This is a genomic window from Paenibacillus massiliensis subsp. panacisoli DSM 21345 (assembly GCF_000426545.1).
In the GTDB taxonomy this organism is placed as follows: Bacteria; Bacillota; Bacilli; order Paenibacillales; family Paenibacillaceae; genus Paenibacillus; species Paenibacillus panacisoli.
The window spans coordinates 57,672-115,342 of sequence record NZ_KE384535.1 but is presented as its reverse complement, the minus strand read 5'-3'; the positions used below and the strand labels follow the sequence as shown (position 1 = coordinate 115,342).

Annotated in this window: 56 protein-coding genes and 1 riboswitch (2 of these 57 cut by a window edge); of the genes, 10 read left to right on the top strand and 46 right to left on the bottom strand. The window is 49.0% G+C overall.

Annotation, left to right across the window (positions count from 1 at the left end):
• The 3 genes from K331_RS0126170 to K331_RS0126160 all read right to left on the bottom strand — a co-directional run.
• Positions 1-85: the 5' end (the start) of an Asp23/Gls24 family envelope stress response protein gene (locus tag K331_RS0126170; protein WP_028592579.1), read on the bottom strand. 263 nt of this gene lie to the left of the window's left edge; only the first 85 of its 348 coding nucleotides appear in the window; it begins with the start codon at positions 83-85; the stop codon falls past the left edge of the window.
• 312 nt (positions 86-397) lie between these two features.
• Positions 398-979, bottom strand: coding sequence for a TetR/AcrR family transcriptional regulator (locus K331_RS0126165; RefSeq protein ID WP_028592578.1), 582 nt, complete (start codon positions 977-979; stop codon positions 398-400).
• Positions 980-1,178: 199 nt separating this feature from the next.
• Positions 1,179-2,069, bottom strand: coding sequence for a LysR family transcriptional regulator (locus K331_RS0126160; RefSeq protein WP_028592577.1), 891 nt, complete (start codon positions 2,067-2,069; stop codon positions 1,179-1,181).
• 117 nt (positions 2,070-2,186) lie between these two features.
• On the opposite strand from K331_RS0126160, the gene K331_RS0126155 reads away from it, so the two are divergent.
• Together K331_RS0126155 and K331_RS0126150 are read left to right on the top strand one after the other, a co-directional pair.
• Complete coding sequence (locus K331_RS0126155; RefSeq protein WP_028592576.1) at positions 2,187-2,531, top strand: antibiotic biosynthesis monooxygenase family protein; 345 nt, start codon at positions 2,187-2,189, stop codon at positions 2,529-2,531.
• 3 nt (positions 2,532-2,534) lie between these two features.
• Positions 2,535-2,954 carry a GNAT family N-acetyltransferase gene (locus K331_RS0126150; protein WP_028592575.1) on the top strand — a complete coding sequence of 140 codons (420 nt, stop codon included), beginning with the start codon at positions 2,535-2,537 and terminating at the stop codon, positions 2,952-2,954.
• Here K331_RS0126150 and K331_RS30650 read toward each other — a convergent pair.
• From K331_RS30650 to K331_RS0126125, 5 genes are all read right to left on the bottom strand, one after another.
• A complete protein-coding gene (locus K331_RS30650; protein WP_051290055.1) occupies positions 2,940-3,653 on the bottom strand; it encodes a GNAT family N-acetyltransferase in 714 nt (237 codons plus the stop codon). The two genes, K331_RS0126150 and K331_RS30650, sit on opposite strands and share 15 nt — an antisense overlap.
• A gap of 13 nt (positions 3,654-3,666) precedes the next feature.
• A complete protein-coding gene (locus K331_RS0126140; protein WP_028592574.1) occupies positions 3,667-4,623 on the bottom strand; it encodes a MerR family transcriptional regulator in 957 nt (318 codons plus the stop codon).
• Between the two features lie 224 nt (positions 4,624-4,847).
• Positions 4,848-6,965 (bottom strand): sucrose-specific PTS transporter subunit IIBC, encoded by a 2,118-nt coding sequence (locus tag K331_RS0126135; RefSeq protein ID WP_028592573.1) that lies wholly within the window; start codon positions 6,963-6,965, stop codon positions 4,848-4,850.
• Positions 6,966-7,001: 36 nt separating this feature from the next.
• Entirely contained in the window at positions 7,002-8,471 is a 1,470-nt protein-coding gene (locus K331_RS0126130) for a glycoside hydrolase family 32 protein (protein WP_028592572.1), read from the bottom strand.
• Positions 8,472-8,810: 339 nt separating this feature from the next.
• Positions 8,811-9,794, bottom strand: coding sequence for a LacI family DNA-binding transcriptional regulator (locus K331_RS0126125; RefSeq protein WP_028592571.1), 984 nt, complete (start codon positions 9,792-9,794; stop codon positions 8,811-8,813).
• 157 nt (positions 9,795-9,951) lie between these two features.
• On the opposite strand from K331_RS0126125, the gene K331_RS0126120 reads away from it, so the two are divergent.
• Both K331_RS0126120 and K331_RS0126110 read left to right on the top strand, forming a co-directional pair.
• Complete coding sequence (locus K331_RS0126120) at positions 9,952-10,260, top strand: hypothetical protein (protein ID WP_028592570.1); 309 nt, start codon at positions 9,952-9,954, stop codon at positions 10,258-10,260.
• Between the two features lie 575 nt (positions 10,261-10,835).
• Positions 10,836-11,606, top strand: a complete 771-nt coding sequence (locus tag K331_RS0126110; protein WP_028592569.1) for a glycosyltransferase — start codon at positions 10,836-10,838, stop codon at positions 11,604-11,606.
• A gap of 630 nt (positions 11,607-12,236) precedes the next feature.
• On the opposite strand, the gene K331_RS0126105 is transcribed toward K331_RS0126110, so the two are convergent.
• From K331_RS0126105 to K331_RS0126050, 12 genes are all read right to left on the bottom strand, one after another.
• Entirely contained in the window at positions 12,237-12,638 is a 402-nt protein-coding gene (locus K331_RS0126105; RefSeq protein ID WP_028592568.1) for an NUDIX hydrolase, read from the bottom strand.
• Complete coding sequence (locus K331_RS0126100) at positions 12,635-13,138, bottom strand: DMT family transporter (RefSeq protein ID WP_028592567.1); 504 nt, start codon at positions 13,136-13,138, stop codon at positions 12,635-12,637. Before K331_RS0126100 ends, K331_RS0126105 begins: the two co-directional genes overlap by 4 nt.
• An 80-nt stretch (positions 13,139-13,218) precedes the next feature.
• Positions 13,219-13,914 carry a Crp/Fnr family transcriptional regulator gene (locus K331_RS0126095; protein WP_028592566.1) on the bottom strand — a complete coding sequence of 232 codons (696 nt, stop codon included), beginning with the start codon at positions 13,912-13,914 and terminating at the stop codon, positions 13,219-13,221.
• Positions 13,915-13,978: 64 nt separating this feature from the next.
• Positions 13,979-14,413 carry a DMT family transporter gene (locus tag K331_RS0126090; RefSeq protein ID WP_018882989.1) on the bottom strand — a complete coding sequence of 145 codons (435 nt, stop codon included), beginning with the start codon at positions 14,411-14,413 and terminating at the stop codon, positions 13,979-13,981.
• A 94-nt stretch (positions 14,414-14,507) separates the two neighbouring features.
• Entirely contained in the window at positions 14,508-15,632 is a 1,125-nt protein-coding gene (locus tag K331_RS0126085) for a GerAB/ArcD/ProY family transporter (protein ID WP_028592565.1), read from the bottom strand.
• Positions 15,633-15,694: 62 nt separating this feature from the next.
• The gene (locus K331_RS0126080) at positions 15,695-16,903 is read right to left on the bottom strand and encodes a Ger(x)C family spore germination protein (protein ID WP_028592564.1); all 1,209 of its coding nucleotides are present in this window, start codon (positions 16,901-16,903) and stop codon (positions 15,695-15,697) included.
• Positions 16,904-16,936: 33 nt separating this feature from the next.
• Positions 16,937-17,182, bottom strand: a complete 246-nt coding sequence (locus tag K331_RS0126075; protein ID WP_025679175.1) for a hypothetical protein — start codon at positions 17,180-17,182, stop codon at positions 16,937-16,939.
• Positions 17,183-17,197: 15 nt separating this feature from the next.
• A complete protein-coding gene (locus tag K331_RS0126070) occupies positions 17,198-18,430 on the bottom strand; it encodes a Ger(x)C family spore germination protein (protein ID WP_028592563.1) in 1,233 nt (410 codons plus the stop codon).
• Positions 18,427-19,977 (bottom strand): spore germination protein, encoded by a 1,551-nt coding sequence (locus K331_RS0126065; RefSeq protein WP_226383698.1) that lies wholly within the window; start codon positions 19,975-19,977, stop codon positions 18,427-18,429. Before K331_RS0126065 ends, K331_RS0126070 begins: the two co-directional genes overlap by 4 nt.
• 245 nt (positions 19,978-20,222) lie before the next feature.
• Complete coding sequence (locus tag K331_RS0126060; protein WP_028592561.1) at positions 20,223-20,768, bottom strand: hypothetical protein; 546 nt, start codon at positions 20,766-20,768, stop codon at positions 20,223-20,225.
• An 82-nt stretch (positions 20,769-20,850) separates the two neighbouring features.
• Complete coding sequence (locus tag K331_RS0126055; RefSeq protein WP_028592560.1) at positions 20,851-21,654, bottom strand: hypothetical protein; 804 nt, start codon at positions 21,652-21,654, stop codon at positions 20,851-20,853.
• A gap of 510 nt (positions 21,655-22,164) precedes the next feature.
• Complete coding sequence (locus K331_RS0126050) at positions 22,165-22,887, bottom strand: YebC/PmpR family DNA-binding transcriptional regulator (protein ID WP_028592559.1); 723 nt, start codon at positions 22,885-22,887, stop codon at positions 22,165-22,167.
• 195 nt (positions 22,888-23,082) lie between these two features.
• Between K331_RS0126050 and K331_RS0126045 the strand changes: the two genes are divergently transcribed.
• Positions 23,083-23,832, top strand: coding sequence for a spermidine synthase (locus K331_RS0126045; protein WP_028592558.1), 750 nt, complete (start codon positions 23,083-23,085; stop codon positions 23,830-23,832).
• A gap of 12 nt (positions 23,833-23,844) precedes the next feature.
• Positions 23,845-24,753 (top strand): helix-turn-helix transcriptional regulator, encoded by a 909-nt coding sequence (locus K331_RS30645; protein ID WP_051290054.1) that lies wholly within the window; start codon positions 23,845-23,847, stop codon positions 24,751-24,753.
• 430 nt (positions 24,754-25,183) lie between these two features.
• Here the strand turns inward: K331_RS30645 and K331_RS0126035 are convergent, their stop codons facing one another.
• The 7 genes from K331_RS0126035 to K331_RS0126010 form a co-directional block, all read right to left on the bottom strand.
• Positions 25,184-25,594: a VOC family protein gene (locus K331_RS0126035; RefSeq protein WP_028592557.1), complete on the bottom strand. Its 411-nt coding sequence runs from the start codon at positions 25,592-25,594 to the stop codon at positions 25,184-25,186.
• A 211-nt stretch (positions 25,595-25,805) separates the two neighbouring features.
• Positions 25,806-27,527, bottom strand: coding sequence for an assimilatory sulfite reductase (NADPH) hemoprotein subunit (cysI, locus tag K331_RS0126030; protein WP_028592556.1), 1,722 nt, complete (start codon positions 27,525-27,527; stop codon positions 25,806-25,808).
• Positions 27,528-27,583: 56 nt separating this feature from the next.
• Entirely contained in the window at positions 27,584-29,437 is a 1,854-nt protein-coding gene (locus tag K331_RS0126025; protein ID WP_133567630.1) for an assimilatory sulfite reductase (NADPH) flavoprotein subunit, read from the bottom strand.
• A gap of 294 nt (positions 29,438-29,731) precedes the next feature.
• Entirely contained in the window at positions 29,732-31,429 is a 1,698-nt protein-coding gene (locus K331_RS32880; protein WP_226383697.1) for a HEAT repeat domain-containing protein, read from the bottom strand.
• On the bottom strand, positions 31,393-33,102 hold the full coding sequence (locus K331_RS32875; RefSeq protein WP_226383696.1) for a hypothetical protein: 1,710 nt from the start codon (positions 33,100-33,102) through the stop codon (positions 31,393-31,395). The genes K331_RS32880 and K331_RS32875 overlap by 37 nt, the downstream gene beginning before the upstream one ends.
• 329 nt (positions 33,103-33,431) lie before the next feature.
• Positions 33,432-34,451: a Gfo/Idh/MocA family protein gene (locus K331_RS0126015; protein WP_028592554.1), complete on the bottom strand. Its 1,020-nt coding sequence runs from the start codon at positions 34,449-34,451 to the stop codon at positions 33,432-33,434.
• 57 nt (positions 34,452-34,508) lie between these two features.
• A complete protein-coding gene (locus tag K331_RS0126010; protein ID WP_028592553.1) occupies positions 34,509-35,282 on the bottom strand; it encodes a sugar phosphate isomerase/epimerase family protein in 774 nt (257 codons plus the stop codon).
• A 144-nt stretch (positions 35,283-35,426) separates the two neighbouring features.
• On the opposite strand from K331_RS0126010, the gene K331_RS0126005 reads away from it, so the two are divergent.
• The gene (locus K331_RS0126005) at positions 35,427-36,236 is read left to right on the top strand and encodes a helix-turn-helix transcriptional regulator (protein WP_028592552.1); all 810 of its coding nucleotides are present in this window, start codon (positions 35,427-35,429) and stop codon (positions 36,234-36,236) included.
• Positions 36,237-36,354: 118 nt separating this feature from the next.
• Here K331_RS0126005 and K331_RS0126000 read toward each other — a convergent pair whose 3' ends face one another.
• From K331_RS0126000 to K331_RS0125980, 5 genes are all read right to left on the bottom strand, one after another.
• Positions 36,355-37,185 carry an ankyrin repeat domain-containing protein gene (locus tag K331_RS0126000; protein ID WP_028592551.1) on the bottom strand — a complete coding sequence of 277 codons (831 nt, stop codon included), beginning with the start codon at positions 37,183-37,185 and terminating at the stop codon, positions 36,355-36,357.
• 22 nt (positions 37,186-37,207) lie between these two features.
• Complete coding sequence (locus tag K331_RS0125995) at positions 37,208-38,044, bottom strand: alpha/beta hydrolase (RefSeq protein ID WP_028592550.1); 837 nt, start codon at positions 38,042-38,044, stop codon at positions 37,208-37,210.
• Between the two features lie 212 nt (positions 38,045-38,256).
• Positions 38,257-38,586: a helix-turn-helix transcriptional regulator gene (locus tag K331_RS0125990; protein WP_028592549.1), complete on the bottom strand. Its 330-nt coding sequence runs from the start codon at positions 38,584-38,586 to the stop codon at positions 38,257-38,259.
• Between the two features lie 416 nt (positions 38,587-39,002).
• Entirely contained in the window at positions 39,003-39,554 is a 552-nt protein-coding gene (gene yfcE, locus K331_RS0125985; RefSeq protein ID WP_028592548.1) for a phosphodiesterase, read from the bottom strand.
• Entirely contained in the window at positions 39,532-41,061 is a 1,530-nt protein-coding gene (locus tag K331_RS0125980; RefSeq protein WP_028592547.1) for a glutamate synthase subunit beta, read from the bottom strand. Before K331_RS0125980 ends, yfcE begins: the two co-directional genes overlap by 23 nt.
• Positions 41,062-41,244: 183 nt before the next feature.
• On the opposite strand from K331_RS0125980, the gene K331_RS0125975 reads away from it, so the two are divergent.
• Entirely contained in the window at positions 41,245-41,628 is a 384-nt protein-coding gene (locus K331_RS0125975) for an iron-sulfur cluster biosynthesis family protein (RefSeq protein WP_028592546.1), read from the top strand.
• A gap of 103 nt (positions 41,629-41,731) precedes the next feature.
• On the opposite strand, the gene K331_RS0125970 is transcribed toward K331_RS0125975, so the two are convergent.
• The 6 genes from K331_RS0125970 to K331_RS0125945 form a co-directional block, all read right to left on the bottom strand.
• Complete coding sequence (locus K331_RS0125970) at positions 41,732-42,592, bottom strand: energy-coupling factor transporter transmembrane component T family protein (protein ID WP_084165584.1); 861 nt, start codon at positions 42,590-42,592, stop codon at positions 41,732-41,734.
• Entirely contained in the window at positions 42,589-44,823 is a 2,235-nt protein-coding gene (locus K331_RS31265; RefSeq protein ID WP_084165583.1) for an ABC transporter ATP-binding protein, read from the bottom strand. Before K331_RS31265 ends, K331_RS0125970 begins: the two co-directional genes overlap by 4 nt.
• On the bottom strand, positions 44,820-45,401 hold the full coding sequence (locus tag K331_RS0125960) for an ECF transporter S component (RefSeq protein WP_028592544.1): 582 nt from the start codon (positions 45,399-45,401) through the stop codon (positions 44,820-44,822). The genes K331_RS31265 and K331_RS0125960 overlap by 4 nt, the downstream gene beginning before the upstream one ends.
• Position 45,402: 1 nt before the next feature.
• Positions 45,403-46,050 carry a YkoF family thiamine/hydroxymethylpyrimidine-binding protein gene (locus K331_RS0125955; RefSeq protein WP_051290065.1) on the bottom strand — a complete coding sequence of 216 codons (648 nt, stop codon included), beginning with the start codon at positions 46,048-46,050 and terminating at the stop codon, positions 45,403-45,405.
• A 164-nt stretch (positions 46,051-46,214) separates the two neighbouring features.
• Positions 46,215-46,326: riboswitch (TPP riboswitch) on the bottom strand.
• Between the two features lie 70 nt (positions 46,327-46,396).
• Positions 46,397-47,629: an aminopeptidase gene (locus K331_RS0125950; protein WP_028592542.1), complete on the bottom strand. Its 1,233-nt coding sequence runs from the start codon at positions 47,627-47,629 to the stop codon at positions 46,397-46,399.
• A gap of 70 nt (positions 47,630-47,699) precedes the next feature.
• Positions 47,700-48,995 carry an MFS transporter gene (locus K331_RS0125945; protein WP_051290052.1) on the bottom strand — a complete coding sequence of 432 codons (1,296 nt, stop codon included), beginning with the start codon at positions 48,993-48,995 and terminating at the stop codon, positions 47,700-47,702.
• 262 nt (positions 48,996-49,257) lie between these two features.
• On the opposite strand from K331_RS0125945, the gene K331_RS0125940 reads away from it, so the two are divergent.
• Positions 49,258-50,010, top strand: coding sequence for a polysaccharide deacetylase family protein (locus K331_RS0125940; protein ID WP_036636002.1), 753 nt, complete (start codon positions 49,258-49,260; stop codon positions 50,008-50,010).
• Here the strand turns inward: K331_RS0125940 and K331_RS0125935 are convergent.
• The 8 genes from K331_RS0125935 to nadB form a co-directional block, all read right to left on the bottom strand.
• Positions 49,991-50,350: a response regulator gene (locus K331_RS0125935; protein WP_018883020.1), complete on the bottom strand. Its 360-nt coding sequence runs from the start codon at positions 50,348-50,350 to the stop codon at positions 49,991-49,993. The genes K331_RS0125940 and K331_RS0125935 overlap by 20 nt on opposite strands.
• A gap of 295 nt (positions 50,351-50,645) precedes the next feature.
• A complete protein-coding gene (locus K331_RS0125930) occupies positions 50,646-50,933 on the bottom strand; it encodes a hypothetical protein (protein WP_028592539.1) in 288 nt (95 codons plus the stop codon).
• A 174-nt stretch (positions 50,934-51,107) separates the two neighbouring features.
• Positions 51,108-51,932, bottom strand: a complete 825-nt coding sequence (yidC, locus tag K331_RS0125925; protein WP_028592538.1) for a membrane protein insertase YidC — start codon at positions 51,930-51,932, stop codon at positions 51,108-51,110.
• Positions 51,881-52,225, bottom strand: a complete 345-nt coding sequence (locus K331_RS30625; protein WP_051290051.1) for a hypothetical protein — start codon at positions 52,223-52,225, stop codon at positions 51,881-51,883. Before K331_RS30625 ends, yidC begins: the two co-directional genes overlap by 52 nt.
• 97 nt (positions 52,226-52,322) lie before the next feature.
• The gene (locus K331_RS0125915) at positions 52,323-53,336 is read right to left on the bottom strand and encodes an acyltransferase family protein (protein WP_028592537.1); all 1,014 of its coding nucleotides are present in this window, start codon (positions 53,334-53,336) and stop codon (positions 52,323-52,325) included.
• Between the two features lie 377 nt (positions 53,337-53,713).
• Positions 53,714-54,829, bottom strand: coding sequence for a quinolinate synthase NadA (gene nadA / locus K331_RS0125910; protein WP_028592536.1), 1,116 nt, complete (start codon positions 54,827-54,829; stop codon positions 53,714-53,716).
• Between the two features lie 3 nt (positions 54,830-54,832).
• Positions 54,833-55,675 carry a carboxylating nicotinate-nucleotide diphosphorylase gene (nadC, locus tag K331_RS0125905; protein ID WP_028592535.1) on the bottom strand — a complete coding sequence of 281 codons (843 nt, stop codon included), beginning with the start codon at positions 55,673-55,675 and terminating at the stop codon, positions 54,833-54,835.
• Entirely contained in the window at positions 55,657-57,288 is a 1,632-nt protein-coding gene (gene nadB, locus K331_RS0125900; RefSeq protein ID WP_226383695.1) for an L-aspartate oxidase, read from the bottom strand. Before nadB ends, nadC begins: the two co-directional genes overlap by 19 nt.
• A 91-nt stretch (positions 57,289-57,379) precedes the next feature.
• On the opposite strand from nadB, the gene K331_RS33075 reads away from it, so the two are divergent.
• Positions 57,380-57,671 carry the beginning of an IscS subfamily cysteine desulfurase gene (locus tag K331_RS33075; RefSeq protein WP_084165582.1) on the top strand. Its footprint extends 1,124 nt past the window's final position, so 292 of the gene's 1,416 nt are visible here — the first part of the coding sequence; it begins with the start codon at positions 57,380-57,382; its stop codon lies beyond the right edge, outside the window.

Below are 57,671 nucleotides of genomic sequence, written 5' to 3'. Positions count from 1 at the left end.
GTGTAGCAAGAACCGTCCTACTAACCGTTTTGAAGACTACAGCCTTTGAGTACGTCACATGACCCAGTGCATTTTGTATGACCATCCCCTACCTCCTCTCGGCGACTATACATTCAGCATTTCCCGCGAATTCTTCCGTTTAAGTTCAATTACCAGCGTTTTTCTGATGTATAAAAAAATCATTTGATAGGAAAAACTATCATTATAAGAGAATGATAAATCATTCCAGCAGGACAGTCAATTCGCCCATCCTTCTGGAGCTACTTTGGAACAAAACAGATTGAAATAACCATCAGCTGGAAGCTGCCACCACAGAAATCCAGAGGCTCTATCGAGGATGAATCGTATCCTGGAGGCAAGACTCACAAAATCATGGTGGCAAGGTTCATAGCGTCGTTCAGCGCTGGACCTGATCCTTTGCCTTGAAGCCGTTATAGAAGGTGTCAACGACCAATGCAGCCGCTGATTTGCGAGCAATATCCCCGCTTGCCACCTGCTGCCAAGCCAGAAACAGGAGTGAGTATAGCACGTTGACGATCCAGCCACGGTCAACATCAGCCCGAAAATGACCTTTGGCCTGCAATAAGCCGACTACATGCAATACAGGCTCCCGTAGCTTCTGATCCGCACGCTCAACCTCCTCGTTATAATTGATAGTGGCATCATGGGTCAAAAAGTGAATTTTATCTCCCAATGGAACCAAAGCTTCGATCAATGCAGGGATGTAGCTCTCACAGTCCTCATCGTTCACAGGAATGGAGCTCAGCGTATCGCCTACCACCTCGATAGCTCTCAATCCCAGATAGACCATCAGCTGCTCCCGACTCTCCACATATCTATGCAGTGTGGCCACACCGATGCCTGCAGCTTCTGCAATCTCATTCATGTTTGCTGTAGGCTTCTCAATCAACCGTTTCGTTGCCTCATCAAGAATAACGTTCAATCGTGCCTGCTTGACTTCGGTCCGATTTTTTCTCAAGGGTTCACAGCTCCTTACAAGGCAGATCTATTTACTCGTCGTGTCCGTACCATATATCAATTCTGAATTTCTTGCAACTATCCTCTCTTCGGCGCATCCATGCTGGCGTCTCTCACTTGGCTGCCCTCTGCCAATGTCTTCACGCTATGTGTTCATCTTTACGCTATATGGCCCGCAGTTACGCTGCAAACGGTCACCTTTACGGTGTATGTTCTTCTTCTTCCATGCAAAATGTACTCCTGATGAACGAGATGGCACGCCGCGCCGCTGGACTTCCTTTCTTCCAGGATTTCGCTGCCAGACCAATCGTGCGGTAGGCTTGAGGCGCAAGCGGTCGCACTGCCAACCCTTCTGGCAAGGCGTTCAGTATCGTACCTGGAAGGATGCTAATGCCCAGACCCTTCTGCACCATCGCCATAATCGCATGGTCATCCTCCAGCTCGAACCTGGTCCGCACGCTCCCGCCCTGCTCATGCAGCCATCTATGTAGGTCTCTATCGCAGCCTTTCGCGGGCATAATGAATGCTTCGTTTCTAATCTGCTCTGCCGTCACCATTTCCTCCACACACAGTCTATGATCATCTGGAAGAACGCACAGCAATTCATCCTTGTGCAGCTCCATTTGCTCCATTCGCTGATCTGTGGGCATATTCACGAAGCCAAAATCGACAAGACCAGCTGCAATCCACCCTTCAATCTCCTGATAATCGCCATCCAGCAGCCTTACTTCAATGAGCGGATATTGCGTCTGAAACGATTGCAGGATTTGCGGTAACCAGTGAATCGATACGCTGGTGAAGGTCCCGATCGTCACAATCCCCGTCGCCAGCCCTTTGATAAGGTCCGCTTCCTGTAGCAGCTTCTTCTGCAAGTCCAGCATAGCTCTCATATAGTCGAGCAGCCTGGCCCCTTCATGAGTAACAACGATCCCTGCACGCCCACGATGAAGCAGCTTCAGATCCAATTCCTGCTCCAGACCCGAGACGGCATGGCTAATAGCCGACTGGGATAAGCCCAATGCTTCGCCAGCCTTGGTCAGACTGCCCGACTCCACAACCTTCAATACAATTTCATACTTCGATAGACTCATTGTCCCTCCCATATTCATGAATACAATTCATATAATAGATCAATAACATTCATTTTATTTATTCAAAGAATACGGCTATAATCCATGGTAGTATATAACCGACTGGAGGACAAGATTATGAGTACTATTGCACATACACCAGTTCCACCCTATTATGCCGTCATTTTCACTTCTCAGCGCACCGATGAATACGGGGCAGCCTATGAAGCCATGGGCGACAAGATGGTAGAGCTGGCCGCGCAGCAGGAAGGATTTCTGGGCATCGAGAGCGTTCGATCTGCAGAGGGCTTCGGCATAACCGTATCCTACTGGAGCTCCCTTGAGCACATACGCGCCTGGAAGGAGCACAGCCTGCATCGGGTCGCACAGGAGAAAGGGAAGTCATCCTGGTACGAAAGCTTCGGTCTGCGGATTAGCAAGGTAGAGCGGGATCATTTTATGGGAACAGAATGGAGTCGATAATACGTGCATATTCAGCCAATAGCCCAGGAACAAGCCTGGCAGCTGCGACATGAGGTCATGTGGCCAGACAAGGAGCTGGACTATGTGAAGCTGCAGGATGACCATGAGGGGACCCACTATGGACTCTTCGAGCAGGATCAGCTCATATCGGTGCTCTCGCTGTTCATCTACGAAGACGAGGCACAATTTCGCAAATTCGCCACGCTCAGCTCACACCAAGGTCAAGGCTATGGGAGCCGACTTCTTCAATTTGTCCTGGATGCAGCCCAGAAGGCTGATATGAAGCGAATTTATTGCAATGCAAGAGTAGAGAAGGCTCACTTTTATGAAAAATTCGGCCTGATTAGAACACAGGAGTACTTTGAGCGAGGGGGCAAAGCGTATGTCATTATGGAACGCTGGTTCCCTTCAATTCAGTTCTAGACCCTTGACCAGATCAAATGTGACTGCGGAGCTCTTCGCTCTCAGCTCACCTTTATTACTTTGACTCTGCATCGGCTGTGAAATCATATAATGCCACATCCGTTCTCCGAATAGAAGCTGGGACAGCAGACTGTGCTTCATCTCCAGCGTTCGAAAGGAATGCTGCTCATATAGATGCTGAGCGCCTGAGTTGCTGGCAGCTACATGAAGGCTCACGTAATGAAGCAGCGGATGTGTATACGCATATTCCTGCGCCCACTGGATGAGCAATGTCCCTACCCCCTTCCCACGGAAGTCAGGATGGACGGCTACATCGGCAATGTAACACTCTCTGTGCTTCGGTGTATGGGAGAGTATCTGCAATCCTGTCAAAAATCTGAACATCGCCCACGCCCGTCGCGGGTTCAAATTTTTAACCAATCGCCAGATCGTACCTTGGTCTGGCGCTGGATTCGCTTGAGATTGTGTGTGCCATTTTAGTGACAGCGTCCCAATGACCTTCCCCTCCTGCACAGCCACGACCCTCTGCGAAGTATGCTGCTCGGGGAATGACTCCAGCACCTGTTGGAGCTGACAAGCCAATTCATGATGTCCGAGACCCGTTAGAAATCTGAATTTACTACCGAAGCTGTGCACCAGTAGATGACTAACCTGTTGATTGTAGCTGGCTTGCATAGGATCAATCGTAACTAGCTTCAATGGACTTCTCCCCTTACGATGTTAGCTTGGTATGTACATCATTACTTCCCAGATCGTCCAGACGAATACGGAGCTCATAATGTAGCTTGTCGGCATGGAACAAAGATAAATACGATTTCTCAATCACCAGCAAAGGTCCTGCCACGATATACTCATGACGTAATGCGTACTCGTATAACTGCTCAATTCGCTCTTCGATCTCCTGCTCCTCTCTGATCTGACAGCGTGATACGAGGTACGCCCCTTCGGGCAGCAGCAGATCGCTAGCTTGCGGGCCTTCCTTCATTTCTGAATACAGGGTAATTGTGCCTGTGTCGTCCCACAGATAATGAATATCCACTTCGAACAGGCCCGGAAGCCTCTGCTCCTTCAGAAGCTCAGCATGAAGCCCCTGCTTGGGCTTCAGCTCAATCCACTTCACCAGCGACAGTGGCTGCAAGTGCCTGATTCGAAAATCCTGAAGATTCGTTGTACATGTCCCTTCACTTTCTTGTTCAACCTCTTCCGCGCTCGCATCGTTCAGAGTAATCATGGTAGGCTGCTTGTCACGTTGCTTTACTTCGGTATACTCTACTTCATTTGGATCTATCCTCGTACATTGTTCATCAACTAGCCCTTCTTCACTGAACTCTGCATACTCCTGTATGACTTTATGAACCAATTGATTCAGCTCCTGTAATCGTCTGATTTCCGCCTTTGTATCAGCCATGCCTTGCTGAAGCAGTGAAGCAACCTGATCCGGGGTGAATCCACCGAGGCAGTCCTTAATGCTCTGTACAGAAATGCCCAACCTGCGCAGAAGTAAAATATGTGCGAGCCTATATACCTCATCTATGCCATACATTCGATATTGATTGTCACCGATATATGCTGGTAGCAGTACCCCTTTTTCTTCAAAATACCGAATCTGATGCACCGATACCTGCATGAGCTTCGCCAGCTCACTGATCGTCATTCCGTTCTCGCTCATATGATCACTCCTTGGTTAAATGAACCTCACTAGATTTAAGCTACTTTAAAGATACACCTTAGGTCAGGCCTAACGTCAACCGCTCACATAATGAATGAAGCGAGCAAGAGAGACTCCTAATGAATCCATACAACACAAACAGCCGCTTCACAGTACATGATCTCTCATGCCTGCTAAGCGGCTGATATTCGTAATGAATAGGGCTCTTACTGATCGTTAAACCATTATGCCTTCAATGTAAGCGCCAGAACGGTCTCTTGATTGGCCTTCACATCCGAGCTGGCGGCAACTTCAATGCTCGCTACCGCCTCCAGGCCCGAAGGAACGATAACTGGCGTGATGGTCGATAAGCCTGCCTGCTGGATATGATCCATATCAAATTCGAGCAGCAATTGTCCTGCCTTCACGGAGTCCCCTGTCTTGACATGGGCTGTGAATCCGGCTCCCTTCAAGGATACCGTATCAATGCCTACATGAATCAATAGCTGGACGCCGTGCTCCTGTTCAAGAATAATGGCATGATTGCTCTTGCCCATCAGATGCGCGACAGTACCATCGAACGGTGCATATACCTTGCCTTCCGCAGGCTGAATAGCATAGCCGTCACCCATATGCTTCCCGGCGAAGGCTGGATCAGGTACCTGCTCCAGCGGAATTATAGTACCGGCAATTGGTGCAGGTAGCTGCAGCTTCTGCGGTGTCACCGCATTTGTCTGTGTTCCTTGTGTTCCTTGTGTTCCTTGAGCCACTTGAGCTACCTGTGACTCTTGAATTCCTTCTACATCTGTAAGTGCTTGTGTTACCTCTGTTGGCTGCTCTACGCTAATCGCAGATGCACGCTCCTCTGTCTGCTTCGGCTGCTCGACTACAGTGTTCACAGAGGCCGCCTCAACCATTGACTGTTGCGCCACTGCACTAGCACTGGCTCCTGAAGCAGCAGGCTGCTGAACCTCCGCCAGCATTTGATCCTTGAAGCCGAAGAACCAAGTCAGGATGAAAGCGACAAGCATTGCTACGAGATTACACAGAATATACAGCGGGAGCTGACTGTTCAGGTACAACAGTGTACCTGGAATGACCGTGACCGCCATACCTGTAGCTGACAATCCGAACAGTGAGGCCAGGAAGCCTCCGACACCGCCACCGACCAAGCCCATAATGAACGGCTTCATGTATCGGAGATTGACTCCGAATATAGCTGGCTCCGTAATCCCCAGAAAGGCAGAGAAGGAGGACGGCAACGCCAGTGCCTTCAGCTTGACATTCTTCGTCTTGAAGCCTACCGCGAGACAAGCAGCTCCTTGAGCTGCCATGGCGCAGGTAATAATAGCATTGAACGGGTTCGAGCCTCGTTGCTCCAGCAGCTGGATTTCAAGCAGATTGAAAATGTGATGCACGCCAGTGACAACAACGATCTGCTGGAAGAAGCCAATGAGGAGACCTGCAATGCCCAAGGGCATATCCAGCACAAATATCGTACCATGTAATACCCATTCCTCGACCGAATGGAATACTGGGCCGATGACGAACAGCCCCAGTGTGATCATCACCAGCAGGGTAATGAACGGCGTGACGATCAGATCCAGTGCCTCTGGCACCCGCTTGCGCAGGAAGCGCTCGAACTTCGCACCAATGAATCCGACGAAGAACGCTGGCAGCACAGAGCCTTGATAGCCAACTACCTTAATAAAACCAAGCATCGTGAGCGCTTCGGCCGAGCCGTCAGCAACACCATAGGCATTAGGCAAAGCCGGGTTAACAAGCATCAGACCGAGCACGATCCCAAGCACCGGACTTCCGCCAAATACTCTGAACGCGGACCAAGCCACCAATGCCGGCAGAAAAGCGAAGGCCGTATCTGTCAGTACCTGCGTGAAGAGCAGAAAGTTCGGTGAAATATCCCCTGGCGTCAAGCCGAGCAAGGCCAATATCTGCTCCTGCGTAAGCAAGCCTCTCAGTCCCATGAAGAGACCGGTAGCGACGAGAACGGGAATAATCGGTACGAATACATCACCGAAGGTGCGAATAGCCCGCTGGAACACGTTGCCCTGCTTCTTGGCCATCGCTTTCATCTCGTCCTTGGTCGTGCCACTAACACCAAGCTTCTCGACCTCCTCATAGATCCGGTTCACCGTACCCGTACCGAAAATAATCTGGAATTGGCCTGAATTAAAGAACGCTCCCTTTACTTTGTCGATCCCCTCCACCCGTGACTGATCAATCTTCTCCTGTTCATGCACCATAATGCGGAGACGGGTTGCACAGTGTGCGAATGAAGCAATGTTCTCCTTACCGCCGATGGCCTCGATGACCTGTTTGGCGATCTCCCGATTTTCAGACATGTATTGTCATTCCCTTCAGTTCTCATTTACATAATTCTATAGCTTCCAACAATCCGCCTCGCATGAGGCTGTACCACCTTCCGCAAAGAAACGAATCCCGGTGCTATCCGTCTCTGGAAAGATACGGCTCGTGAACACCTCTTCCCCATCATTAACGAAAATCTCAACCGATGATGTGTCCACGAACAGATGGAATCGGATGTGATCCGATTCCAGTGAACAGCTACGCTGTTCACCGTAATCTACAGCCACTGGCTTCCCGGAGCGCGAACGATCAAGTACAACCTGACGCAGCTTCCGATCAAAGGTCAACACGGTCTTCTCATGCGTACCTATCCGGAATTCAATGCCGAATCGCTCCCCATCCATCGTGTCAAATTGACAGAGCAGTTCATAGGAGCTTCCCTCAAAGCCCGTGAATGAGACGCACTCGTCGCGCAATTCTACCTGTGCATGGTGGTGCTCCTGTCGCAGCCGCTCCAGCTCACGTGCAGGTCGTTGAATGAGCTTGCCCTCACGCAGCGTTAATTCTCGTGGCAGTGTCAGACAGTGGGCCCAGCCATGCTCATCTGTCGGGTAGTCGATCTCCGGTAATCCCATCCAGCCTACAAGGATGCGCCGTCCGTCTGGAGCGACTGTCGTCTGCTGGGCGTAGAAATCAAATCCCCGATCCAGCTCCTGGAAATCCCCGTGTGCGAAGCTTCTTGTATCCAGTTGGAGCGGAGCTCCCGTCACATAGCCGGACTGATAAATATTGCGATAATATGCCCCCTGCGGCTCAATGCCTTGAGGAGAAAATAATAAGACACCTTGGCCATCCAGTTCGAAATAATCCGGGCATTCCCACATGTATCCAAATGGATCTAGTCTGGTCGAAATCTCACCCTCGAAGGACCATTCCATTAAATTCTCCGAGCTGTACAGTACAGTACATCCCGTATGATCCGTTCGCTGTGCCCCGATCACACACCAGTAACGTCCCTCTTGCTCCCATACCTTGGGATCGCGGAAGTGATCAGTATATCCATGTGGAACAGCATCAATAACTGGCATTTCTAGCTTCGTTATCCTCCCACTTGAATCCATGATGGCCATGTTCTGAAAGGGATGTCTGACCCAGTCCTGATCACGTGTATTGCCTGTATACATCAAATACAACAGCTCATCCTTGACAATCCCACTACCGGAATAAGCACCATGTGAATCATAACGCCCTCCAGGTGTAATGCCAATTCCCACATCCTCCCACTCAGCTAAATCTCTGGACTTGGTATGGTACCAGTACTTCATGCCATGATCCGTACCTAAGGGGAACCACTGATAGAAGAGATGGTACTCACCTTGGTAATAGGTGAACCCGTTCGGATCGTTCAACAGACCGATTGGAGGCTGGATATGATAGGACTGTCTCCAATGACTTTTTTCTACCAGCTCATACAGCCTCTTAAGCTCGTTCGGCTCCGCCTGCTCCAGCAGGCGGTACTTTTGCTCATTGCTTAATTTCATGACACTCTCCATTTCTATCCTAGACTACACCTTCTGTTAGAACCGGTTCCAAAAATGTACAAAAAATGATCCCACATAAAACGTAATAATACACGCTCTACAATTTCCTCAATTTCATACTCACATTACAATTACAACAATTCACGCTTTACAATTACGCCACACTCATGCTCCACACAATTACGACAACAAACAGGTACCATCTTGATGAATCTTAATAATATTTAGAGTACATAATTGCGGAACCGGTTCCGCAAACAATCAAATAATAGTTCCATTCAACTTTGTGTGAACACAAATTGATATGGAACCGGTTTCTTTCCTGCATTATAAAATAGCCTATGCTTTGTTGTCAACGCTTTCCCGCTTCATTAATTCAAAATTCATGGTCGTTACAGGTTCGAGCAATTCCTCTCGCACTAATTTAATAATGTTCTGCGCAGCCTGTCTTCCTGTTTCCTTGTACCCATACTTGACGGTTGTCAGCGTTGGATGAATAATCTCGGTTACATCGTAGCCGCCGAAGCCGGTTACGGACAGCTCTGAAGGAATGTCGATGTTATGCAAAAATGCAGCCTTCATCACGCCAAGCGCAATATTGTCAGTTGCACATACAATCACGGATGGCCTTTGCTCCTCCAAAAGCTTGAAGGCGGTATTCATCGCATCGGTCATGCTGAAGGTCGTCTCCACATAGCTCACTTCACAATCATAAGGTTGAATTGCGCTCGCGAAGCCCTCCTTGCGGCGCTTGCCCACAGCTACATCCTGTTCAGTGACGCCCAGGTATATGATCCTGCGATGGCCCATGCTAATAATATACTCCCCCATAACCTGACCAGCTCCGTAGTCATCGTGGATAACACAAGCAAAATGAGGATGGGATTGTCCGACCAGCAGAATAGGCAGTCCGGTCTCCTCTGCCGCACGCACATGTTCATCCGTAATCTGGACAGCAATTAGAATGACTCCCGCTACCTTTTGCCTTGCAAATTCATAGATCGCTTCGATCTCCCGCTTCATATCCTGACTTGTATTCGAGATCAACGTCTGAAAGCCCGCATCTCTAAGCTCCTGATCGATCACCATCAGCATCTGTGAGGTAGCAAAGGAATCCAGACGTGGTACGATCGTTCCAATAATATGAGCTTTCTTCGCCTTGAGGCTACGCGCGAACGTATTCGGAATATAATTATGCTCTTGAATCACTCTCTCAATCTGCAACTTGGTGGCCTCGCTGACCGAACCTCCGTTCAGATAACGAGATACCGTGCTTTTGGCCACACCGGCCAGCTTGGCTATATCGGCAATTGTCTTCATCATCAGCTTCTGCTCCTCAATCTGGCATACAGGCTCTATTATAGCATAGTTGAGTTGCTCGATTTCAGCACGCCACCATCACGTTAAGCATATCCTGAATCGTATAGGAATCCGTGGACCATTCCATTGAACAGATCAGTACAAGGGAGGAAGGGACATTATGGCTCCTCTCGGAAAACGCAAAAAAAACGGCGCCAAAAAACAGTCCTTGGCCACCCTCATCCAACAGAAAAAGGGCCTTGAATACACGGTAGCGGCACTGCTGTTAACTGGTAAGCTCCGTACGGACTCGGTTCAAATTTATAAGGATGGCTCTGTGTTCGTCAGCCTCGTCGGCAAGTATAAGTCATTATCCGATTCCAACAATGGAAATGTCGACAAGCTCGTTAATTTTATAAGCCAGAATAGTGATGTGACAATAAATGATCTGATGGAAGCCGTCAAGCAAATGACTGCTCCCAAATCGTAAGATACTGTACAGGAAGGAGTGCCGTCCATGAGTGAATTTGACGGAGAAGGCTTCGCGAGTGGAATTATCCTGATCATTATCATTGCCCTGTTGATCTATGGCTCTACCGATATTGATACGCTAACGGGAGCCCCAAGCACCGTGTGATGGGGCCTCTCCCATGGATTTAGTAGCTTAGTCCGATCAAATGTGAATCTAGACCCGCTGCAAGCGGGGGAGACCTTGTTGAGCGTTGTTAAGCTTGCTGTTCTTTGAACACTCTGTTTCGCTTCCCCGCTTTACGCTAACCACCACGTCTCCAGATCAATCAACGTGATACAAAAGCCTGTCTTCAAAGTGTTTAATGACTAAGACGGCGAATTCACGATTTGTTTCCTTCTGAACGAAAAGCAACAAGGAGGACGTCCTGCAATCAACTACTGAATCATGCTAAATGTCATGCTATCGGTAGCTCGTTCACCTGTTTCCTGGAAATCAATCCATGCTCCCAAGCAATTTGTCCATTGCAGTTTTATTTGAAATACATATACTATTCACATCCTAGATCATCCCTGAACATCAAAGGAGGCTAACGCGTGTCTAAGAATAAAAAACTCATTATAGAAATGCTCTTTAATAACTGGGGAGCGACATCAGATCGACTGACCAAGCAATGGATAGAATACAGAATAGATTTATTCATGAAATATGCACTTAAGAGCCTGCTCCTTCAATCCTCTCAGGATTTTACCTGCTACGTGCTCTATGATCCTAGGTCTGAGAAGATCATACAAGAAACACTAAAAAAGTATCCTTCCCTACCTTCTAATATCAGGTTTGTTACACCTATAGATTACCAAGCTCATGTAATCCAAGATATTAAAGGGTTCAAGTACTTGTACCGCGTCTATCTGTCCAGTGACGATATGTACCACAAAGATTTTATAAAAAAGCTGCATGCCTATGAACCCAAAAAAGGTACTGTTGCCTTGGTACCGCAATACGGTTACATCTACGACTCGGTACAAAAGCGATTGGGAAAATTTTTTTTCTGGCTTCCTAGCTACGGTGTAACACTTATCAATGTGGATGAGTATTTGAGTGGACAAGCGCCCCGTTATTCCTGGCGTGATGCACTTAAGGTTCCAAGGGAATTCATTAATATCAAAGAACCAATCTGGATTAATCATATTCATGGAAAGAATACAGGAACAACTTTTGACAATGTGCTGACTTGGAAAATAGCAAATGTTCATGATGCTTGTTTGCTGGAGCCATGGAATAACAGCAAGCAACCTAGAGCTGTTTTTGGTCCTGAAATCACGAAGCCAAATGAGATCAAACGGATACTGAACAACTTTTTCTAAGTTATAAGCTCCCATTCCCCCCATTGTCATAATTACGACTCATACGGTAATCATTCCATAACCCCGCAGCAATGTTTGCATATCAGATATATATCAAGAATTCAAACGATTATTGGAAAACGGCGTGAAGTTTACGATTGAGCCAACAAAATAAACGATCTCACAAATAGCTATTTTTAACGCTACATGCGGCAACCTTATTCAAATTATTCGAAACTAACTTTGTAACTTGCTTCAAAAAATCAGGTTGAAGCAAACATGATGAAAAAAACAATTTTAAAAACCGTTAATCTATGCGATATAATGATTAACGGTTTTTTTGCAATATGTACAATGACACCAAGATTCCCCCTAGAACCTGTCTTCGAAGTGTTTAGTCGGCACTGACATAAGGTTGGGATTTGGGATCATGTTTTACAGCACATTTCACAAGATTCCGATGCATTAGGCCCCCTTCGCTATCGACTTACGGGAGGCGAGGTCATGATTCGATTCGAGACCATGACTTGTTGGGAAAAATGTAACTGGCGATGAAGTAGGTCTGAAGACCAGCTAAAGTCTAATGTAATCTAATCTTTACTAATCTTATCTACTTTAGCTGGAACAGCATCCTTCACAGGTATGTTTTGTTCAGTCAATCCGTCCTGAAGCATGCAGCTGCTCCAGAATTAACAGAGATGCCGGGGATACCCGCTCACGATCTGCATATTGAAGCCAGCCCAACTCGGCAATCTCCGAGTCAGGCCGCAGCTCTCCAGTGAATTCCGCCATGTAGCAGGTCATTCGGACAGGCGTTCCTCCAGATTTACCATGGGCCTCTGCTTCGAAGGTGCCAAATAAAGCAACTGTCGCAGGTACTATGTGTACGGACAGCTCCTCCTGAATTTCCCTGATCAGAGCCTCTGCATCTGTCTCTCCTGGATCGCGCTTGCCACCAGGCAAATAAAAGATTTCCTTCCCTTGCGAACGGGCTCCTAGCACTCGCCGCCCCTCGATATGAATCCATGCAATTTTATCTATAAACGCACTCACTGCACCTTCACTCCTTTCTGCTCACGAACCGCCCGCAGCTGTTGCTGTACTCGCGCAGCATGCTGCAGATCTCCCAGCTTGAACACCAATATGCCGCCAATAATTACGATGACCCCTAGCAGCTTGCTCCAGCTAAACGGAATCTTCTCTAGACCCATCCAGCCCAGAGAGTCCCATAATAGTGCCGTACCCAGCTGTGAGGTAACGACAATGGAGATGGCGAAGGTCGGGTCCAGTCTCTTCATGCCTTGTACCAGGCAGATGACGACTCCCACTCCAATAAGTCCACTGAAAATATACCATAGCTTCATGTCCCCGATCTGGAACATCTTCGTCCCCTGAACGGCTAGCCCTATTAGCAAAGATGCGGCAAAGCCCATACCGAGCACAAGCGTCGTTGTGGCCCATGAGCTGTTGTGCTCATTGACCTTGCTGTTGAATACCGTCTGCATGCTTACCAAGATTCCAGCGATACACGCCAGTATAATGCCTGTAATCATAAATTCCTCCTGTCATTCACTACCACTATCAATCAATCAGTACCGCCGCCTGCCCATTACTATCGCGGCCCATACTTCGTCTACGGCATGGACCCGTTCACGATGGCTCTGAGGCCATCCAGGTCACGAATCCGTATGCTTCCTCTTCCCCGCTCCACAAGCCCCTTACTGCAGAATTTCATAATGACCCTGTTCAAATGGCGGTAGCTCGTTCCGATCAGGTTCGCGGTATCCGTCAGACTAATGGAGTCATGATGGGCTGCCCCTGCCATGTCCGATTCCTCCGTGCTTACTGATAACAGATAGCTTGCCAGTCTGACCTCGACAGGATGCATCAGGTTGAAGCTCAGAAAATCTGATTTGACATAGAACTTCCTCGTTATAATGTCCAGGAGAAAATGTAGCAGTGGGGGGTGGTCATCTCCTGCCTTACGCAGCCATGTATAGGGGATGCCGATCAGATCCACACTCGATACCGCCTCAACCGTATTAATGATCTCGATCTGCCGTACATACTCAATGTCGCCGATAACCTCTGGCGGTGTCTTGAACGAGACAATTAAGGACTGTCCCTCAGTCGAATTAGTGTAGATCTTCACCTTGCCCTGGACGAGAACATACATCTGTTCAGCCCTCTGGCCCTGATAGCAAGCGACATCTCCAGGAGCAAGTCGATACAGGGTCAAGTAGGGACGCAGCGGTTCGTGGAACACCTTCTCCAGTTGATACTTCCGCAGATATTCATTCAGCTGCTCCATATTTTGTACTTCCCTCATTATGTCTGTACTTCCTTCATATACGTCTGCCTCCGCCAGCTTTTATTCAGCCTATAACTTTTCACTACATCTTCAGTATCATAACACCGGCAATCATCATACCAATGCCAATAAAATGCGCTGCTCCCATTCGGCGCTTCAGCACATCGAACCAGCCATTGCTATCGATCAGAAAGGCCATGCATAGCTGGGCAATCAACAACGCCGAGATCGTGAATGTAACCCCGATGCGCTGGATCGCGGTCACCTCACTGAAGATAATAATCGCGGCAAAGGCTCCTCCGATCAGATAGAGCGGCTTGACGCTCCTCATGCCTTGCCACACCCCTTGCCAGTTACGCCCGCGTACGAATGCCAGAATCATCAAGGCCGCAACAAAGCCTGTGAACTGGGTTAGAGCAGCTGCCTGCCATGTTCCCATATCCTGACTAATACGTGCATTCGCCACACCCTGCAAGGTAATGAAGGCTCCAGCAAGTATTGCATAGATTATTCCCATCTGTACTCTTCTCTCCTTACCTCAGTCTGTTCTAATTAAATGATACATCCTGAGCGGAGAAAAGGACATATGTCCTGAACTATAAATACCTCTATCAGCTCTGGGCCGAGGCGGACTTGGCTCCCTTGCCAAACTTCGACCTGATCGCATGTATAACGAGCAGCAGTAAGGGAATCAGAAATGCCGAGGTGAAGTTCCAATCCACCCAATAAGGTGGCATCGTCTTGACATAGAAGATAATCGTTGGTGACAGAATTTCAGACATGGCGAATATGAGGAAGCCGATTGGCAATATGAGCAAATCATAATTTTTGAGCTTGCACAGTTGGGAGATCCCTACAGACAGAGCATAATGATAGAGGGCTGTCTTGAAATATGTTGAGATGACCCAGGTCACAGCCATTAAAGCTTCGATCCTTTGAAAAATATTCGCGATATTAATCTTCTGAGCCAAAATATAGGCCGCATAAAAGTGATGCTTGGAGAAATACAGCCCCAGCACCGTTAGTGACAGGAACAGGATGAAATTGAGGGCAATCGCAGCGGTCAGGGTCGCAGTCAGCATATCCCGAGTCATATGAGGCTGCTTCTTCACCTTGGGCAAGACCATAAGAAAGACAACCATCTCACCGAACGGGTAGAATACGCCAAAAAAAGAAGCGTGCAGCAGGTTCTTAATCGAGGTAGTTGAAAGTATTGGATACAGCTTATCCATATGAGCATCTGGCAGTAGAAGGATCAGCAACGTAGACAGGAACAGGACAAAGAGCGGAAACATGAGTTCAGCAGCGCGTCCGATCGTTTTCAAGCCCAGCTTGAGTCCATACACGATAATGATCACCGCCATAAAGCGAATCACGTTCCCTGGAGTGCGCTCGTAAATTTGGGTACACATGAAATCTTCAATTTCCCGAACGTAGACCGAGCCTAGCATTAAAAAGAAAAACAGGTAAAAGACGGATATAACGCCTCCGAACCATTTCCCTGTAATTTTCATGGCACTCTCCACAAGCGTGAGCTCCGGGTTCAAACGATAGAAGCGCAGCAACAGCCACAGAGCACCAAGACCAAGTGGAATACTGATCAGACCAGCAATCCAGCCGTCCTGGTTCGCATAAGCCGTCATCACGGAGGGGTAGACAAGTCCCATATCACCAATGAACACCAAAATGGCTAAAATGGTTAATTGTCGGTTACTGAGTTCAGCCTTACTGCCCATATGATCCACCCTTAGTGTTAAGATTTTCACTGCTGCCTGTCGGCCCTTTGCAAGCGTGTCATCTACGATTTGCTTTCCTTGTAAAACGGGGTATCCAGTGTTCCGATCCGGTTAAACAATATATCGACCTTGTAGTGAACAGGAACATGGACCAGATAGCGATGTCCGTAGTTCGCGATCATCTGATACCAGGCTGAGGGGCTGGATTTGTATATAGATTCCCCAAAACCGAAAATATCCAGCTGCTGCCCCTCCGACATGCGATCAACCGTTTGCTGCATAAGCGCCTGTACTTCTTCTTCGGTCTTGCGAGTCACATAGCGCATCGCTTCGTCCGTGCCCAAGTCCATGTCACTTTCCGAGCTCTGGATATTGAAGGTCCCCTTGAGATGCAGGAAGATATGAGGAACGCCATGGATGATCTTGACATTGCGCTCGGTATTGGAGGACACTGGCCCGACCGTAATCCGTTTACCGTCTGTTCCCCTGATGCTTCTGGTTGTACTCTTAATCTGGTTCATAATAAAGCTGTAACCGACCGTCTCATTCTCATCCAGCCATTCGGCCAGCTGATCCTTGCGAAATACCGCTACATCCTGTAAATCCAACCGTGTCTTGGGCATCACACTCTGAACGTTACTCTTCTCTCCCCCGGTCTTGGCATTCCCCTTCAGGCTTACTCCGGTTAGTACGGCATCCTTGCCATTCGACACCAACGCTTCAATAAGATCGTCAAGGGTAACCTTCGTCGTTTTTCCCGTCTTCTCCGATGCCTCATCAAGAGAATGAAACAGCTTGTTCGCCGGAATTTTATCCTGCTTCGTCAGTACATTCAGCACCTCAGCTGCACTGGCATCCCTTGCAACCAGGATATAGAAATCCGGACGGATGCCACTGCTTCGCTTCATTACATCCAGAATCGATGTAATTCCTTCCCTTGCCACATCTTCACCTATTACCAGTATGCGAATATGGCCCATATAACATAGCCTTGGTGAATTTAGCGTAAATGTCGAAATGGAATGATAAATGGATTCTACGTCGCTAATATACTGGGTAATAGGCGTAGTATAATTCCCTGCTTGATTCGTCATCTCCGAAGGAACAACTATCTGCATGGATACCTTGTATTTATCCCCTGCCTTATCAATCCCCATCCCCATGACAAAGGCTAGTTCATTCAGTTCTCGTCTCTCCCAGCATCCACTCAGCGTAAGGGAGGCCAGCAGTATACATGTCATCATGATGATCCACTTGCGTGGACATGGCATACCTGATTCCTCCCTTTACAGATTTCATGCAGCCTATAGGCCCACTGCCTTGAACAGCATATTCACCCAGGCATTGAGGGGAGTATATAACCACTTGATGATATAGAGCGGGCTTGGAAGGGAGATGCCCATCACAACGCAGCTGCTCAGTACTATGCCAAAGAGCATGACGACTGTATATACAATGATGTCCCACACCCCTGATTCCTGCCGCAGCTTTTTCCAATCAATCAAGATACACAAGGCTGCTACGAACAACACAAGACCGACAAGCAGCATACATGCGCTCCTTTCCTACTCCTTCACCTCACTACGGAAGGACTTGTCCAGGGTACCTATACGAGTAATTCTGATTTTGGCCGAGAAATGTACCGGAATTTCCGCAAGGTAGTCGTCCCCGTACTTCCCCCTGAATTTGAACCAGGCCTGAGGATTGTGCTGATAGATCAGATGTCCGAAGCCCATGGCGTCTATATTGTATTTGGACAAAATGCGATTGTAAGCCGTCTGCATCAGCTTCACCGTCTTCTCCTCTGCTTCCTTGGTAAGATAGTTCATTGCCTCGGTTGTACCGATGTCCATCTCGCTGGGAACATCCTGCACATTGGAAATGGTCTTGACTTTAATGTAAATATGGGGTCGACCATCAATGAATTTCACCTCACGATCAGTCGATGTTCTCAGAGCCTCCATAATGATAGGTCGGTCATCGGTTCCCATGACGAATCCTGTATTCGTCACGACTTTATCAGTCATGTAGTTATAGCCTATGGCTTCCTTTTCATCAAGCCAGCCCACCATTTTATCCTTCTGAAAGATAGCAATCCCGCGATAACGTAGCTTCGTCTTGGGCTCAACGCTCTCCACATTTGAATGCTCCATCCCCTCACCAACGCCGCCATCTATAATGACCCCCGTCAGAACTGGACTCAGCCCCCGGGCAAACAAATCTTCAATAATCTGATCCAATGTAGCTGTGGTTGTTGTTGCGGTTGCCTTGGAGGAACGGTCCAGAGAATTAAAGAGCTTGTTCGCAGGGAGCTTTTCCAGCGGGGTCAACACGCTAAGAATCTCTGCAGCCTGACTATCCCGGGCCACCATGACATAAAAATCCATACGAGGCTCCCGACTTCGCTTGAATACGTCCAACACCGGGGAAATACCCTCCCGCGCCAGCTCCTCTCCGATGATCAGTACCCGGATATGACCCAAATACGACTGTCTGGGGCTCATCAAGGTAAATTCCCTTAAGGCATCATAGACGTTATCTACCGTATTCTGATATATCGTTACAGGTGTGCTGTACCCCGAAGATTTCCCCGCCACCTCGGAGGGAATTACCGCCTGCATGGATACATTGTACTTATCACCTAGCTTATCAATACCAACCCCTACGATAAACGCCAGCTCATTTAGCTCCTGGCGCTCCCAACAACCCGTCAGAAATAGGGATAAGGTTAAGGGTAAAAACAGCATAGCCTGCCAACGCCAGGAGCTAATAGTTCGATGCCATAATTTGTATTTCATTTGGCACCTCTTGGGTTCTTGTTGGATTGGCGGACAAGATTTTGTGGTTGGTTCTCCTTCGGACGTGTCGTAAGCTTAGGCCAACTGAATCGGAAGATGGAATCCTTCATATCCTCCTGTACGTACGGTCCGACTGGACTCGTATATGGCATGCCGAAGGTGCTCAAAGACGCAATATGAAGAATAAGAATGAACATACCGAACATAATGCCATAGAGGCCCATGAAGCCTGCCAGACCCATGAAGGCAAATCGCAGCATCCGGACCGCAATCGACATGCCCGTCTCCGGAATAACAAAGCTGGAGATGGCCGTAATGGATACAATAATAACCATGGCAGAGGAGATGAATCCGGCATCCACGGCAGCCTGACCAATGACCAATGTGCCGACGATCGAGATGGCCTGACCTACGTTCTTCGGGATACGAACACCCGCCTCCCGCAAAATTTCATAGGTGACCTCCATCAGCACCGCCTCGATCATAGCCGGGAACGGTACGCGCTCTCGTTGGGCGGCCAGACTGATAACCAGATTTGTGGGGATCATTTCCTGATGATAGGTGGTAACCGCCACATACAATGATGGGGCCAGTAGTGTAATCATAAATGCCATAAAGCGAATTTGGCGTAATAGTGTAGATATTCCCCAGCGTTGATAATAGTCCTCGGCAGACTGGAAGAAGCTCACCAGAAAAGCAGGTACCAGCAGTACAAAGGGAGTCCCGTCGACCATAATGGCAACTCTGCCTTCCAGCACGCCCCCAGCAATCGTATCCGGGCGATCACTGTTATACATGGTAGGGAATGGGGTCATTCCCGAATCCTGAATGAATTCCTCGATATATCCGCTTTCGAGGATGCTATCCGTATCTATTTTGCTCAAGCGATCCCGAACCTCTTGGACAACCGCCTTATTTGCAATGTCATGCATATAAGCAATAGTCACATTCGTATGACTAACCTTGCCGATTTTAAAATTTTCCATCCATAATCTGCTATCCTTAATCCTTCTTCGAAGCAGGGCTGTGTTCGTGCGTAGATTCTCCGTGAACCCTTCCATCGGCCCGCGTACGACAGCCTGTGAGCTTGGCTCACTCACATTGCGGTCCTTCCATCCTGGTGCACCAATTCGCAGGGCATCATTTACGCCATCCAGCAGGATAATAATATCCCCCGAGAGCAAGTTATCCAGAAGCTTGTTATATTCCCTTACATACTCTACATCAGCTGCGATAATCACTTGCCTCTTGAGATAGGCAAGCTTGTAGGTAGGTGTAGTTCCCTTCGTTTCTTCCATTTTCCCCGGATTCATCAAAGAGGTCAGCACGGATTGATGCAGTATCTGATTATCGACCAGGCCGTCAATATGCAACAGGGCGATCCGTGTCCCCTCATCCAGATCAAGGACACGAGTAATCAGATCAGGACTATTCCCGAGCGCGCCTTGAATATAAGACAAATTATCATCCAAGCCTTCAAATAAACCAATGTCATGTTGTGTAACCTGCTCGATCGAATCTCCTTTAGGCTGATCGTTGGTCCTCATGGAAGTCCCCTCCTTACTCTCCGGTCAGAATCAAATTTGCTCCCCCCTAGTATGAGCACGAATTCCATAAATATGCCTGCATATCCAATTACGGAAAGCTATGAATAACAAAAAAGCTGCTTCTCGCTGAATACTTGTCCGAGTAGACATTGTATTCAGCCAAAAACAGCTGCTCATGTAATTCGCAAAAAAAGCCTTCATATTCTGAAGGCGTTGTGTCCTATAGTGGGTTGTACTTTTAAGAATTAATAAAATCCTTTTAGCCAATCTTTGTATAAATAGTTCTCATAACCATCCTGCATGCCAAAGAAACGAAAACAGTAACCCTCTTTATACCGAGCAATAACCTGATCAATTAGTGAATCATTCTCGAACTGGATATAACCTGTTAGATAAAGGACAATCAAGAACTCTTCAAAACGCAAATTACCTAGCACCATTTCTTCTTCGTCCATGCCGTGGAACACATAAATCTCCAGAGATAATAATTCAGAATTTCCAATTAACGTTGAGTTGATAACCAAGGCAAATTCGAGCGGTTCATGAATATCTTCGTCTCTATTTAGCTTAACTAGCTCCTTAATTCCTCTCTCGTCTTCAAATACGTATGCAGCTACTGCCTTATCAAAGCCAGCCTCAGGATCTCTGCGCAAATTAGAGAACCTCTCCAGATCGACCTTCTCTCCATAATACTTTTGTGTTAGTCGTTCGTGTATCTGCTCTAATGTGAATGGGTTCGGAAAATCCAATGTTAGATACTTTTCATACAATTTTTGTATATCAATCTCCAATTTGATCCCTCTTTCTTCAGTTATGATGATCATTTCTAGTTTTGGAGAGGAATGAACACTATTCAATTCTATACAAGCAAAATTATCTTATACCAGGTCTGTTTAATCCCCATCTACCATTTGTGCCGAAAAAGATATGTCCTGTTCGATAGCTTCCCCGTTCACCGTGAACATGATCAAAATAACGAGTATCATTCCACCCAGAATAATAATGGTTTTCGTGGCCAGAGGACTTTCCGATTTTTTTTGCAATATATTGAGCATCAGAGTAGGTAGAGGTCCAGATTTCCAACCTCGATGACATATTTAAAGAATTGACAGCTTCGCTTTCTGTTAGTGGCTTGCCAACATAGAGGTTCATACTATCCTTATACGCTAGGAAATATTTAGGTTTCTCTCTTTCTCTACTTCTGGAAAGTTCTCTTGCAAATTGCCTTACTTCTACAGCATCCTCTGCAAATTTATAAACTACAACAGCTGCAGCAGTACCACCAGCAAGCCAACCAAGTAACTGACCAATGCCCATTCCAACCCAAGGAGCAGCAAATACTACCTGAGTAGTAACGAGTTCTTCTTCACTCTGAACCTCTATGTCTTCCAGATTTACTTCATGAAAATTCTCATCAGCAGGTGTCACTTCAGTGTCCTGCTCTTGAATGATCTCTTCAGGTAATAAATCTTCAGGTTTTTCTTCTTGGGGCTCAACTATTACTGGTTCATCACTATTATTAGAGGTAACATCCTCTGAAATTTCTTGAGTAATAGTCTGGTGATCAATCTCTGCCGCCAATGAGTAAGATTGAACGGATGTGGCAAATAAAATTATAAATGCAAGGGTTGCAGAAGTAATACGTAAAAATGACTTAATGGTTGCTTTTTTAAACAAGTTATTACCCTTCTGAATATATTGTAAGCACCTCTCCAAAACTAGGCATTGAATCTAAATATATACATATTTAAACCCAATATTTACTGCTATAGTTTATATTTAAGCATTTTACAATTATGTAATCATTAACACAATAGTTATAAAAAATTATTTCAGGATAGATTCCCAAAGATAAGTAGCCTAAAAAAGCAAAGATTAAACACCTATTATTTAGGTATTTAGTCTAACTTGTCTCATTAACACTGTTATATGTATTTACTATTCTTCTATTCTTAGCCAAAAGCATTCTAGGGAGTATTTAGTCATTATTTTCTCTTCATTGTAAGCCTGATTGACCCCATCTAATTCTTCCCCTTGAATATGTCAAGCTTATCTTGATCTACAGATCAAATAGAAATTATTCATAAATTCCCTCTAACAACATAAAAAACCCACTCCTTGTATAGATGTTCCATACAAAAAGTGAGTTTCAAATTACACCATTCTGATTAACTCAGACTTAACAACTTACTCATCCTCAAGCTCTACATTATGGTAGACCTGCTGTACATCCTCCAGATCCTCCAGAGCGTCAATCAGCTTCTCGAATTGAACCTGTGCATCACCGGACAGGGTTACGAAATTCTGCGCCAGCATGCTAAGCTCGGCCACGGTGAATTCGGTTACGCCTGCTGCCTTGAAAGCTTCCTGCACCGCATGGAATTGCTCCGGCTCGGCATACACAATGATGGCTTCATCCTCTTCAAGGATATCACGCACATCCACATCCGCCTCTAGCAGGATATCCATAACTTCATCAGCATTCTTGCCTTCTACGCCGATAACAGCAGTCGGCTCAAACATGTAGGATACGGAGCCGCTTACGCCCATGTTTCCACCATTTTTGTTAAAAGCCGAACGAACATCCGGTGCCGTTCTATTCACATTATTGGTCAATGCGTCGACAATAATCATAGAGCCGCTTGGTCCAAAGCCTTCATAACGAAGCTCTTCATAAGTCTCGTCACCGCTGCCTTTAGCTTTCTCCATTGCACGGTCAATGATAGCTTTCGGTACATTATATGTCTTGGCACGTTCCAGAACGACCTTTAGAGCACGGTTGGATTCCGGATCAGGCTCGCCTTTTTTGGCAGCCACATAAATCTCTACGCCGAATTTGGCGTACACGCGGCTAGTATTTGCATCCTTGGATGCCTTCTTTTCTTTAATATTATTCCACTTACGACCCATGAAGATTCCCGCTCTCTATTCGTATTCAGTTCGACTCATACCAGAACCGGATATGAGCCTATCTTCTTTATTATACCTCTTCCTCCAATCTTCAACAAGCGTATAAAAGGATACGCTTTCTGAGTAGTGGGGTGGAATGGTATACTGTGGGTATATATAACAAATCGCATTATCGTTTTCAAGGAGATTTCTCATATGCAGACCATTTACTATCATGATAGGCGCTTACCAGAGCTGCGTGTAACAGAGTTGGAGGAATTATACGGTGAACGTGGTCGATTCCGTGTCCTCCAATTCGGGGATGGGGCCATTCAGGGCGCCCAGGACCTTGAGCAGCCGGAGCGGGTTGTACTGGAATATCCACGGGCGATGATTCATTTGATGGAGCATAACCTAATGCAGTTTGATAGAGCCTTCGTAATCGGACACGGCATCGGCACCATCGCCGGTTACTTCTCGGATCGAAGGGTCATTACTGCGGAGCTGGATGAACGCATACGCGACATCAGCAAGACCTACTTTAATTGCCAGATTCAGGATGTCAGGCTGGGCGATGGCCGCGCTCTACTTGCTGAAGAGCAGTCGGACAGTCTCGATCACATTGTTGTAGATGCCTTCTCCGACTCCATTACACCACCCCATCTGGTATGCAGCGAATTCTTTGAGCTCACAGCTGACAGGCTGAATCCAGAAGGTACTATCCTGCTGAATTTGATAGGTAGCCCCGCAGATCGCTGGATTCATGCCGTGCATAGTACACTTCAGCTACACTACTTGTATACATCAGCCTTTATTTTGCAACCAGAGCATGTCCGAGAGCATACCAATATCATCATGGTTGGACGACAAAGACCGATTGCTTATCAGGCTCGTCATATGGCGGGATTTAAATATTTTCTACCCCCACAGGGACATATTATTCGAGAAGACACCCAGCAGGGGTAAAGGAGCACAAGTATGAGCAGTCTGTCACGCGCTTCATGGCACAACATGAACATCATTGCACAAGTAGGCAGTCTTCAATTTAATATTCGTTGTATTCAATTCAAAGATACGAGCCTAGATACAAAGGGTACCCCTTGTTTTGGTCCTCACATGTACGCACTTCATTATATTCGTGGCGGTAGAGGCACGCTGCTGCTTGCCGGGAGAACATGTCCGATTGGTGCCAAAAGTCTCTACATGAGTGGTCCTGGGCTTGTATATGAGGAGATGACCACGGTAGAAGAGAAGCTTACAGGGTATTCCCTGTTCTTCGAGGTTGTTGATCCTGGGGCGAATCTCTTTTTGTCCAAGCAGATGCTGGATGAATATACCTCTACTGCAGATCGTCTGCTGACGGCTTCCTTCTGGCATGGTAAGGATGAGAAGGACATGCTCACCCTGTTCGAGCAGCTTGAAGCGGATTTCCCCAGCTACTCCCCTTCAAATGAAGCTATGGTAACGCAGATTATTCAGCAGATCATGATATCTTTGATGGACAATTACGCTGACAGTCTGCCTACACCCACACATGCCTCAGAGAAGACTCTTGATGAGCAGCGCATGCAAATTATCGAGGAAAGCCTGTTATACCAGTACTCCTCCTTGACGATTGGTGAACTGGCTGAACGACTTACATTAAGCGTACGGCAAACAGAACGCACGGTGAAGCTTCTCTATGGTGTGTCGTTTGCAGAGAAAAAAATGCAGCTTCGCATGCGAATGGCAGCTTATCTGCTAAGTCACACCAAGCTGCCGATTCATTACATTGCCGAGCGCACAGGCTTCGCCTCGCTTGAACATTTCAGTACCACCTACAAGAAGCATTATTACCAGACCCCGACGTCCTACCGAGCCAGTAGAGATTACACAAGTCCTTCCTAGGAGCGATTAGCATCAGGAGGAGTGAGCCTGCTCCTGGTGCAACCTTGTACCTCGACCAGATTAGAGGTGAGTACAGAGTCGCTTCAAACGGGAGTCCTGGCCTTCTTACAAAAGCAAATAACAAAGGGATTTGAAAAACACCCCTTTACTCCGTTAGATTCATTTTACCCTTAAATTCCATATAATTCTATATTTAGTTTTATAACAACCACATTTTATTACAGCGCTTTAAGACTGGCTAATGGTTAAAAGGCATGTTGCATTACTTTCTTTTTCACATGAAAAGCCTTGCTCGTATATACAATTTACTCGGCGGCCAAGCAAAGAAAGCTGTAAATAGAACAATAGGACCGCCTATACTCTGGCGGTCCTGTCTCAACATATATAACATTTTAAAAAAACAGCCTGTATATTACAGAACATTCTTGAATTACTGGTAGCTGCTAGGGTCCATATAAGTGATTTCCCACAGATGGCCGTCCAGGTCCTCAAAGCTCCATGCATACATAAATCCATGGTCCGTAGGTTCATTATATTCCTTGGCGCCAGCTGCAAAAGCACGGCTGACAATCTCATCCACATGCTCCCGACTGTCTGCTGAGATCGCTAGAATCACCTCAGTGGTACTGCTTGCATCAGCAATCTCTTTGTTGATGAAGGAACGGAAGTAGCTTTCCACCAGCAGCATGACAAATATATTGTCACCAAGGACCATGCAGGCTGCCTTCTCATCCGTAAATTGCGGGTTAAATTCAAAGCCAACCTTTTCGAAAAACAACTTGGACGCGTCGAGATTCTTGACTGGTACATTCACAAAAATATTACTCGTCTTCAATGCCATGGTCATCACCTCATCCTTTGAAGTTGCATTGCTCATTAGTACCTTGACCCAATCAAGGTGAGGATACGTTGCTGTCCGATCAAGGTACTATTCTCACAATCATAGTATAACAGCTAATATTGCAAATATTTATACAATAAGTTATCAATGTTAATTATATAGATTGTGCTCCCATGACAAGACGAGTGAAAAGTATCAACTTAAGTAGATCTCAAGCGTGGAATTCCTGTCCGTCACGTACCTCCTGTACAATGCCGGCGCGAATGACGAAATCACCCAAATGCTCACCAGGTTCACGTTCTTGGCCATATTGTTTGAAAATCGGCTGTAGCGAGGCTAGGATCTCCTCTTCCCCGATGTTCTCCTTGTATAGCTTGTTCAAGCGCTGGCCGGCAAATCCGCCACCCAGATAGAGGTTGTACTTGCCTGGCGCCTTGCCGATCAGCCCGATCTCAGCGAGCATGGGACGAGCGCAGCCGTTCGGGCAACCGGTCATACGGATTACGATATCCTCTTGCTCCAGTCCGTTCTCGGCCAGCATGGGTTCGATCTTGTCGAGGAAGCTTGGGATGTACCTCTCGGACTCCGCCATCGCCAGACCGCAGGTTGGAAGGGCTACACATGCCATGGAATTCCGGCGCAACGCGGAATAATGCTTGCCGTCAGTCAGCTTGTACTGCTCCAGCAGCTGCTCAATTCTCTTCTTGCTGCGGGCACTGACACCGCCAATGATCAGCCCCTGATTAGGAGTGAGTCGGAAATCCCCTTTGTGAACAGTGGCAATCTCGCGCAGCCCCGTCATTAGTGGGTAATCCTCCAGATCCTTGATTCGTCCATTCTGAATGAACAGCGTGAAGTGCCATTTGCCGTCACCGCCCTTCACCCAACCATAGCGATCACCATTATGATCGAAATGATAGGCGCGCGCTGGCTCCAGCGACCAACCCAGTCTGGATGTCAGCTCCTCCACGAACCACTCTAATCCCCGATCATCAATCGTATACTTGAACCGTGCATGCTTACGAACAGCCCGATCACCGTAATCCCGCTGGATGGTAACCGTCTTTTCCGCTACATCAATCAGTTGCTCCGGTGTGCAGAAGCCGATCACTCGGGACACCTGTGGGTAGGTCTTCGGATCGCCATGGGTCATCCCCATACCGCCACCAACAGCTACATTGAAGCCGAGGAGCTTGCCGTTATCTACAATGGCGATGAACCCCAGATCCTGAGAGAATACATCTACATCATTGGTTGGTGGCACCGCAATCCCGATCTTGAACTTACGCGGTAAATATACCGGACCATAAATCGGCTCCTGCTCGGTATCATCTTTGCTGTCAATGACCTTCTCTCCATCCAGCCAGATCTCATGATATGCTCTCGTACGCGGGTCCAGATGCTGGCTCACTTTTGAAGCCCACTCATACACCTGACTATGGACCTCTGATTGATAGGGATTCGGACTACACATAACATTACGATTCACGTCTCCGCAGGCGGCCAGTGTACTCAGCATCGCGTCGTTGACTTCACGAATCGTGTTCTTCAGGTTCCACTTGATTACACCATGCAGTTGAAATGACTGCCGTGTTGTCAGGCGGATTGTACCATTTGCATACTTATGAGCTACGCGGTCCATCATCAGCCACTGCTCTGGCGTAATGACACCACCAGCTGCGCGAACACGCAGCATGAACTGGTAGGCCGGCTCCAGCTTTTGCTTCTGCCGTTCATTACGCAGATCCCGATCATCCTGCATGTAGCTGCCATGGTGCTTCATCAGACGATTGTCATCCTCAGGGATGGAACCCGTCAGCGGGTCCTTCAAAGTCTCTTCCAGACTTCCCCGCAGATAGAAGCTTCTGCGCTTAATGTCCTCCACATCGCTGTGAGGAGCATTCTGGGGGTGGAGTAATTGCTTTTGAGTCATTCGATTCATATCTCCTCTCGGGGTCCTGTACATGTCACTTATGCTTGGGCATTCCCTTAATATACATCCCGTTGATAACGCTTCTCCTGCTGCAGGCGAATAAGCTCGGCTGCTGCCTCATCTGCGGAACGTCCGCCCTCTTGCTCCAGAATGCGTATCAGTGCAGCATGCACGTCATGCGCCATCTTCTTCTCGTCTCCACACACATAGATGTACGCTCCTGCCTGCAGCCACTCATACAGCTCACGGCTATGCTCCAGCATACGATGCTGCACATATACCTTCTCCTCGGTGTCCCGCGAGAAAGCTACGTCCATACGGGTCAGTACCCCGCTCTTGATCCATTTCTGCCATTCGATCTGATACAGGAAATCTGTAGCAAAATGCTGATCACCATAGAACAGCCACGACTTCCCTTCCGCTCCGGTCTCTTCTCGCTCTCCAAGGAAGGCTCTGAATGGAGCTACTCCTGTGCCAGGTCCGATCATAATAATCGGGGTATCCGGTTGCTCCGGCAGCTTGAAGCCCGCATTGTGCTGAATAAACACAGGCAAGGTATCCCCGGCTTCCACACGTTCGGCCAGTTGAGCCGAGCATACCCCGGAACGCTCACGTCCTTCGTTCTCATAGCGTACCGTTCTCACCGTGATGTGGACTTCATCAGGATTGGCACTAGGACTGCTGGCAATTGAGTATAGGCGAGGCGGGATTTTACGGAGTAAAGGAACGAGTTCCCCAGCCTCAATCCCTGTCAGCTCGTAGTGCTGCACGAGATCCAGCAGATCATGCCTGCTCATATAGCTCCGCAGCTCCTCCTCTTGTCCGGCTGCAAGCAGCTTGCTTAGGGCAGAGTCAGGGGCCAATCCCGCTATCTGCTGAAGCAACGGCTTCGTCAGGACGGTAATCTCTACCACGCGAGTCAACGCTTCACGCAGGGGTAGCTGCTGCTTGTGCACTTCAATCTCTTCCTCTGGATTCCACTTCAAGGCCTCAATCAATTGATCTACCAGCTTCGGATCATTCTGCGGATAGACTCCCAGACTGTCACCTGGCTCATAATGAAGTCCCGACCCCTCCAGTGATAGCTCTACATGTCGGGTCTCCCGCGCGGAGCCGCGTCCGTTCAGGTTAAGATTCTCCAGGACCTCGGCAGCAAATGGATTGGATCTGGAATAGCTCTCTTCCAGGGAAGGTGCTGCCGTGCTTGCTACCGATGATCCTGCAGATACCGTGGCAGTATTCCCTGAGGTCCGCAGCTCAAGCGCGCCAATAACCTGCTCCATCCATTCTGTAGCCGAACTATCGAAGTCCACGTCGCAATCCATACGCGGTGCAAGCTTGCTCGCACCAAGCTCCTCCAGCTTGGCATCAAAATCCTTCCCCGTCTGGCAGAAGAATTCATAGGAGGTATCACCCAGTGCCAATACCGAGTAGAAGGTGTCTGGCAGCTGAGGAGCCCGCTTGCTGTGCAAGAACTCGTATAGACCTATTGCTTGGTCTGGTGGTTCGCCTTCGCCATGCGTACTTGTAAGTATGAGCAAGTGCTGTACTTTCTTCAGGTTGCTTGGCTTGAAATCTGCCATGGAAGCGCGAGTGACCTTGTAGCCCAACTGCTCCAGCTTTGCAGTAAGCTTGCCTGACAGCTGACTGCAGTTGCCCGTCTGAGAGCCATACAGAACAGTGACCTCCTTGGGCAAGGTCCGCACCTGTGCTGCCAGTGGTAACGCCTGTGTCTGTTCTGCGACTACAGCAGATGTCTGGAGTATGGCCTGCCCCGCACCTCCAGCACCAGTAGCAGTCAGATATCCGCTCAGCCATATACGCTGATGCTCGGACAATGTCGGTACGAGTCGGTTAAGCAGATCAGCCTGCTCCTCATTAAAAGGACTATTGCTTACTTGAAAGTTCAATCCCATCCACCCCAATATGCGCTCATTTTCTAAATCCGACTATTATGATCTCATTAATACTATCTTGAACCTAACATACGTACTGCACAGGGTCAATTAGTTAGATCTTATCGGTTCTATCAGTAATCCTGATACGTCATGTCAACCAGCGAATGATAAGGCTTCTTCCCCCTAAATGTAGCTATATTTCTGACACAATAAAAAGTCCCGACAGCTATTACACTGCCAGGACATATGGATGTAGACATTATTTCTAAATCATTGCAACGTTCCTTATTTTCGACATGCTCCGTTCTATTCCAAAACGGTCCACATGTCCATAGCCACCATTCGAATGATCTCATGCTCGTGCTTCCGGTAAGCCCGCAAACGGTCGGCGCTGCTCTGATTCCACAATAACGCCTTGCCCGCAACCTGCAATAAAGAAAGTCCTATATACTGAGCCTCGAACGGCGTCTGGCCATTCAAGCGATCCACGATGCTCAGAAGCTCCTCTGCGGTCCAATGCCCTTTGCTAGCATTGAGCGTTTGAACGATCTGCCGATACGCATAATCCAACACATGTGGCTTCCTACTCGCGATCTGGATCACATGACTTAGACAAACAATGGCCTGTTCGGCGCTGTTCCATTCAATCATGGCTATATGCAGCTTAATAACAGCGGATTGCATCGCCTCTTTGTCAGTGAGTACATCAATCACGCTTTCATACAGCGGAGCCAGTTCGTGCCTTACATGCGGAGGCAATAAGACAAGCTTGTCAACCAGTGCCAAGAGACGCTGACGATGCGGCAGATCCCTGTCGGCAGTCGCATTCCATTCGACTACTGGTTCCATGGCCCCCAGCTGCTTGCAAAGACTAATCACCTGCTCGTGTACCGCTCCATCACGGCAGACCACGATCAAGGTATCCAGTGCCGCCTTCCATCTGGAGCTGTTCTCCATATCCAATATGGCTTTACCAGCGGCAGCGGCAAGCAACACTTCATGGCCATCCGCCCAAAGGTTCATCGCTCGGAAAGCCTCCTGGGCCACTTCCGCATCCGCATGACTCCCATTCTTGGCAATCCATTGCACATATCGCAGCCGATCCTTCAATGGAAGCTCTCTTGGGTTCTGGTACAGCAGGCTTCTTGCAATATCCCGCTCCGGCGACAAAGCCATTGCGCTTAATATAGCCCAGCTTCGCTCATCTTCGAGCCATTGTCTGGCGGCATGGCCTATTGCAATCACAACGTCCTTGTGGGAATTTGGTTTCTCATATTCACGAAGAAGTATCGCCATATTCTCACTGCTCTTAAAGGCTCCCAGCAGCCGGATCGCTTCTTTTCTCACTGTAATCTTCAGCTTATCCCGGTTCAAAAGATCTGCAAGCATGGAGGTCATCGCCTGCGGCTTCATTCGACGCGCACATCGAGGGATCGCATACATCGCCACACGGGCACGGTCCCCATCCAGATTGTCCAGCAGCAAAGGAAGCGCCTTCTCCGGGTCCTCCCATAAAGAGCAAGCGTGTAGCGCCGCCTCAGCGATCTGCACTTCCTTATCCTGCTGTAGCTTCTTCAACTTATCGGAGCAATAGTCCGGCATTTTTGCCAAGCTCCGCATGGCAGACGAGCGCTCATAAAAGTTACGCTTGGCATCCAAGGCTACTTTTTCGAGTAGAGCAGCCAATGCTTTTTGCTGACGTGGTAACCAACGATGGAACCCGTCCGAGGCAGGCAGAAGATAGATCGACTTCCCTGAGAGATGCCTGCCCTTGATGACTGTCCCTGCAATGAAAGGGTCCAGCCATTCTTGACGCTTCAGGTGCAGATGCTTAAATACCTCATAAAACGAAATGAAGGAGAGGTCCCTATCCAGCATTTCTTTTACCCGTTCATCGCGTGTTTTGCGTGGAGCCAGCCAATAACGGACAGCCTGAGGAGATACGTTTTTTACCTGAACTAGTTCCTTCAGTAGCAGTTGGAGCTTAGGAATTCGCTCTGCCAATTGCCAAACGATTCGGCCATCCGCAGAATATATGTATAGCTCTCTCGCTTGTTAGCTTCCATGCCAAGAGCATAAAATTCATCGAACACAATGTTCAACACATGATCCGGCATTCTGTCCCAGTCCATTGAGCGCAGCATAAAGTGTCCGTCCCGCATCGCCATTCTGGCGAAGGTTCTTAGAACAAATTTGAAAAGTCTGCTCTCGGGCTGGGAAGCATGGTAGCACAGAATGGCAAAGGCCAAATTCTCTGTGGCTACTCTTGTCCCATAGGAGGTGTCTCTGGCTTCAATCACACTATCGACCAGCACAGTCAACTCCCCGATATGGTCTTCCTTAAAGAGCGTGGGAGGGCAATTCGACAGCTCGACCATGACTGCATTCCGCACAGGGTCCTGATCGTTTTTAATCCGAGTCACGAAATGCAACGTTTCACCCATTCCGCTTCGGGATAACGCCGTGCTTCGGAGAAGATGGACATAGGCCGCAGCCCGCTCATCAGCTCCAGATACAGTCGCAGCTTTCTCCAGATGTTCTCTGGCAGCCGCAATGGATAGCCTCGAAGTTATTTCCAGCGTACGGTCTCGGCGCTCCCGAATATCCCGCAGGTCTAGCATTCGAGTCGCCTCCTGATGGCGCAAACGATGTGGTAGTACATCCAGAAGCGACGTCGGGAACAAGCGCATGCTGCGATCGTCTTCTTTATAGGTAGCCTCGAAGACCAATCCGCGCAAGGACGGCGCAAGTGTATCCAGTACCTTCGCTACATGCAAAGGCTGCTCAGCCAGCAATGATGTTAGCTTTGCCCACTGCTCGATGGAAAAAAGCTTGTTTTTTTTCAAAACACCTACAGGTACGCCGTGAGTCAGAAGGTCACCCCTCGCCTCCTCTCGCGTCAGGAGCTTGAATACATCATCCGGGCTTACTTCCATTAGACGGCCCAATCGCGGCCTGAGAACAGGATGAAGCACGTCCGTAGGCCCATGCTTCAACGCACATTCCAAGACCATACTTGGTTTTAATTCACACAGCATCTCGATCGCTGAGCTAAAGCTCCACCATACAAAGGTCTTTTCGCGTTGTGTTGCCTTTTGCAGCACATCATGGAAATAATCCGCGACGAGATCCGGGTGACGCTGCGTCAGCATTTTCCAATTACGCACCCCATACCCCAGCTTCGGGAGGTGGCGGCGGACCGTTTCCTCGCTGCATGCAGCCAACAATGTTGCTGCCTCATGTCCTCCCCAATTGGCAAGCACAAGTGGCAGCAATCGCTCCGCCCAGTCCTGCCGGCCTCTGATCACGATGCTTCGCAGCAATTGGCGACGACATTCATGCGACATCGACACGATTTCAGACTCTATCAAAAAATCTGAATCGATGAGAACCTTCGGCAAAAGTTTGGCTGCCCGGCACCTTACACCCGCCTTCCCATGATTCAAAGCAGCCAAAACTACATGAGCATCATGCGTAACACTAGCACCGGTTAATGCCAGATGCCCCTCATAGGCACTGTCACTCTTCAACAATGATGTAAGCAGGTCGCTATAAGCAGCATCTCCTTTATATTGGCATCCCCAGGTTGCCATCTGCTTCATCCTGTCCGAGTACCCCATCACGTCTAGTTCCTTTAGTGCCCGTTCTCTATTCAGCGGAGTATTGTGAAACAACACTATTACCCTCTCCTCTCACTCGCTGACACCCATCTACTAGACCGCTCTAAGCCATTTTGGTCCACAGCTTACGGACTAGCCATTTTCTATTATTTATAATTGAAAAAAATACAACATTATACCTTGTCTAATCCATGTTAACAAAGACACGCGGCTAGTCTACGGACTTAAGGCAAGTAAAAAAACGAGTGTGGAAGCTGCCCCCATGGCGAAAGGGTACGCGGCTACTTCCTCACTCGTTATCAGCTTTGCTCAATGACTAGCTAATCTCACAAAATACATACTTTATGGTGCTACTTTCTTGATTGCACGAACAGCTTCCCGAAGCTCTATAGCTTAATAAATTGTCCCGTACGCTGCGATTCAAATGCAGCCAGAATCACGTTCAGGGAACGCAATCCCTCCTCACCAGAGATCGTTGGCGGCGTCTTCGTAACAATGCTATCGACAAAAGCATCAATGACACCGCTGGGTACCTGCTTTTCATTCGTAGCCATGGCACCGACCTTATAGGTCTCAACTGTCCCATCAATAAGCTCTACGATGACCTCGTCCCCTTCTACGGTTCCGATCTTCATGACGCCTTTCTCACACCACAGCACGGTGCTGTTATCTCCGCCCTTATACTGTGTCCAGCTGGCAACCAGTGTTCCAATAGCTCCACCCTTCATGCGGAGAATGCAGGCGGCATTATCATCCACCTTCGTATCCGACTTATGCAGCGTATCAATAAATCCGCCGACCTCTGCCACCTCGTCCTGTAACAGGAAACGGATGAAGTCCGACTTATGGACACCAAGATCCCCCATTGCGCCCATACTGGCCTCTTCCTGACGGAAAAACCAGCTGTTCCGGCCGTCAACACTCCAGGCTTCAGGACCAGGATGCCCGAAGGCTGTACGGAAGGTAAGAACCTTACCCAGCTTACCCGAATCCAGAATCTCCTTCGCCTTCACATGCGGTGGCATGAGACGTTGATTGTGACCTACCATGAGAAATACTTTGCTGGCACGTGCTGCTTCAATCATTTGCTCTGCTTCTTCGGAGGTACACGCCATTGGCTTCTCTACTAGCACATGCGCACCAGCCTTGGCTGCAGCAATGGACATAGTCGCATGCAAATAGTTCGGGGAGCAGACGCTCACAGCATCCACCTTCTCTTGGGCAAGCAGCTCTTCATAGCTACTATACGCTGTGCCCCCGTAAGTATCCGCCATCTCTTGGGCACGCTCCAGCTTTGGATCGGCAAAGGCCACCAGCTCCACATGCTCATTGGCTGCATACTCCGGAATATGTCTACGCTGTGCAATAGCACCGCATCCCAATACGGCTACCTTGATTGTACTCATCAGCACTTCTCCTTTTCATGATCTATGATTGTTTTGGGGCATGAACTGGAACCAGAGCTAGAATTGGCTCAGGTAATGCTCTTTTACCCACTGCAGACTGTTTGCAACACTTTCAAGCGGTGGCTTCTGACAATGATCCTGCTCCACAATCAGCCACTCCACTCCGGCATCCGCAGATTCGCGAATGACGGCTGGCAGGTCCACCAGGCCCTCTCCAAGCTCCAGCGTATTAATTGCACCATCCGTGGCTCTGTCAAAATCCTTCAGGTGCAGGAGCGGAAGGCGGCCGGCATATTGGCGGATGTAAGCCAGCGGGTCCTGTCCAGCATACTGAACCCAGCACACATCAAGCTCCACCTGAAGGGACTCAGGTGCCGTCGTCTGGAACATTGCATCGAATACCAGCGCTTCTCCCGTCTTCTCCAAAAATTCAAAATCATGATTATGATAACCAAATTGAAGCCCCTGCTCCCGCACCTTGGCTCCCGTATCCTCCAGAAATGCAATAAACTCCTTCCATTCTTCACCCTTGGGGCGCTGATCCGGCATAATATAAGGACAGATCATATAATGAGCACCAATTGTCTTCAAGTAATCTATCTGGCCTTGCAAATCATCCTTGAGCAAATGAATGCCTACATGACTACTGATAGCTTTTAGCCCAAGCTCGTCTAGTAGCGCTTTCATTTCCAGGGCTGGAATGTCACCGTATCCGGCAAATTCTACACCCTCATAACCTAGTTCGGCAACCTTACGAAGTGTACCCCTAAAATCCGTAGCTAATTCCTCACGGAGCGTGAACAGCTGCAAACCCACATTCATTCTTGGCATGTACAAGACACCTCGACTTCTTAGAGTTTTATATATACTGCTCTATCTGGTACTATCCTATCGAAAATTGACCTGAAGTGACCATACACAATATAATTATCACATGCACTATTTGCTCAGATTATGTACGGAGGTTCTTGTCTCGTGGATACTGCACTATTAACCTGTGATTATTCTTACCACTATAAAGCCTTCAATTCTCACTACACAAATGGGCTGACACACTATCTGTTCCGATTGCAGACCGAAGGCTCCTGCCGGGTCTTCTGCCGGGACCGCGAGTACCAGCTTCGCAGAGGAGATCTGCTGCTATTAAGGCCAGGAGATGCCTATGATCTTGCTGTAGATGACCCCGAGCAGGAGGACCGCATTTCTAGTGGAGACTACTATTTGTTCTGTGAAGGCCAGTGGATTGATGATTGGTGGAATCGCACCAAACGCCCGCCTGTGACCCGGATTGGCTCTGACGAGAAGCTGGTTGGCTTATGGCGCAACCTGCTACTTGAGAAGCGGCGCGGAGCAGACGAGGAGAACGGAGAATTGATCGACTACATGCTGCGAAGTCTGTGTCTCTATTTTGACAGAGCCATCTCAGAGCATACCCAGCAGGATCGTACGGTGTTTGCTGCACTTAGACTGAAACGCTTCATAGAGGAGCATGCCACCCTCACGTTCAAGCTGGAGGAGGCTGCCCAGTTTGCTGGACTTAGCCTGTCGCGCGCGGTAAAGCTCTTCAAGGATTACTATGGTCAGACCATGATCCAGTATGCCATTGATATTCGACTGAACGCAGCCCTCGAGCGTATGAAATATAGCTCACTGACATTGGAGCAGATTGCGGTTACGTGTGGATTTTCCAGCTATTCGTATTTCCACAGGGTGTTCCGATCCAAGTACGGCGTGACTCCGGTCAAATTTAGAAAATACGAGCAGGAGGCCCCCTATCGCCTGTAAAGGTTCTTACCTTAGGCGAAGCAGCCTCCTGCCTCTTGTTGGTCAAGATTCGTATTCGATCGGGTCACCTAGCTTTTTACAGAACTATAGGCTTCATTGCGGTCAAATTGACAGGCTCTCAGGATACTCCGATTCTGCTTACAATTTTGTCCTGCCCAAGCTGTGCAGCCCGCTCCAGCGGGGTTCCTTCGAACTTGATAAAATTTTTGTTGTACTTGACCTTCCTGTTGAAATCCACGCCATGATCCACTAACAGACCAATAATATCCTCGTATTCGTTAAATACCGTGTAGATTAGCAGTTCGCAGTTGCGGTCATACACGCAAGAGATGTCTGCCCCCTTGCTTAACAGTAGTTCCGCCAGCTCCCTCCGATTGCGTCTGCAAGCCCACCAGAAGGCTGGTGTAATCGTCTCAGGATGAATTCCGTTGTCTATGAGCACGCTAGCTCCTTCCACGTTGCCGGTACCTGTTGTCCATTCCAGAGCGTTTATTTTTGCCGTTGCCAGTTGATTGACATCCAGACCTAGATCAATCAACTTCTGCGTCATTGCACCGGAAGCATATGCCGCAGATAGGAATAACGCTGATTCCTTCTTACAGCCAAGCGCCATAATATTCGCTCCCTGATCCATGAGATAACGGGCCACATCCTCATGACCATAGTGCAGCGCCCATAAGAACGGTGTCTCCTGCACCGTATTGCGCACCTCCAGATCAGCCCCTGCTTCTACAAGCCATTGAACGATATCCAGAGCACCGTCTTCGCAAGCGATATGTAAAGAAGTACCGAAGTAGCTGCATTTCTTGTTCAGTGCTGTTGCCTTGATGGAGGACAGCCTATGGCGAATCTCCTCTATATTCCCAGTTGCACAGGCATAGTTCAGCGTGTTCTCGAACCCTGCCGCTTTCATTTTTTCATTACGTTCCTGCCGTATATCCTGAGTCATCTTCATTCTCCTTATTTGCAGTTCAGACTAATGACTGCTCCGCAGCTTCTTGAATGAAATTGCGCCGACGGAGCCACTGATGGCATAACTCAGGCCACGCCTGGGCTTGCGGATGTGCTTCTGCGAGTCCAAGACCATGACGCCCATCCTCAAAAATGTGCAGCTCAAACGGGATATTGAACTGACGCAGACCAGCAGCGAACATCAGGCTATTCTCGACAGGTACAGAAGCATCATTGGCGGTATGCCATAGAAACACAGGAGGAGTATCCGCTGTAATCCGCTGTTCCGATGAGACGGACTTCAACCACTCCGCACTTTTCTCTTGTGGGCCAGATAAGGCTTGCTGACTTCCTGCATGAGCATGCTCTCCGGCCATTGTGATGACTGGATAGCACAGAATGGCGATATCTGGACGACAGCTAAGCAGATCCACAGGATCTTCGAGGTCCTGCTGGCCCGCATCGAAGCATGTACTGGTCATCGAAGCCAGATGCCCCCCTGCCGAGAAGCCCAGAATTCCTACACGGTTCGCATCAAGTCTCCACTCTGCGGCATGGTACCTGATAAGGCGAATTGCACGCTGCGCCTCCTCTAATTGGACAGGGTGAGCATGAGGAGCGACGCGATAATTAAGCACCAAGGCAGACACTCCGATCTTGTTCAGCCACTGAGCAATCGGCTCTCCCTCATGATTAGCTCTGTTCACATAGCCGCCCCCTGGGCAGACAAGGATTACCGGGTACGGACCCTCTCCCTCCAGTAGATAAGGTGTAATGCTCGGACAACCATCGTTAATGCCTTCTGTATCGAGCGGCATGTCCTCCCAGAGTTTGATGTTCTTTGGCACATTCATCATTCGTAGCCTCCCATTCATTCGTTAGCGTCTGTGCAACCTCTTGATAAGTTCTCTATAAATACTCTACTTCTCCGCAGCCGGCGCGATCACCTTCCTGAGACGCTCTCTCCCATCTGTCAAGCAGGGTTACAGGTTCATTGTCTCACAGGTATGTCTGCCTCAAGCCTCGATGCTACTCATTGATGATGGTAACTGGAGCTACAGTGACACGCCTATACCAAATGTCCGGTCGATTCATTCGCTTCATGCCGTTCCTCCAGAGCCATGATGCGAAAACAAATGGAGAACAGGTTACGTATCGTACTTGTGCTCGTCTTCTTCTTGATATTCGTAATATGTACTTGAACTGTCTTCTCGCTGATATAGAAGATATCTGCAACTTCCTTGTTACTGAGCCCATAGGTTACAAGAGCACTTAGTATTTCACTTTCGCGTGGGGTCAGGTCATAGTAATCCGTCATCGTCTGCGACGTTCGCTGGATTTGCCGTTGTAGCGCTTCTTTTTGTGCACCGCTCATAAGATCATACATCTCTGAATTCATCAACTGCTCTCAATCCTTTTCTCTTTCGATTTCTGCATTCAGCCTTGCTACAGAAACGTTGGACAATGATGAAGCTTAAAAAAATGAACTCTGATCGTACTGTGTTATCAACGTTTCTTGCTTACTGCACGACAAATGCTACATTTCTACTGCTTAGTCCTTACTCGTTTTTCAATATCGGACTAAAGCTGTTATATTTTGATAGTTAATTGTAAAAACATTACCAATGAATTAGAGATGACAGATGCAATCGTTACCTCAGTATTACAACTGTAATTGCAGTCTGCATAATTACGTAATCATTTCGGTAGGAAGTCGGACGGAGTGACAAATTCCGCCCAACCCCACACCGCATAGCAGTATCAGATCAGTGCTGCGCTAAGTTAAATCAAGATAGCAGACCTGGTTTAAAGTACTTATTCCGTGATGCTGACCTGCATCAGAATCTCGCCTGCAAAATCCTTAATGCTAAATACGCCATCCTCCAAAATCCCGTACGAATGCGGGTAATTCCCTTTTGGAAGCGATATCGAGCCTGGATTACATAAATAGACGTCCCCCTCACTCCTCGCCACAGGGATATGGGTATGTCCTTGCAGGAATAGATCTCCGGACTGGAGTGGTGGCAGATTTTCCATGGAATGACCATGCCCGTGAGTCACATAGATTCTGCGTCCCTCATAGAAGAGTACAGCGTAGTCCGCCATCATGGGGAATTGGAGCAGCATTTGATCAACCTCGGCATCACAGTTCCCTCTGATTGCAGCTGCAATATGAGGTGACTGCTGGTTCAGCAATTCTGCAACTCCTGCAGGGTCATAGCCCTCCGGCAACGGATTACGTGGTCCGTGATATAAATAATCCCCTAGCAGTACCCAATAATCCGCCTGCTCTTCTTCATATTTCTCTACAGCTCTCTTGAGCCAGTACAATGATCCATGAATATCAGATACGAACATGAATTTCATCAGTCTTGCTCCTCTTCTGCAACTTATTAGCATTCAGCACATAGCGGCTTGCTTCTCTTGCCGCCTGTCGCCCCTCATCAATCGCCCAGGCAACAAGACTTGGCCCCCGCCGTATGTCACCCGCTGCGAAGATACCTTCTACACTGGTCATATAAGATCCTGCCTCCGCCTGACCACCAGTCCGAATATTGCTGCGTTCATCCCGCTCTAGTCCAAGCTCTCCGGCCAGGGCTTCCTCCGGTCCGGTGAAGCCAAGAGCAAGCAGTACTAATTGCGCTGACAAGCTATTCTCACTGCCCGCCAACTCGACTGGAAGCATCCGCCCAGCTTCGTCACGCTGCCATTCTACCTGAATCGTACGCACTGTGGTTACCCGATCCCCTGCATCTCCTTCCAGACGGGTCGTAGCAATCTGATAGCAGCGTGGGTCCTGTCCGAACCGTTCAATTGCCTCTGCTTGCCCATAATCCGTCTTGCGAACCTTGGGCCATTCCGGCCACGGGTTAGTCCCTCCTCTGCTGAGTGGCGCCTGCGGCATAATCTCCAGTTGCGTCACGCTTCGGCAACCCTGCCGGATTGCTGTCGCAACACAATCGGTGCCGGTATCTCCGCCACCGATGACGACGACATCCTTCCCACACGCTGTAATCGCTTCCTCCTCCATCCCTTGACTCAGTACGCTACGGGTGCTGGAAGTCAAATAATCCATAGCTTGGTGTACACCAGCCAGCTGTCTTCCCTCTACCTGCAGTTCTCTAGGCTTGGTGGCTCCTGCGCATAGAACTACAGCGTCATACTCTGCGTGAAGCTGCTCCAATAGAATATCCGTGCCAACTGCCACGCCTGTAATGAAACGAATCCCTTCTGCCTTAAGAATTTCTACTCTTCTGTTCACAATCTCCTTGTCCAGCTTCATGTTGGGAATGCCGTACATCAGGAGTCCGCCAATACGATCTGCCCGTTCCAGGACCGTTACAGAGTGTCCTTCCTGATTCAGCTCCCAGGCGCAGGCAAGCCCTGCAGGACCTGATCCCACAACGGCAACCGTTCTTCCTGTTCTTGACTGAGGAGGATTAGGCTGAATCCAGTCCTCCTCGAAGCCCATGTCTGCAAGGGATTTCTCAATGGCCTTAATCGCTACTGGGTTGCGGCTTAGCCCCAGTGTACAGGAGCCTTCACAGGGAGCAGGGCACACTCTGCCTGTGAACTCTGGAAAAGGATTCGTCTTGAATAGTCTGGACAATGCATCGTGCCAGCCTCCACGATATACGAGATCATTCCATTCGGGAATCAGATTATGAAGCGGGCAGCCTGCCGTCATGCCATTCAGTAGTCGTCCTGCATGGCAGAATGGTGTCCCACAGTCCATACAACGGGCAGCCTGAGTCTGTAGTGTCTCCTTATCCCACGGCATGGAGAATTCACACCACCCCTCAATCCTGTCCGACACCTGCTCCTCCGTCAGGCTCCTGCGTTCGAATTCCATAAAGCCAGTAACTTTTCCCATTCCAAATCCCTCCGGTCATCACTCGTATTGGTCGATCGAAAGACGCCTGCAAAGAACCAAATGCTTAAATAAATGACACTAGCTTACCATCGGATGGAAATACCAGAAATGAACTACGTCACGTAATGGTGTTATAATGGATAATAATAGCTATATATAGACACTTAGATAGGAGTGACAATCATGCATATTCAAATCAGTGAATTGGCCGCTCAGCGTATGACAGAAGCGCTCGAAGGACGTTCAGGACACTTTAAATTGCTATATGATACCGAGGGCTGTGGCTGTAATGGGGTCATTGTACTCCGTATTGTGGATCAGCCGGAGTCTTTGGACGAGTTGCTGGAGACCAATGCAGTGCCGATCTTCGTTGACCCCAAGCAGCGGCACAATCTGGAGGAGGCGATGCGACTCGATGCAGAACCCAACTTCCCTTCCTTCAGCCTTGTTGGGGATTCCGGTACTTACAGCACCAATATCCGAATCTATGATCTGCGCGCTAACCCAGGCAAGTCGGACATCATTGCAGATGAGTCAGCAGCAAGCTGCCTGATCCAGCAGAACTAATAACACAGAGTGGCCTACGATACTCAAAAAACCTCTCCACGCTTACCGTTCATTCGGCCAGCGGTGGAGAGGTTTTTTCACAAGCATGATGAATGTATACTCGCTACAGTTGTCCCCGATACCACTCTAATGTACCGAAGAGCGCTGCAAGCGCATAGCTAACCGCTACACCGCCAAGCATCAGCAGAAGGAAGCACCAATCGGCCTTGGTTACTCTCCATTGGACATAGAACTCGCGATGCGGTTCCCCTGTAAATCCTCTGGAAATCATGGCGACGGCTACACGCTCGGATTTGCGAATCGCACTGGCCAACAGCGGTATAGAATATCGCTTCAGAGCACGTAGCAGCTTGCCCCAGCCCCGCTCTTTGCCTACACCACGCATGCGATGTGCCTGCTGCATGATTCGCAGTTCTTCCCGAAATAGTGGAAGGAAGCGGAAGCCTGCCAATATCCCGTAAGCGAGCTTCGGTGGCAGCTTGCATTGCTGCATCAGACTTAATATGAAATGAACCGGGTCTGTCGTAAGGATGAAGAGCAAGGACAAGGCTGAGAAGATCAACGTCCTTAAGCCAAGTGACAGAGCTGTATGCCAGACTGCTTCAGTAATCTCCAATGGACCCATGCTGAGCAAGACTGGTGACATCAACACGGTGTCCTCTCGCGGAAATAGTGCCGCAGTCCATATATATCCGAGGGCCATGATGACAAAAGGAGTGAACAGCAACAGCCATCTCCGCCAGGATATGTCCCCGACGACCCAAGTTACAGCCACCGTGAAGACCAAGGCTACAAATGGAGTCACAGGATCGAAGGCAAAGGACAGAAAGAGCACACATAATGTCACCGTCAGTGCCTTCATACTAGGATTAAGCATCTCAAGTCGGAACAGAGCTCTCCTGGGCGCTACCGTGCTGCCTGAATTGAACGATTCAGCACGATTCATGGACCTTGGGACAGTCATCGGAGCCCTCCTTGTCTTACAGAAGGCTCACTGCTTCCAATCGTTGATGCTTTCACGGCGTCGGCAAGTGACCCTGACCATGATGCATTCAGTGATTCCTTAGGTGACTCATCTAATGATTTACTTAAAGAATCTGATAACAGCTGACTGAACCGTTCGACAAGTGGTAGTTTCAGATGCATCATGTCCAATTCCTGCTTGGTCAGCTTCCACAATGCGACAGGCGTGTCATCGAAGACAATGTGGCCTGCTTGTAGCACAATCACTCTTGTAGCAAATTGGCGTACCCATTCCATATCATGTGTGATCATGAGAACCGCCTGGCCCTGCTCAGCCCGGCTGCGTAGTGCTTGCATCAGCTCCAACGATGCATATGCGTCCTGCCCATAGGTAGGCTCATCACAGATTAGAATACGCTGGTCATCCATGAGCATAACTGCGACGCTCAGCCTGCGCTTCTGCCCTTGACTAAGGGAAAATGGACTCATATCACGTTGCTCCTCAAGTCGATATTGCTTCAGTACAGCTTCTACCCGCTTCTCGATCTGCCCTTCTGACCACTCCTGTCGCAGTCTAAGTGTATAAGCTAACTCGTCATAGACGGAATCCGTCACAAATTGATGCTCTGGATGCTGGAATACCAAGCCAATCTGGCGTCGCAGCTCCTCCTCGCGCCAGTCATCCAATCTCCTACCATTAACGTATACATGCCCTGACGCCGGAGCAAGCAGGCCTGTTAGGAGACTAGCAAGAGTAGACTTCCCAGCACCGTTCGGACCTGCCAATGCTACAAATTCGCCTTCATGAACATGTAGCGACACATGGTGTATTTGATGTGTTGCTTTTGTTGCTTTTGTTGCTTTTGTTGCTTGCGTTACTTGCGCAGGTGTAGCTGATATCTCACCATGTGCTGACTTCCGTTTCTTTAAGAAGCTGTAAAGACGCTTAGGGCTTCTTCCATGGGAATACACCAGCTCATGTGCTGCAAGCAACAGCTTCGGTGGCTTTCCAGACGAGTCGAATACACCTGTTGTCGATATATCGGCTGCTTCCAACTCGCCTGCTCGGGATTTCTGCTGGGTGGATGTCACATGTTCCCTGATTGAAGATACAGCCTTCAGAGCTGCCTTACACACCTGTTGGGGCTGGTTACTCCATAATTGCCATAGCTCATTGAGGGTCAAAGGGAGCGCGTCCTCCACTGCCTGCCAATTCCCCATTTCATGCTGGCTTAACAGCAATTGCTCGTATTCAGCACTCCTATCAAGAGTCTGAATTTCGGTATACCCTGCTTTGGTAGCCAACATATTGGAACTATTTTCCTTGCTCATTGGTACGTTCATAGCCTGCTGCTTGGCACTCTCGGCATTACTATCTGCACTGACCCGCCCAGCAAGCTCTTTAATAAGCTGACGATGCAAGGTAGCAGCTCTGGGCTGCCAAATACCGAGCTCTTGAGCCTTCGATGAGTACCTTCTAAAATACTCACGAGGCAATCCTTGGTAGAACAGACTCCCTCGTTGATCAAGCGCGGCAATGCGATCTACGGCATACATCCACTCATCCAGTTGGTGCTCGATAAGCAGTACTGTCAGCTCTTCGGCCTGCTGGATCTCACGAATACGTGCCGTCAGTGCAGTAGCAGCAATCGGGTCCAGATTCGAGGTTGGCTCATCCAGAATCAGAATTGAAGGCCGCAGCACCAAGGCACAGGCAATCGCTAGCTGCTGCTTCATTCCTCCAGACAGACTGTGAATGTAGGCTTGTCTGTAATCGCTTAACCCGGCGAGCCCCAGTGCTGATACAATCCGAGCCTCCATCTCATCTCTCGGACAGCCGATGTTCTCCAGACAGAACGCCAGCTCCTCTTCCACTCGCAGCATACAGAATTGGCTATCCACATCCTGAAAGACAATCCCTACCCGCTGAGCAATCTGAGCAGGATTGGCCTCTAGTAGCAGCTCGTTATAGAGCCTCACTTCCCCACATACAAGGCTGTCAACCGCATGCGGATAAATTCCATTCAAACAGAGCGCCAGTGAGCTTTTCCCACCACCACTGGGACCAAGAAGCAATAGCAACTCTCCCTGCACCAGGTTCAGAGATACCTCATTGATGATTCCAGAGCTACCTTCCTCGAAGCACATAGACAGCGCTCTAGTCTCTAGGGCATAGCTTGGGGTGCAACTCCCCCTCTTCTCCGTTCCGGTTCTCTTCTTATCCTGTGTCATGCCTTGTATGTGCTCTGCGAACGAGTCTTGGCAATCGGAAAGCTGCGTAACACTCCTGTTGAAGCCAGAGCATCTGCGATCCATTTACCCAATAAGCCAGCAAGCAATGCGCCACTAATGATTCGTACAATCAGCATAGCAAGCACCAGATCCACAGACAGAGCTGCAAAGCCTGAGCGGAAGTAGCCCCAGATGAAGCTGAACACAGCTGCCCCCATACCAGCCAGCATAAGTACAGCCAGATTGTATCTACGATAGCGGAAGGCTGCGAATACCACCTCAGCGCCAAGCCCCTGAATAATCGCTGATACGATCAGAATCGGTCCTACGGTATTCCCGATCAGCACCTCTACTACTCCGGCAATCGTCTCAGACAACAGGGCTACCCCTGGCCTGCGAATGATATAAGCAGTAATGATGGACACGATGAACCAGATACCGAAGATGACCTCATACCCCATCGGTCCCATGAATCCGGTCAGAACATTTCCCACCTGCAAAAACAGCAAGTATACAACCGCGAACACGACAGATAGCGAGCTGAGCACAATAATATCCCGAAGCTTCCAAGAGGCCATCTTAGGCTTCCTCCTTTCTTGCGCGAGAAGACGGACTGTTGCAGGAGAGATTCACGGTCATGACCACGTGAGATACACTCTCTTGTGTATGAGCGAATGACTGCTCCAGGGTAGCGAACACCCGATTAGCATCACCATCCAGCCTGCTCGCGTAATGCACACCTCCACCGAAGGTTCCATGCTCCTGAGCGATCTCTACAGCTCCGTATATTTTGTTCATATAATCGGCAGTTCCCATCGGGTATAGCGCGAACTGAGCGGCTGTCTGAATAGGGATTGCTGCGCTATTCATCTCATTCATTCGCTGATCATTCTCGGACATGAATACATCCCCCTCTGTATCCCCTGGACAACCGATGGAGAATGTACCATTCAAGACGACATGCTCTCCGCTTTTCGCCGCCTGCAGGAAGATCGCCTTCGTGACATCGAATACATGCTCCATTCGTCCACGTATACAGGTACTAACATCATCCGTCTTACTCCATACTTTGGAAGTGTCTACCTTGTTCAGGGCATCCATGATAATATCCACGAATTGACTGCTCATGGGATACAGTGAGAAGCGACAGCCTACAATTCGACTTGTCCCACATGCTTGTCCCTGTACACTTTGTTGCTGCGTGCTTCCTACAGCCTTGCCGCTCATGATGCTTCCTTCGTTCATTTTGCTCAGCCTCTTTCCCATAGAAGATTCGTTGGAATGCTTCTGTGACAGCTACCCGCACGAAAAAACCGCACGCTGTATGCGTGCGGCTGTACAATGACCTATAGGTAATCTAACACTACATCAATAGCATTAGCCTAATAATTCTGTCAGTCACTGCACTTCCCCACGCTAGTATGATCTAGATCGGGTAAGAAGGGTTAACCACGTCCATTCAGACAGGTCTCTCAGCCAATGAAGGCACCCCTAGTGCATGTCTCATTCAATTGTATTCCAATAGGTAATCATTATACAGGGTTTCCCCTTGTTGTAAAGGAAAAATTAGCAATTAGTACGCCCAGTTCCCTTTACGGAATACCGCTTCCACCGTACCATCCTGTAATTCACCATCAATATCCATCTCAGCTGAGCCAATCATAAAGTCCACATGTGTCAAGCTGACATTGCAGCCACGGCGCAGCAGCTCCTCCTCCGATAGCTCCGTTCCACCCTTCATCGTTCCCGGGTAGGCGCTTCCCAAGGCCAGATGGCAGGATGCATTCTCATCCACACCTGTATTGTAGAAGATACGGTTCAGATTCGAGATTGGCGAGTCGTGAGGAACAAGCGCTACCTCTCCAAGGTACTGCGCACCCTCGTCCGTCGCTAGTAGATTCTTCAGATGCTCCTCACCAGACGCAGCGGAATATTCAACAACCTTACCGTCCTTGAACGTCAGCTTCAATTGCTCCACCAATTGACCATTCAAATTGAGCGGCATGGTACTTGTCACGACACCGTTAACTCCATCACGCTTCGGCATCGTGAAGACCTCTTCGGTCGGCATGTTCGGCACAAAGATATCCCCACGCGCGTTGGGACCACCGCAGGCTCCCCACAGATGCCCTTCAGCCAGCTCGACCTGCAGGTCCGTTCCTGGTGCGCGGAAGTGAAGCTTCTTGTAGTTTTTATCGATTAGCTTGATCTGCATGTCTCTCAGATTAGCCAAATGCTGCTGCCAGTTCTCAATGGCATTTCCCTCGCCTACCCGGTTCATACGGAAGATCGTATCCCACATGACCCGAATCCGGTCGGCTTCAGGAACATCGGCAAAAACCTTATCCGCCCAAGCCTTCGTTGGCGCTTTGATCAGACACCAGCTAATCTTGGAATTACGAGTGTATTCGCTATATTTACGGCGTGCCTTGGCTGCCGCCTTGTTCGCTCTGGATACCTTCGACGAATCAATCCCTTCGAACAGATCAGGATTAGGCACCTTAATGAACAGCGTCGCGCCACCCTCCTCGGCGAATTGCTCCATCATATTGGCCTCCCACTGTGGGTAGAAGTCAAATACCTCATCAGCGCCGTGTTCGAACTTGGCCCTTGCCAGTTCATCATCCTCCAGCTCTACGTGCACATGCTTTGCCCCAGCCTTGTAGGCTTCCTTGACAATGAGTCTTGTCAGTTCCAGTGTCTCCACAGGTGCCGTGACACGCAATGCCTGCCCAGGCTGAATATTAACGCCGACCTTGACGACAAGCTCCGCGTATTGTGCCAGTAGCTGTTCAAAATTTTCCATTACAGCATTCATCTCCGATTCATTAACATAGAATTCAAGGCAAACCTCGCATTCTATCATATCGAACATTTCAAGATTTCGCCAGCAAGACACGTCTGCCTACCGTCATGGCAAGCAGCAGCAAGAGGATTCCAATCCCTGTAGGAAAGCCATATAGCTCAATCCAGCCCAGATGCTCGGGAAGGTCTTTCATGCGTTCATACAGTAGCCCGCCAATAAGCGGTCCCCCGAAGGAGGCAAGCCCCGTCATACTGGAATACATCGCAATGAACATTGGCCGTTCACTCTTGGGCGTATCCCCAATGGTAAAGTTAAAGGCAAGCTGGTTGAACCCACCCACTCCAATGCCGAGAAAAATATGCGAGACGAGCAACACGACAAGCGCCGGTGCAAGCGGCAGTAACAGCCATGACAGGCAGGAAGCAGCGATCAGCGGCAACGTCCAGAAGAGAAGACGCTTATTGCTGTATCGCGCATTCAGGTTCCCCCAAAAGTAAAAGCTGATCATCATTGCAACCGTTTGCACAACCGTGATAATGGATACCTGACTATAGCTAATTTGTAGCAGTTCCAGCATGGCGTAAGAATATAACGGTACAACCAACGTCTGCAGCAGCAGCCAGCTTGCCAGAAAAGCAGATGCGCGCATAAAGCCTGAATCCTGCAGTGGCTTGCGCAGCATAGGTAGGTAAGCGGTTTCTTTAGAGCGTTCAAATGGCAAATCCGGATAAAAGAAAAACGCCACAATATTGGCCACCGCACAAATCCAGATGGGGATAAATAACAGCAAGAACCCTGTCTCACCAGGGTAATGATCCAGCAGCATGCCACCCGAGAATAGACACACACTGCCAAGCGCATTCAGGATCGTATTACGGATACCAAAATGTCTTCCTCTTACTTTGGCGGGAACAATATCGCTAATCATAGATGTCCAGAGCATACCTGATACGGCACTGGCCGAGAAAGCTATAGCATAGACCGTTATATAGACCCCCACCCATAAAGGCTTGGGGAAAATAAAAGGAATCAAGCCCGTGCTTGCCCAAAGGAGTCGATGAACGATGATGAAGCTGATCAGCGTCCATTTTCGGCTACGGATGCGCTGAATGGCATATGCAATATAGAGCTGGCCGATGTTCACAAGTGTCGTGATGGCCAGTACGAAACCGATCTGACTAGACGTCGCCCCCAGATAAAGCAAATACCCTGTCAGGAACGGCCCGCCAAGCAACGTCTGAAAAATCGTCGAGGGAACACCCTCCCATGTAGCAATACGAAGATGACGTCGCTGCTCGGACAGCTTTCTACGCGGCTTCGGACGCTGGGAAGGTCTGTGCTGTGTCAACAGATGTTGAATAACCATACTCTCCTTTGGCCTACAATGCATTCCCTTAGGCATAATAATTCGACTTCTCCCACCTATTCTACTCACGCCCATGCTCGTGTCAATGATCATTATTTATCACTGTATAACACTTTTTTGTCGTAGCTAGCCTTCGCACTTTCACAAGGCTTGGAGCTGCTAATTGATGGATGTATACGTGGTTTCCATTTCAGGGATTCTATATAACGTTGTAGTGCAGAATACCAATAATTCAAGGGGAGTGGTTGTATTGTTCCGATGGATGTCCATCATTTGCTCCATGCTATGCTTATCGTTAATTGCTGTACCGAATAGTGCGGCGACAGCTCCCGTCAAGAAGGACCGCTTCTATTATGAAAATAAAGGCGAGGTCTATTGGGAGGTACGGACAGATCAAAAGCTGATTGCACTAACATTCGATGACGGGCCTGACCCGCAGCAGACTGTTGAGATTCTCGATATCCTGAAGCAATATGATGCGAAGGCAACCTTTTTCGCGGTGGGAGAGAAAATAGCCAAATATCCGGAGATTGCAAAAAGAATTGTTACAGAGGGACACGAGCTTGGCAATCATACATACCATCATAGGATGTTCCGGCTTCCAGCGAATGCAGAGGCAGTGAGAGCTGAGATGGACCAGACCGAGCAGGAGATTGTACGGGCAACTGGTCGCCACTCTTCGCTATTCCGTCCACCAGGCGGTATTTATGATGAGACGATTGTCAATGTGTCGAAGGAAATGGGCCTAACCCCAATCATGTGGTCCTGGCATCAGGATACACACGACTGGAGTAGACCCGGAGTTCCTAAAATTGTTAACAAGGTGCTGAGGAACGCCCGTAACGGCGATATTGTGCTGTTCCATGACTATGTCAGTGGAGGCTCACAGACAACGACGGCCCTGAAGGAAATTTTGCCAGAGCTTCTAAGACAGGGCTATCGGCTGGTAACCGTATCCGAGTTGATTAAGCCACCTATTATTTCTATTCCCGACCCTACTTCAACAGGTTCGTGATGCTTTGCTTGATTTTGTCATTCTGGAACGGCTTCACGATGAAGTCCTTGGCTCCCGCCTTGAAGGCTTCGATGATCACCTCATGCTGGCCCAGTGAGGAGCAGATTAGTACCCTCGCCTCTGGGTCAGCCTTGACGATTTCTCGCACAGCATCAATGCCGTTCATCACAGGCATATTGACATCTGTGGATACAAAGTCAGGCCTCAGTTGTAAATACAAGCTTATCGCTTCACGACCGTTGCTCGCCTCGCCAATAACCTGGTGCCCCATTCCAGTAATAATATCCTTCAGAACATTGCGCATGAACATGGAGTCGTCCACAATAATACAAGTAGCCATTTGTTTTCCCCTTCCGAAAGCCAAAGACAGATAACAAGCACGAAGACTGTAGCCTATCCGTTGGCAGCTGCATATATGCTCAATATCGGAGAAAATGTGGGGAACTTGATAGATAGGCAAAAAACGCGACCGGGGTACGATATTTGTAGGTCTTTGATCTCGGCACCCTGTTCGCGGACCTGCAGAGACGTACACAAATACGTACTCACGGTTCGTCACCTCTCAATCAGCAAGCAGGGATCCATGTGTGAATGCGCATCTGTGCCCCTGACTATTTTCGCGCTGACATGTGATGTCATCCGCCTAAACGACTCACACGTTGATAGGCCTGGATGAAGGCCTTGGGATCATCCCGCACCTGATACGAATAGACACCCGTGCCTGTGTGCAGGTAGAGCAGTCCCCCTTCGCCGAGCTTGCGGTAGGACATATCAAATACCTGACGTAGCGAAAATTCACGATACCGAGTCACGACCCGATCCGTGTACAAATACATGGTACGTTCATCTACAATTGCTTTCTGCTCCAGCCCGTTTACCTCACGCTGTACCTTCTGATAAGCCTGTATCGCTACCCAATCCATCCGTTCACCTCTTTCATGTATGTTCTACCGGTAGCTCTCTGTATATGTTCAAGATTCTTGCTAACAGCCTAGCATATTCCGTCCTTGGTCTCCACTCAGCCGGTTTTAATCTATCTGCTTAAACGCAAACAGACCGCCCGGGTCTCAGCCCTGTGGACGGTCTGTAATTATAGATTATGAAGCCTGCTGTGGTGCAGGCAATGCCTGCTCCTCTGTCGGATACAGTCTGCGGAACCAGATCGACTGCAGCAGCAGGAATGAGCCGCTGACCATCCAGTAGAGCGGCATAGCCGCTGGAGCACTGAACGAGAACACAGCCATCATGAGCGGAGACAGGTAGCCCACTAGTGCAAATTGCTTCCGCTGCTCAGGCGACATACTGGCCTGTGACACCCGAGCCTGGAGCAGATAGATTCCGGCTACGACAATGGCCATGATGATATCTGGCTTGCCAAGCTGGAACCACCAGAAGGAGTGGCTGGATAGCTCCGGCGTCAGACGAATGGCGGTATACATGCCCGAGAGGATCGGCAGCTGAATCAGAATGGGCAAACAGCCGATATTAAGCGGATTGAACTGATGCTCCTTGTAGATCGCCATCATTTCCTGCTGCATTTTCTGTTGACTAGCTGAATCCTTCTTGCTCTCGTACTTCTGCTTGAGGTCGTCCAGCTGTGGCTGCATGGCAGACATCTTCTGCTTCATTCCCTGCTGTGCACGCGCCTGGCGCATCATCAAAGGCAGGAGTGCCAAGCGCACGATCAGTGTAAGCGCGATGATGGATAAACCATAGCTTCCACTGAACCAAGCGGCAAGCTGCTGTAATACTAGGGACAGCGGGTATACGACGTAGTGATTGAAGAACCCTGGTGTCTGGCTGTCAATTTGTGCCGCCTGAGTACCGCAACCGGATAGTAGCATGACTATTGCTAATAAGGCGATAACTCCTAAAATCCGTACCTGAACTGATCGGGATGTGAATCCCTTGAATGACTCCATAATGCTCCTCCTCGTTGAATGTTCTTCTTGAGCTTCAACGAGGTATGACAAGCAGATATATCATCATCCGGAGCTTCTCTACGACGAATGACACGGGATAAATGGCCAGACAACTGACGAATATGAATGCACAGCTGAGGACTGCTGATCGTATCGCTCCACAAGCTGCCACCTTCGTAATCAAGCCAGTACTTCGTCACTCCACAATAAAGATGTGCGATGTAGGCATAGCTGACTGTGCAGATGAGGCCAATGGTGAATATATACGGAATCAAATCATGTAATTCCAGCAAGGGATTCACCTCCTTTCATGTCCCTTCATTGTACCATGCCATGACACAGATCGCACGAGTTGCTGGCGATGACACAACTTCGTCATGATATAGACATTTACTGCCACTGTCGCCGTTTCTCTCCTTTAAATATTCGCTCCAAGCGTGGCTCAACTAACCAGCTCATAGACATGATTAAACGTCCTGATGATAGTAGCAGTGTCAGGAGTAGACCAAGCAGGACCACCAGGACAAGGCTGGGTGCTGAGGCTGCAACAAAATAGGAATAGAACTCAGTAGCCAGCAAGCCTTTTACAACAAACCCATGCAGCAGATAGACATACACCGTATGCTGCCCCTGCTCCGAGATCAAGGGAAGACGACGGGCAGGCACGAGCAGTAACACACAGCCGCCTATAAACGTAGCTACCGCGATATGGAGCAGACGATACAGGCCCGCGTACCATTCGGAATGGCCGAGTGAGCCATAGGAGTAACTGCCATAGAGCCACTGTGCGTTCCAGTCCTGGCCATACCACGCATAGGTCATGTACAGCACGCCAAGAGCTAAGCCTGCCACTAGCCGCATACCTGAGATCCGCAGCCGATCAAGCTTGCTTTTATCCAGCAGGTAGCCTGCCAGAAAAAAAGGAAAAAACACGAGTGTCCGTGAGATGCTCGCATAATATTCCGCATCCGCTGCGTAACCAGCAAGCACAGCAACCACAATGGATAGTGGGAGTGCATACTTTACCTTGACGGCGAACGGCAGCACTGCCTTCCAAATAATCATGCTGAAGAAATACCACATCAGCCAGTAGGGTGTGAAATAGGAAAAGCTGAGCCTGGATGTCCCGAATACAGCGTAATCAAACAAGGAGTACAGGCTCTCAAAAATAAAATAAGGGACCACCAATTGACTGATGACCCTTGTCGTATACTTGGAGTTGTCGATCTGCTTGCTGAAGTAGCCAGATACCATGACAAATAGTGGAATATGAAACGTATAAATTGTCAAATACAAGGGCTGTAGTACCGTATTGTCCGGTAGTGGTTCGATGAGATGGCCGACGACCACAAGCATTACCAGCAGCCACTTCAGATTGTCAAAATAAGCATCCCTCGACTTCATATAATCCCTCCCCGTTCCTGCAGGTGGTCAGAATCGTCGCATGTGTAATAGGCCACATAGTACTGTACAGTACATCTCTGTACTGTGCTGTGCTGTATTTAACCTATCTGCGCACTCTTTACCCCGAAGGAGGGAATATGAACCCGAATATGTCTGATTGTCATTTTTCCATTATTTGTCAATTCAGCAATGCTGCAATGCCGCGTTATCCTGCAGGAAATCTTCATAGGTTACCACGCTACATAAACTAGCAATTCAACAAACCTATCCGCTCTGCTTGTTTGTTCTTCTTGCCAGTTCATTTTTTCCAGTTCTTCTTGCCAGCTCTTCATGTCCTCGTTGTCTCACAGGTCGGTATTCGACTCTTGGATTCACGCTCAGCCCGGTATGCGCAGCATCCGCTCAAGCGCCAACACCGCATCCTCACGAATCGCTTCTGGTACCTGAATAATGCCTACTGGCTGCCCCTTTTCGATCTGCTCCAGTGACCACAGCAGGTGTGGCAGATCAATTCGGTTCATCGTCAGACACGGGCACATGTCCGGGTTCAGCGATTCAATGTGCTGCTCGGGGTGCTCCTGAATGATACGCTGGACAAGATTCATCTCCGTCCCAACAGCCCATTTGCTGCCTGCGGGTGCCTTACGGATCGTATCTATAATATATTTCGTAGAGCCTGCACAATCCGAGAGCGCTACGACCTCACGAGAGCATTCCGGATGAACAATGATTTGCACCTCTGGATCACGCTCACGGATCATTCGAATGTTCTGCACGGTGAACTTCTCATGCACAGAGCAGTGACCCTTCCACAGTATGATCCGCTGCTCATCACGCTGCTGGTCCGCTGTCAGCTCCAGTTCATCTGTGAGCGGATTCCATACAGTCATCTCACCCAGCGGAATGCCTAGATCGAACGCGGTATTGCGACCCAAATGCTGATCCGGCAAGAACAGTATACGTTCCTTCTGCTCCAATGCCCAGCGAAGCACCTTGCTTGCATTCGAAGAGGTCACGGTGGCTCCGCCATGGCGACCGACGAACGCCTTGATCGCAGCCGTCGAGTTCACATAGGTGAGTGGAATGATCGTATCCCCAAAGATCTCCTGCAGCTTAGCCCATGCACGCTCCGTCTGCTCCACATCAGCCATGTCAGCCATCGAGCAGCCTGCTCGCATATCGGGTAAGACGACCGTCTGGTGCTGTCCGGTCAGCATGTCAGCAGTCTCTGCCATGAAGTGCACGCCGCAGAAAACGATATACTCTGCCTCCTGATTCAGTTCGGCCAACTGCGCGAGCTGCAAGGAATCGCCTGTCATATCCGCGAACTGGATAACCTCGTCCTTTTGATAATGATGACCAGGAATCAGCAACTTCGTCCCGAGTCTTTCCTTAATAGCTGTAACTCTTCGTTCCATTTCCTCTACTGACAATGATTTGTAATGCTCAGGCATCATGGCTGCTCTGGACTTTAATGCCTCCAAAATAGACATGTGTCATTCCTCCTCTGAATCTGTAATATCCATGCTAATGTCCAGGCTCTGCACCGAATGAGTCAGGAAGCCAAGTGATATATAATGAACACCCGTGCCTCGGTATGCAGGCAACGTATCCATGGTGATTCCACCGGATGCTTCGGTGACAATATGCTCCGGGGTGAGGGCGGCGAATCTGCGTACACTATCCGGAGAGCAGTTATCGAACATGATAATGTCCGGGCTGGCTGCAATCGCCTCATGTAGCTGCTCCTCTGTCTCAATCTCCACCTCGATATTCATCATATGCCCTGCAGCACTGCGGGCTCGCTCCACCGCCTTGGTGATGGAGCCACAGGCAGCAATGTGATTGTCCTTGATCATAATTCCGTCATACAGACCCTGCCTATGATTGAAGCCTCCGCCTGCACGTACCGCATATTTTTCCAGCATCCTGATACCTGGTGTTGTCTTCCTTGTATCGCAGATACGAATGCTAGGGTCATTAAGGGTACCCACGGCGTGCGCGGTCATTGTCGCAATACCGGACATCCGCTGAATCAGATTCAGGATGACACGTTCTCCGGCCAGCAGTGCGGCAACTGGCCCTTCCATGCTGGCAATACACTCCCCACGGCTAACCCCCTCGCCATCTCGCTTCCGTAATTCAACCTGAATGTTCGGGTCCAGTAGCCTGAAGCCCTCCGTGATGATCTGTCCCCCCGCAAAGATCCCGTTCGATTTGCTATGAATAATGGCTCTACCGTACTGCCCGTCGAAAATGACCTCCGAGGTACAATCACCGCTACCGATATCCTCCAGGTAAAAGGCCTCCAGCATTTTTCTTAGCTGTAAACGTTCCATGTCTCCATGATCCTCTCATTCGTTCTAATCTTGATATCACCTTGCTGGTGAATAATCTGACGTCCCCTCCACGATCCCTGACTGTCTGGAACATCCGTGCGAAAGTGCGCTCCGCGGCTCTCTTCCCGTAGCAGTGCGGACCGAGCGACCATTTTGGCCAGCATCCATAGGTTGGTCAGCTCACGCTCTTCATTTGTGATATTGTGCACATTCTTGAGCATTCTGGGTCTACTATCCAGCCAATTCCTTAGCTGCTCCAGCTCACCCTGGGTACGAGCAATGGATGCATAAGCTGTCATTCGCTGTTGCAGCTCTTGCCTCGTAAGCTCTGGCACCTCAATCATGCGCACTTGCACATTGAAGGGGTCTGAACGGTTGCTTTCCTGCCCTTTTCTTGCCTCACTAGCAGACGATTGGCCGAAATGCCATGCCTCTTCTCCAGCTAAGTGGCGAGCCACTCTTCGGCCTGTGACTAAAGTCTCCAGCAACGAATTGCTGGCCAGTCGGTTGGCCCCATGCAGACCTGTGCAGGCTGCTTCACCGATCGCGTATAACCCTGGCACGGCCGTTGCACCATGCTCATCTGTCACAATGCCACCCATCATGAAGTGCATCCCCGGCGAGACAGGAATTCTTCCTTCCTCCAGTCGAATACCTGCGTGCTCGCAGAGGCTGGCAATGGTCGGAAAACGCTCGCTGAAGCTCGCGCAGTTCCGGATATCCATATAGATCCGATGACCTTCAAGCTGCTCACTCAGCATGATACGTGCCGCAATATCACGGGGAGCCAGATCACCCAGCGGGTGACGCCCTTTCAATATCGCCCGGCCCGTCTCATCAACCAGTGTACCGCCCTCTCCTCGTACGGCCTCCGACACCAGGCCATAGCATGTGCCTTCATGCACTAGCAAAGTCGGATGAAATTGCATGAATTCCAGATCAGCCAGTGCTGCGCCTGCCCAGTAGGCCATTAGCAGCCCATCTCCCGTCACCGTCTTATCATTAGTGTGACAGGCATACAGCTCCCCGCAGCCCCCAGCTGCAATGACCACCGCATCCGCCGCATAGGAGTCAACATTACCTTCGCGGTCCTTCGCAAGAACACCCTTGCAGTGGCCTGCCTCATCGAGCAGCAGCTCCAGTGCCGTGGTGTGCTCAAGCAGCTCAACCTGCCGCCGCAGACGAAGCTGCAAATACTCCACGAGACGACGCCCGGTAGCATCTCCTCCGGCATGGAAGATCCGATGTGCCGAATGGGCTCCTTCCCTCCCTAATTTCACACTCCCCAGCTCATCTCGATCAAAGGGAAAATCCTGAGCCAGTAGCTCCTCCACGATCACTTTCCCTTCATGAATGATCTCCGTCACAGCACGTACATCATTATGACCGCATCCGGCCGTTAGCGTATCTTGTATGTGGGCCTGCACTGTATCTTCTTCAGCATAAGAGGTTGCGATCCCGCCTTGAGCGAGTGCAGAATTACTGCGGCCTACGGCAGCCTTCGTCATCACCGTCAGATGGATGTGCTCCGGCAAAGCCGTTGCCAGCGACAAGGCTGCCGCTCCTGATCCAATGATGATTATCTTGCGTTGCGGTTGGTGCAATACACTCACCCCTCAATGTCATTACATGTGTCTTGACACCTATCTTTACACAACAATACAATTAGCACAAGAGTTTTGTTGAACGAAAAGGAGATTTCATATGACCTATTTGGACTTTGCGGCAACGACACCCATGAGTGAGGAAGCATTGGAGACCTATCGAACGGTCAGTCTTGAGGTGTATGGCAATACGCGCAGTCTTCACGATACAGGTGGGCAAGCACAGCACATCGTGGATTACTGCCGAGCCAAGCTTGGGGAACTTCTGTGCGCGGAGACAGAAGGTATTTACTTTACTAGTGGGGGGACGGAGTCGAATCATCTCATCATTCAAAGCCTGCTCCAAGGGCTCCCTCCCTCACGTCGCCATTTCATCACTACGTCGGTGGAAC

Bases quoted from the DNA above. Each gene is read 5' to 3' on its own strand.
- K331_RS0126160 (WP_028592577.1), bottom strand. From the start codon at position 2,069: ATGAGTCTATCGAAGTATGAAATTGTATTGAAGGTTGTGGAGTCGGGC.
- K331_RS0126155 (WP_028592576.1), top strand. From the start codon at position 2,187: ATGAGTACTATTGCACATACACCAGTTCCACCCTATTATGCCGTCATT.
- K331_RS0126140 (WP_028592574.1), bottom strand. From the start codon at position 4,623: ATGAGCGAGAACGGAATGACGATCAGTGAGCTGGCGAAGCTCATGCAG.
- K331_RS0126135 (WP_028592573.1), bottom strand. From the start codon at position 6,965: ATGTCTGAAAATCGGGAGATCGCCAAACAGGTCATCGAGGCCATCGGC.
- K331_RS0126130 (WP_028592572.1), bottom strand. From the start codon at position 8,471: ATGAAATTAAGCAATGAGCAAAAGTACCGCCTGCTGGAGCAGGCGGAG.
- K331_RS0126125 (WP_028592571.1), bottom strand. From the start codon at position 9,794: ATGATGAAGACAATTGCCGATATAGCCAAGCTGGCCGGTGTGGCCAAA.
- K331_RS0126120 (WP_028592570.1), top strand. From the start codon at position 9,952: ATGGCTCCTCTCGGAAAACGCAAAAAAAACGGCGCCAAAAAACAGTCC.
- K331_RS0126100 (WP_028592567.1), bottom strand. From the start codon at position 13,138: ATGATTACAGGCATTATACTGGCGTGTATCGCTGGAATCTTGGTAAGC.
- K331_RS0126095 (WP_028592566.1), bottom strand. From the start codon at position 13,914: ATGAGGGAAGTACAAAATATGGAGCAGCTGAATGAATATCTGCGGAAG.
- K331_RS0126090 (WP_018882989.1), bottom strand. From the start codon at position 14,413: ATGGGAATAATCTATGCAATACTTGCTGGAGCCTTCATTACCTTGCAG.
- K331_RS0126085 (WP_028592565.1), bottom strand. From the start codon at position 15,632: ATGGGCAGTAAGGCTGAACTCAGTAACCGACAATTAACCATTTTAGCC.
- K331_RS0126080 (WP_028592564.1), bottom strand. From the start codon at position 16,903: ATGCCATGTCCACGCAAGTGGATCATCATGATGACATGTATACTGCTG.
- K331_RS0126075 (WP_025679175.1), bottom strand. From the start codon at position 17,182: ATGCTGCTTGTCGGTCTTGTGTTGTTCGTAGCAGCCTTGTGTATCTTG.
- K331_RS0126070 (WP_028592563.1), bottom strand. From the start codon at position 18,430: ATGAAATACAAATTATGGCATCGAACTATTAGCTCCTGGCGTTGGCAG.
- K331_RS0126065 (WP_226383698.1), bottom strand. From the start codon at position 19,977: ATGAGGACCAACGATCAGCCTAAAGGAGATTCGATCGAGCAGGTTACA.
- K331_RS0126050 (WP_028592559.1), bottom strand. From the start codon at position 22,887: ATGGGTCGTAAGTGGAATAATATTAAAGAAAAGAAGGCATCCAAGGAT.
- K331_RS0126045 (WP_028592558.1), top strand. From the start codon at position 23,083: ATGCAGACCATTTACTATCATGATAGGCGCTTACCAGAGCTGCGTGTA.
- K331_RS30645 (WP_051290054.1), top strand. From the start codon at position 23,845: ATGAGCAGTCTGTCACGCGCTTCATGGCACAACATGAACATCATTGCA.
- K331_RS0126035 (WP_028592557.1), bottom strand. From the start codon at position 25,594: ATGGCATTGAAGACGAGTAATATTTTTGTGAATGTACCAGTCAAGAAT.
- cysI (WP_028592556.1), bottom strand. From the start codon at position 27,527: ATGACTCAAAAGCAATTACTCCACCCCCAGAATGCTCCTCACAGCGAT.
- K331_RS0126015 (WP_028592554.1), bottom strand. From the start codon at position 34,451: ATGAGTACAATCAAGGTAGCCGTATTGGGATGCGGTGCTATTGCACAG.
- K331_RS0126010 (WP_028592553.1), bottom strand. From the start codon at position 35,282: ATGCCAAGAATGAATGTGGGTTTGCAGCTGTTCACGCTCCGTGAGGAA.
- K331_RS0126000 (WP_028592551.1), bottom strand. From the start codon at position 37,185: ATGACTCAGGATATACGGCAGGAACGTAATGAAAAAATGAAAGCGGCA.
- K331_RS0125995 (WP_028592550.1), bottom strand. From the start codon at position 38,044: ATGATGAATGTGCCAAAGAACATCAAACTCTGGGAGGACATGCCGCTC.
- K331_RS0125990 (WP_028592549.1), bottom strand. From the start codon at position 38,586: ATGAATTCAGAGATGTATGATCTTATGAGCGGTGCACAAAAAGAAGCG.
- yfcE (WP_028592548.1), bottom strand. From the start codon at position 39,554: ATGAAATTCATGTTCGTATCTGATATTCATGGATCATTGTACTGGCTC.
- K331_RS0125980 (WP_028592547.1), bottom strand. From the start codon at position 41,061: ATGGGAAAAGTTACTGGCTTTATGGAATTCGAACGCAGGAGCCTGACG.
- K331_RS0125975 (WP_028592546.1), top strand. From the start codon at position 41,245: ATGCATATTCAAATCAGTGAATTGGCCGCTCAGCGTATGACAGAAGCG.
- K331_RS0125970 (WP_084165584.1), bottom strand. From the start codon at position 42,592: ATGACTGTCCCAAGGTCCATGAATCGTGCTGAATCGTTCAATTCAGGC.
- K331_RS31265 (WP_084165583.1), bottom strand. From the start codon at position 44,823: ATGACACAGGATAAGAAGAGAACCGGAACGGAGAAGAGGGGGAGTTGC.
- K331_RS0125960 (WP_028592544.1), bottom strand. From the start codon at position 45,401: ATGGCCTCTTGGAAGCTTCGGGATATTATTGTGCTCAGCTCGCTATCT.
- K331_RS0125955 (WP_051290065.1), bottom strand. From the start codon at position 46,050: ATGAGCGGCAAGGCTGTAGGAAGCACGCAGCAACAAAGTGTACAGGGA.
- K331_RS0125950 (WP_028592542.1), bottom strand. From the start codon at position 47,629: ATGGAAAATTTTGAACAGCTACTGGCACAATACGCGGAGCTTGTCGTC.
- K331_RS0125945 (WP_051290052.1), bottom strand. From the start codon at position 48,995: ATGGTTATTCAACATCTGTTGACACAGCACAGACCTTCCCAGCGTCCG.
- K331_RS0125940 (WP_036636002.1), top strand. From the start codon at position 49,258: ATGTCCATCATTTGCTCCATGCTATGCTTATCGTTAATTGCTGTACCG.
- K331_RS0125935 (WP_018883020.1), bottom strand. From the start codon at position 50,350: ATGGCTACTTGTATTATTGTGGACGACTCCATGTTCATGCGCAATGTT.
- K331_RS0125930 (WP_028592539.1), bottom strand. From the start codon at position 50,933: ATGGATTGGGTAGCGATACAGGCTTATCAGAAGGTACAGCGTGAGGTA.
- yidC (WP_028592538.1), bottom strand. From the start codon at position 51,932: ATGGAGTCATTCAAGGGATTCACATCCCGATCAGTTCAGGTACGGATT.
- K331_RS0125915 (WP_028592537.1), bottom strand. From the start codon at position 53,336: ATGAAGTCGAGGGATGCTTATTTTGACAATCTGAAGTGGCTGCTGGTA.
- nadA (WP_028592536.1), bottom strand. From the start codon at position 54,829: ATGTCTATTTTGGAGGCATTAAAGTCCAGAGCAGCCATGATGCCTGAG.
- nadC (WP_028592535.1), bottom strand. From the start codon at position 55,675: ATGGAACGTTTACAGCTAAGAAAAATGCTGGAGGCCTTTTACCTGGAG.